The sequence below is a fragment of the Bacillus sonorensis NBRC 101234 = KCTC 13918 genome (assembly GCF_001592005.1).
In the GTDB taxonomy this organism is placed as follows: Bacteria; Bacillota; Bacilli; order Bacillales; family Bacillaceae; genus Bacillus; species Bacillus sonorensis.
The window spans coordinates 517,773-574,685 of record NZ_BCVZ01000001.1 but is presented as its reverse complement, the minus strand read 5'-3'; the positions used below and the strand labels follow the sequence as shown (position 1 = coordinate 574,685).

Sequence of the window (56,913 nt, the reverse complement as noted above, 5' to 3'; positions counted from 1 at the left end):
TTTAAAGCGCGTCTGCTTTTTGCAGATGCGTTTTTCTTATAGATAAAATGAAAATGTTTGAAAAGATGCGGGAAGTTTGTGAGAGAGAAAAAAAGGGAGGCCGGGCAGCCGGCCAAAGAAGAAGACGTTACTATATAGACGATTAAAAACAAAAGATGTTTCACTTTTCAGTAAAAAAAGTAACGGAAATTTAATTGTTGTGATGGAAACTGAAAAAATGTAATCATGGCAATATTTCCAATTCCTTTCCCTTGAACTATTTTTTTAATTTTTGTCTCATAAACGTTATAATGTATAAGAAATCTATTTTGAGATTGTGATTTGTCATGTGCTTATCCAATGAACTTGAAATATAAAAAAATCATACGGCAGCTTTTATATGCTGTGCATTCAACTCTGAACGAGGAGGAAATGATAATGGATAAAAAGATACTTGTTGTAGATGATGAAAAGCCCATTGCCGACATTTTAGAATTTAATTTGAAAAAAGAGGGCTATGACGTCCATTGTGCTTATGACGGCAATGAAGCGCTGGAGATGGTCGAGGAGCTGAACCCTGATTTAATTCTTCTCGATATCATGCTTCCGAATAAAGACGGTGTGGAGGTTTGCCGTGAAGTTCGCAAAAAATATGACATGCCCATCATCATGCTGACCGCGAAAGATTCCGAAATCGATAAGGTTATCGGCCTTGAGCTCGGTGCTGACGACTATGTGACAAAGCCTTTCAGCACCCGCGAGCTTTTAGCCCGTGTCAAAGCGAACCTCAGACGGCAGAACACGGCGGCGCCTGCGGAAGAAGAACCGGCTTCAAACGAAATCCAAATCGGCTCGCTCGTCATCTTTCCCGATGCCTATGTTGTGTCAAAACGCGATGAGACAATCGAACTGACTCACAGGGAATTCGAGCTGCTGCACTACCTTGCAAAACATATCGGACAAGTCATGACCCGCGAACATTTGCTGCAAACGGTTTGGGGCTATGATTATTTCGGAGATGTCCGGACAGTGGACGTCACCGTTCGCCGCCTCCGCGAAAAAATTGAGGATAACCCGAGCCATCCGAGCTGGATCGTGACGAGACGCGGTGTCGGCTATTACTTGAGAAACCCTGAACAGGACTAATGCCCAAATGAATAAAGTCGGTTTTTTTCGATCCATTCATTTTAAGTTTACTTTAATATATGTTTTGCTGATTATCGTCGCGATGCAGATTATCGGCGTGTACTTTGTAAGGGCAATGGAGGACAACCTTCTCAGGTCTTATAAGGATTCTCTTGATCAGCGGGTGAACAATCTGTCGTACTATCTTGAACAGGAAATGACGAAAGACAGAAGCACCGAATCCTCTACAACATTGAAGGAAGATGCTGAGCGGATATTAAATGATTTCAGCAAGGAAGGCGAAATTCTCGAAGTCAGCCTGATTGATAAAAGCTATGAAGTCATCGCAACCTCCAACCCATACAATCGGGAGGTAGCGGGCAAAAAGACAACTGAAGGAATTATAAAAAGGACATTGCTTGTCGGTCTGCCATATGAAAATAAATTTTTTGATCCGGAACGGGACAGCAAAGTGCGTATTTCCGTCACTCCGATTAAAAAAGCCAATCAAGAGACGATCGGAGCCATTTATGTCGTGGCTTCCATGGATGATGTCTATAATCAAATCCGGACGATCAACATGATTTTAGCGTCAGGAACTATACTTGCGCTTGGCATCACTGCCTTTTTGGGAGTGTTTGTGGCGCGAACCATTACCCATCCGCTATCAGACATGCGAAAACAGGCAATTGAACTGGCGAAAGGGAACTTCTCCCGGAAAGTCAGGAAATATGGAAATGATGAAATCGGTCAGCTTGCAACGACCTTTAATTATTTAACGAGAGAGCTGAAAGAAGCTCAGTCGATGACGGAAGGCGAACGAAAAAAACTTTCGTCTGTGATCGCCTATATGACGGACGGAGTTATCGCGACAAACCGCAATGGCGCGATCATTTTATTAAATACACCGGCTCTCGAACTTTTAAACGTTTCACGTGAAACAGCTCTCGAAATGCCGATTACCTCATTGCTTGGACTTGATGACGAATATACGTTTGAAGATTTAGTCGAACAGCAGGATTCTCTCATTCTTGAAATCGATCAGGAAGAAAGGACATCTGTACTTCGCGTCAACTTCTCAGTGATTCAAAAAGAGCACGGAAAAATCGACGGATTGATTGCTGTTATCTACGATGTCACAGAACAGGAGCAGATTGATCAAGAGCGGAGAGAATTTGTGGCAAACGTGTCCCATGAGCTCAGAACACCGCTTACGACGATGCGAAGCTATTTAGAAGCGCTTGCGGATGGAGCTTTGCAGGACCCGAATATCGCGCCGCGTTTCCTGAATGTAGCGCAAAATGAAACAGAGCGAATGATCAGGCTCGTCAATGACCTATTGCAGCTTTCAAAGTTCGACAGCAAAGACTATCAATTTAATAAGGAATGGATTCACTTTATCCGCTTCTTCTCTCTCATTATTGAGCGTTTTGAAATGACAAAGGAACAGCATGTCGACTTTATCAGCCATCTGCCTGACAGAGATTTGTATGTTGAAATCGATCCTGACAAAATTACGCAGGTGCTGGATAATATTATTTCAAACGCATTGAAATATTCTCCTGAAGGCGGCCATATTACATTTTCCGTCGATGTCAATGAAGAAGAAGAGCTGCTTTATGTCAGTGTCAAAGATGAAGGTGTCGGCATTCCGAGAAAGGATATGGAGAAGATTTTCGAACGCTTCTATCGTGTAGACAAAGCGAGAACAAGAAAGCTCGGCGGAACCGGTCTTGGTCTGGCGATTGCAAAAGAAATGGTACAGGCTCACGGCGGAGACATCTGGGCCGACAGCATCGAAGGAAAAGGAACAACGATCACATTTACCCTGCCGTATAAAGAAGAACAAGAGGATGATTGGGATGAAGCGTGAAACAATAAAAACGATAGTACTGTCCCTTTTAGTGCTGATCAGTCTTCTTTTTACCCTTAACATTTGGGGATTCCAGGGGAATTATGAGAAAGTTGAAGACTCTAAGGCACAGGTCAGCGACAAGCAGCCGATTGCAAATCAGACCAAATTATTAAACGAAGCGGTTAAGCCGCAGCAAATGTTCATCCATGACAATGGTAAACACTATTTGATGAATGATTTAACGCTTTATTCCCAGCTGTGGGATGATATGAGCCGCTGGGAAATAAAATCGCTCAAAGATATTTCAGACGATTTTGGCAAACAGCAGTTCAAAGATTGGCTTTATGCCAAAAATAAAACGGCCAAATTGGATCTCGTCTTTAGCGACAGCATTCCGATTGACGTTTTGCAGCCTCTGTTCAAATGGAGTGCAAATTCTTATGAATATAATTCTTTTGACAGGATCGTCCTGCCGTTCAATGGAGGAAGCGGCACGAAAAAGATATATTTTGTGTCATTCAGCAAAGAAACGGTTGTTGAAGCTGAGGTGGAATCAGCCAATTATCGAAACATCCTGTCTGAGATCAACAAAGAAAAATCGCAGATGCCGGTCTACAAGGCTTATCAGATTAATTCCAGACGAGATGTGCTGCTTCCGGTTAATAAACTAAAGCTGACTGAAAAAGAGTACTTTACAGAAACGATCAGCCCAAGTCGTTTTAAAAACGCTCTGTTTGAAGATCCTCAAACCGTGCGGGAGGAAACCAATTTAAACAGGCCCGTTTATTCGGATGGGACGAGCCTTCTGGAGATCTACTCGAATAACAGACAGGTGAAATTCCAGCACCGCAACATGGAACCGAGCTCATCCTATCAAAACGGAGAGCTGATTAATAAAAGCTTTAAATATTTAAATGATACAGGAAGCTGGACCGACGACTATCAGTTTTTCAGCTTGAATGAAAATCAGCAGATCAGCTTTTATCTGTACATGGATCAGCTGCCGGTCGTCAACAGTCAAAGCCAGCCATTCGGAACGACGTCCATTGATATTCGCTGGGCGAATAATGACATCCTTGACTACAAACATCCAAGCTATGTTCTCGGGGCAAACTCAAACCCGCTGAGCAAAAAAAGCAAAGAAATCATGAACGGCAAGGAATTAATCGACTACTTGCGGGAACATGATGAGTATAACTTCGATAACATTGAACAAATTTTTCCTGCTTATGAAATGGTTTCGGTGTCCAGTGAGCAAGACCCGGTTGTCAAGCTTGTACCGACATGGTGCATTAAAATAAACGGCACAGTCCAACCCGTTTCCAAGGAAGATGCAGCGGTGAAGGAGGGCGCGAAAAATGGAGTGGAATAGAACAAAAACGATCTTCATCATCGTCTTCCTCATCCTTGACATCTTTTTGGCTTTTCAATATTTAGATAAACGCAGGATCAATCAGTTCCCGATTTTAGAAAAATCGACACTGCAGGAAGATATGAAAGCTGATCATATTACTTACAACAATTTGTCAAAGGAATCACAAAAAGGTTCTTCAATTTCAGCGCAAAAAAAAGTATTTAAACAGAGCGAGATTAAATCGCTGAAAGGGCAGAAACCGTTAATGGACACTTCTAAAAGTGATTCCCTGACAGAAATAAAAATGGCCTTTTCAGAGCCTATTCCTCTTCCGAAAACGGATATGGAGACAAAAGCAAGGGAAATTGTCAATCAGCAGGTGATAAACGGCAGCAAGTATAAGCTGTGGCGAGTCGATAAGTCGCAAAAGCAGATCATCTTCTTTCAAACCTATAAAGGGGATTATATTTTTCAGGATCAAAACGACAATGCCAATAATGAAATCGGTGAAGTCGTTCTGTTTTACAATGATAAAAATGAAGTTGTTCGGTATAAGCAGTCGATGCTGAAAGAAATCAAAGAAGTCAAAACGGAAAATCTAATTTCCGCTGTAGGTGCGGTTGAAGCGTTATATTATCCGGACTACCTAAAGCCTAACAGTAAAGTTAAAAAGACCGAGCTGGGATATTTCACGCAATATCCTTTGGCAAGCGCGCAAATTTTCGTACCGGTTTGGCGGATCGAAGTACAGCGCAAAACGGACGAAGCCGTAATACATGAAGAGTTTATCGTAGATGCACGGGACGGAGCCGTTCTTCTATCACAGGAGAAAAAGGAAAAATCGTAATGGAGTGAGAAACCATGAGCCTGCAATTTAGCGTACTTGCAAGCGGGAGTACGGGGAATGCATTTTATTTGGAAACCGATGACCACGCTTTTTTAGTAGACGCAGGACTTAGCGGGAAAGCAATTGAAGGGCTGATGGCACAAATCGACCGCAGCCTGGACGGCCTTGACGGGATTTTTGTCACTCATGAGCACAGCGACCATATTAAAGGACTCGGTGTACTGGCCAGAAAATATCAGCTGCCCGTTTATGCGAATGAAAAGACATGGAAGGCGATGGAGGGGCATATCGGCAATATCGATAACGGCCAAAAATTCGTGTTCCAAATGGAAACGGTCAAATCATTCGGTTCCCTTGATGTTGAATCATTTGGCGTTTCCCATGATGCGGCAGAACCGATGTTCTACGTGTTTCATTACAATGGACGAAAGCTTGCGCTGATTACGGATACAGGGTATGTCAGCGACAGAATGAAGGGCATCATCCGCTCAGCCAATGTCTTTGTGTTTGAAAGCAATCACGATGTCGGTATGCTGCAAATGGGCCGCTACCCTTGGAATATTAAGCGCCGGATTTTAAGCGATGTCGGTCATGTGTCAAATGAGGATGCCGCGCTTGCCATGACAGATGTCATCGGTGATGAGACGTCGCGGATTTACTTAGCCCATTTAAGCCAGGATAACAACATGAAGGAGCTCGCCAGAATGTCTGTGCAGCAAACCCTTGCCGCGAAGGGATTTATGACAGGCGAAACGTTTGATTTATATGACACAGATCCCAAAAAGCCGACACCTCTTGCGGCGGTGTAAATTTTTCGGAATCCATGATTAATCTGACAGTTTCTGATCCACACTATATACATATATCGTTCCTTGAAAGGATTTGAATATAGTGGAGTTTAATCATGATGAGGAAAAATACGTTCACGAAAAGCCGTCAAGAAATTGGAAAAGCTTTTTGTTTTCAAGTCTGATCGGTGCCGTGATCGGGGCCCTGTTGACGGTATTTGCCCTGCCGTATCTCTCAGAACAAGGGCTTTTGCCGTACAATCTCCAAGTCATCGAATCGGATGGAGGACAAGGACAAAGGGCCGGACAGGGCGGAGCTGTCCGCAATGTCTCGGTCAATGTGAATAATGAGGTCACCCAGGTCGTCTCGAAAGTGTCTGATTCAGTTGTCGGCGTCATCAATATTCAAAAAACAGGCGTCTGGGATGAAACAGGTGAAGCCGGGACCGGTTCAGGAGTCATTTACAAAAAGGACGGAAGTACGTCACATATCGTGACAAACCACCATGTCATTGAAGGAGCTTCCCAAATTGAAGTCAGCCTGAATGATGGAACGAGAATTCCGGCGAAGCTGATCGGCAGTGACAAACTGATGGATCTTGCCGTTCTTCAGGTAAAAAGCAATAAAATAAAAGCTGCCGCCGTTTTCGGAAACTCCGATAAAGTCAAAACGGGCGAGCCGGTGATAGCGATTGGAAACCCGCTAGGCCTCCAATTCTCGGGATCTGTCACACAAGGAATCATATCGGGAACCGAGCGCGCCGTTCCGGTTGATTCGGATGGAGACGGCCAACCGGATTGGAATGCCGAAGTTTTGCAGACGGATGCGGCAATTAACCCCGGGAACAGCGGCGGAGGACTGTTTAATATCGATGGAAAAGTGATCGGCATCAACTCGATGAAAATCGCCGAAAGCGCCGTCGAAGGCATCGGGCTGAGCATTCCGGCAAATCTTGCGCTTCCGGTCATTAACGATTTGGAAACATACGGAGAAGTGAGACGCCCGTATCTCGGAATCGAAATGAAGTCACTCGGCGACATTGCCAGCTATCATTGGCAAGAAACGCTTAAACTGCCGAACGATGTAACATCAGGTGTAGTCGTCATGGGCGTGCAGCCATTGTCTCCGGCCGGGAGAGCGGGGCTGAAAGAGTTGGATGTGATCGTTGAATTTGACGGCGGACGGGTATACGATATCGTCGATCTTCGCAAAAAGCTGTATACCAAAAAAGTCGGCGACACTGTAAGAGTAAAGTATTACCACGGCGGAAAAGAAAAAACGACAAAAGTAAAACTGACGCGATCCAAGTTGGGAAGCTAATTATGAACAGTCTGGTCTTCAAGGCCAGGCTGTTTTTTTGTATGCGTCCATTATGAAATGAGAGAGGTCGTTCGTCAAAAGTGTAAAAAATAATTTTCATCATAAAAATGATAGTTCCTGGAATTAAATATCTTTTTTCCTGAATGGCTTTCTTATTTTTGAACCCCCGAAAGAACATTTTAAGAAAAAAACGGACAAGCCGTCGTATTGCGTTTCAATTCGCTGTACTGTATGATGATCTTAATATTTTGACAAGGTTGATATTAAGATCGGGACGGAAAGGGAGATAGAATGAGTCAGCATGCACTTGTCTTGCAATCGGATTTTGGCATTGACGACGGAGCTGTCAATGCGATGTACGGAGTGGCTTATTCAGTTGACAGTTCAATCCGGATTTTCGATGTAACGCACAATATCCCAGTGTTCCATATTTGGGAGGCTTCATACCGTTTACTGCAGACGGTTTCTTATTGGCCGGAAGGGACGGTATTCGTATCTGTCGTCGATCCCGGCGTCGGTTCGGAACGCCGCAGCGTGGCAGTCAGAACAAGTACAAATCAATATATTATTACACCGGATAACGGCACCCTCACCCATATTAAACAGAAAATCGGCATCGCTGAAGCCCGGCATCTTGATGAGACGCAAAACAGACTTCCGGAATCCGGAGAGTCGCACACCTTCCATGGCCGCGACATTTATGCCTATACAGGAGCAAGGCTCGCATCAGGCGTGATCCGCTTCGATCAAATCGGCCCTGAAGTTTTACCTGAATCCCTCATCAAACTTCCTGTTATGGAAGCCTTTATAGAAGATGAATGGATAACGGGAACGATTGATATTTTGGATGTACGCTTCGGGAATCTATGGACGAATATCAGCCGCCGGCTTTTCAGCAAGTTAGACATTCGTTACGGGGACGCTTTAAACGTCATCATTACACATGGGACAAATCAAGTCTATTGCCAAACGATCGTTTTTGGCCGTTCTTTTGCCGACATACCAGTGGGAGAACCGCTTGTATATGTGAATTCGTTGGACAATTTGGGCGTTGCAATCAATCAGGGTTCCTTTGCCGAAGTATATGATATCGGGACCGGAATCAACTGGCGGATTTCATTGCGCAAAGCGCGGCAGGATTAAACAATCTGGATGGATATTCAGATTGTTTTTCATGCTTATATCATAAAAGAAGAAAAGAGGGCCTGTTTCGGCAGGTCACCGGAATGGAAATTATGACAAAAATGGTACAATTGTCTTAGTGGTACATAAGCCTTATTGTCTAAAATCCGGAAAAGGAATATATTGATGAGGTGTGCCGCTATTATAAAAATATTCATTCAGTTCATTTGTTTGGAAAACCAATGTCCGGAGGAATGAGATGAACGACAATGTACCGATGGCTATGAAAGCGTTGTCTAGCATGAAAAGCAAAAGTATGATATCCGTTTTTGTTCTGTGTGTTGTCACCTTGGGAATTTACATTCCATACTGGTTTCTCTCAAGGAAAAAAGTGTTTGAACTGCTGCCATATCTTGATATTCCCTACACCACCCTAAAAGTCATGATCGTCTATCATTTATGTACAATCCCACTAAGAATCTCAGCTGCCATTGTATTTACGGAGATGCACTACAGCCTGTTCCTTTTGCTGCACAGAATCACGATCATCTTGTCTGCAGCGGTTTTGATCTACTGCGCACTTTCAGTAACGGCAGCCATCAATAAGCTGTCTGGCGATGAACCAAAAAAAGGAACCGTTTTTGCTTTCCTATTGAACGTCTTTTACATACAGCATAGAATCAACAAATTTTCTGAGCCGAAGCGAGGGTATATCACAAAAGCTTCGTAAATAAGGAAGTGAGGCCACTTGGTAAAATCGAATTCTGTATTGTCTCTGTCCCCCATGTCCAAAAAGGATTTTACAGCCTATAGCACATACTCAATCGAGCATTACGCCATTGAAAAAGTAAAAGCTGGCACATGGACTGCGGCGGAGGCAGTGGCAAAAGCGGAAGAACAAATTCAACAGCTTTTGCCAAACGGAACGGAGACCGCCAACCATCATCTTTTCTCGATTGTAAATGAACAAGGGGAAGTCATGGGATGGGCCTGGTTTTATGCCGACCCGCACCACCCGCTAAAAGAAGCGTTTATTTACGATTTTGGGCTGTATGAAGCGTTCCGCGGCCAAGGAAACGGACAGCAGGCTCTCGCCGCCCTGGAAGAGCAAGCAAAGCGGTTAGGAGTGAAAAAACTGTCCCTTCATGTATTTGCCCATAATAAAACCGCAAGACACTTATATGAAAAGATGAATTTTGAGGTTACAGATCTGAATATGAGCAAATGGCTGTAAAAAGGAAGGATGAAAGCTGACACAAGCTTTGATCCTTTTATTTTGAGCGGGTACAATATAAAAGAAACACAAAACAGTTATATAGGCCTGTGTTATGTTACAAAACGTAAAGTTTTCTGTTGAATACTGAAAAATAAACTGCATGATGCCCTATTAATAAACGTATATTAACAAACAAAAATGACAAAAGAATCGAAACCAAAGTCTTATGTCATTCAAGAAAAACAATAAAGGAATACATAGACCTAAAAATATCCCACTTTCTAACTCATTATTACTTTGATTTATCCAGTATTTTATAGTACCTTTTTACATAGCAAGTGGAAAACAATACATTCAAAGGATAAAAAGACCGAAAGTTTCAAGAAAGAAGTGGATCAAACAATGAATGAGGAACGAAAATTAGCGGAATTTCCGAGGATCCGGATCATCCATATGATTGTTTTAACAATCGTCACCTTCGGAATGTATATCCCATATTGGTTTCTGTCACGAAGACAGGCTCTTGAACGGCTTCAAATCAAGCTCCCCTATGTAGCCATAAAAGTTACTGTGCTCTTATTTGCGTTTTCAATTTTAGAGCTTTTTTGGACATCTTCTCTCATATCTATTCAGCGTATGTGGGGAGAAGACATTTTACCTATTCAGGATTACCCTTTGCTGCTTCCGTTACATCCTGAGGACAGTTTTTTAAGTGAGTTTGGCTTTTTGCTGTTTACGATCGTGAATATTTGCAGCAGTTTCAACATCAGAAGCGGTTTTAAAAAGCAGCTCTCAAATCAACCGGTAAATGGCTGGTTTACTTTCTTGTTTCACATTTGGTATCTTCAGCGGATCATAAATAAACATGCCGCACTCGATGCTTCAGAACAAGAAACAGCATGACAGAGGGATATGTAAGCATTGGCGCAAATACAGCCAATGCTTTTTTCAGTTATCCAGAAGACGAGTATGATTGTTGTGGATAAATAAAGGATATGAGTGCAATCACCTATTAACATGTTAATAAATAGGGTATATTGGATAAGGGGCCTTTTTAAAAAAAGCCCAATGAAGCAAATATTGGAGGTACACTCATGAAATCTTGTGAGGAACATATTGAAACCGTCATTGACATGTATGTAGATGAAGAAGAATTAGCCCCAGAAATCAGAAAAATCGAACATACACACAGTTTATCCACAACCTGTGAATTGTGCGATAAGCCAGCAGTATATATAGTGGGGAACGAATGATCGGACACAAAATACACAACCTTTATCCACAATTGTGGATAATATATATGAATAACTTGTTCTTAAAGTGGGGATGACCTGTGAATATATCAATCGTAGCAATCGGAAAACTAAAAGAAAAATATTTAAAACAAGGAATCGACGAATACATAAAACGGCTTTCCGCATACGCAAAAGTCGACATCATCGAACTGCCGGACGAAAAAGCGCCGGAAAACCTAAGCGAGCAGGACATGAAAATCATCAAAGACAAAGAAGGCGAACGAATCCTCTCCAAAATCAGCCCCGACGCCCACGTCATCGCCTTGGCAATCGAAGGAAAAATGAAAAGTTCGGAAGAATTAGCCGATAATATGGATAGACTCGCCACATATGGAAAGAGCAAGGTAACCTTCGTCATCGGCGGCTCGCTCGGCTTGAGCGACGCCGTCCTGAGGCGTGCGGATGAGAAGCTGTCGTTTTCAAGGATGACGTTCCCTCATCAACTGATGAGGCTGATTTTGCTGGAGCAGGTTTATCGGGCGTTTCGGATTAATCGGGGGGAGCCTTATCATAAGTGAAGGTTATTGATAAACTTAGTATAAGTTAAAAGTTATCAATTTTTTAAGTTCAAAGGGAAATAGATTTTTGTCATAATAAGGGTAAAGAATAATTGGAGTGATAACATGAGCTTAGAAAAAGAAATCGAAGCGAGTATTAATGAAATTAAAACAGATTCATATAGTATGTCGATTGGAGAAGTAGCTAATTTATATAAGGAAGGAGATATTGAAATCTTTCCAGAATATCAAAGATACTTCAGGTGGAACTTAACACAAAAATCGGACCTCATAGAATCAATAATATTAGGGATACCAATCCCTCCTATTTTTGTAGCACAAGAAGCTTCAGGCAAATGGGATGTAATAGACGGACTTCAAAGAATTAGTACAATACTTGAATTTATGGGAATTTTAAAGAAAAGAAACAATACAGAAGAATTCTATGAAGCTAGCAAAATGACTAAAACTAAGTTCTTACCTTCATTGGAAGGAAAGTGGTGGGAGAATAAACATGATACGGCAAATAGTTTGAGTGCGGATTTAAGAAGAAAGATTAAAAGAAGTAAGTTGGATTTTATTATTATTGATAGTACAGCCAATCCAAAGGCTAAGTATGAAATGTTCCAAAGATTAAATACAAATAGTTCCCAACTTACAGACCAAGAGATAAGAAACTGCCTAATGCTAATGGTTAATCCTAAGTATTATGAAATAGTTAATTCCTTAGCAGAGGATACATTGTTAAAAACGTTATTGTCCTTAACTCCAAAATATTTAGAAGAGCAATATGATAAAGAGTTAATAGTGAGGTATATTATAGCTCGCTCTGCAAATTTAGAAGAAATAAATCTACAACAGGATATAGGTATTTATTTAACTGAGGAATTAATGAACTTAATGGAATTAAATGAAGCTGATTTAAACCAATATGTTAAGGACTTTAAAAAGGCAATAGAGTTATTAAATGAAGCTTTAGGAGACAAGGCTTTTAAAAAGTATAATCAAGAGAAAGATAACTTTTTAGGTGGATTTTCACTTAGCATGTATGAAGTGCTCATAGTTGGGCTGAGTGAAAATAATGATATATGGAAAAATACGGACAAACTCAAAGAAGTAATAAAACAAATACCAAACAATAGTAGATTTGAACATGCCACTACAAGAGGAAAAAGACCAATTGCAAGGTTCCAAGAATTAACTAGGCTATCACGGGAATTATTTAAAAATGAAGATTAGAGATATAGAAAATCTGGAAGAAAGAATAGATAGAGATTTTGCATGGAGGAAAATGGAACTACTGCAGTTGAAAATGGCTATAGAGAATAATAATGTAGCTCTTTCCAAAAAAACTCTTGTGCGAAGTGGAGTTGCTTTATTATGTGCTCATTGGGAAGGATTTATACGAAGCGTCGCAAATTACTACGTGGTCTATATATGCAGTCAAAAAATAAAATATAAAAATTTAAAGGAGAATTTTTTAGCATTTAAAATAAAGAAAGATGTTCAATTAAGTGGAGGGTCACAGAAAAATTCCGTCCATACTAAATTTTTATTAAAATTGGAGAGTCTTAAAGAAGAAGTGTTTAATATTAAATATGATGATAAACCTTTTCAAAGAATAATTAACACAGATTCTAATCTGAATTTTGAATTGTTTGATGAAATAATAAAGAGTATAGGATTAAATAATATCTATGAAACAAAAAAAAATTATATAGATAACGAAATGCTAAAATATAGGCATGAAATAGTACATGGTGAAAGCTATAAAGATACAGAATATAATTTTACAGAAGTATATAATCAGGTACTGTCTATTATGGAAAGTTTTAAAAGTCAAGTTATTGAAGCAGCTGAGAAAAAAGAATATTTAAAAATATAGGCATTGAAGAGATTCTGTGTAAAATAGAAATGTATTGAATTTAAAAGGATTGAAGAATAAAAAAAGAACATGGCTTGACTAATTCTAATTGTGATAAACCCTGTTGAAAGTACCAGCAGGGTTTATTGTGTTAATCATAACAAAAGATGATAAAATAAAAAAGCAAACACGTATTAAAATTAAGGAGTGCTACCATGACTCAAATTCTAGAAACAGTTGAAAAGTCAAGATTAACTGTTAACCCATTACTTAAGAATAAGTCTGAGTTGGGTCAATTTTTTACACCTTTAAGTATCTCTAAATTTATGGCTTCGCTGTTTAGTAAAGATAAATTAAATAATCCCAAAGTTTTGGATGCGGGAGCAGGAATAGGATCTCTAACTAGTGCCTTCTTGGCTAGATTAATTTCAGAAAACATTGGTAAAGCTGATCTTCATTTGTTGGAAATCGATGAAATGTTAGAGCCTTATTTGTCTGAAACACTTGCTTTATTCAAAGATGATATTGAAATTAATTCACAAATTATTATTGATGATTTTATTGAGTGGGCAGCGTTTAGTTTACTGGATAAAGAGAGTTTACTTGCAAAAGATAAGCAGCGGTTTACTCATGCTATCTTAAATCCGCCATATAAAAAAATAAAAAGTAATTCCAATCATAGAAAACTTTTAAGAAAAGCAGGAATCGAAACTGTAAACTTATATTCAGCATTTGTAGCTCTAACAGTTGATTTAATGTCTGATGGTGGTGAAATAGTATTTATTATACCAAGGAGCTTCTGTAATGGCCCATATTTTCGTAATTTTAGACAACACTTATTGAACAAAACCTCAATTAAACATATGCATTTGTTTGAGTCTAGGGACAAGGCATTTAAGGATGATGAAGTATTACAAGAAAATGTAATAATGAAGCTAGAAAAGGGAACTGCGCAAGAAGATGTTACAATATCTATCTCAACAGATGATAGCTTTTCTGATTATAAGGAGTATAGGTATCCATTCGAGAAAATTGTCCAACCAAATGATATTGAAAAGTTTATTCATATAAACACAACCAATGAGGAAACTCTTATTGAGAAGCACCCAAATGTTTGTTATTCCTTGGAGGAACTAAATATTGAGGTTTCAACAGGACCAGTTGTAGATTTTAGAGTAAAAGAAAATCTAAGAGAAATGCCAGAAGAAGGAACTGTTCCATTGTTTTATCCAAATCACTTTGTTGGGGCAAGTGTAGAGTACCCCAAGGTGATGAAAAAGCCTAACGCAATCATTAGAAATGAAAAGGTTGAAAAGTGGCTTTACCCTAATGGGCATTATGTTGTTGTTAAAAGGTTTTCTTCAAAAGAAGAAAAACGTCGAATAGTAGCAGGAGTATTAACACCAGAGAGTGTACACGATCCAGTTGTTGGTTTTGAGAACGGACTTAATGTACTCCACTATAATAAGAGTGGAATTTCTAAAGAAGTAGCATATGGTCTTTATGCCTATCTTAACTCAACCCCAGTAGATAAGTATTTCAGAATTTTTAATGGTCATACTCAGGTAAATGCTACTGACCTTAGAACAATGAAATTTCCTAGTCGAGATATCCTAATAAGTTTAGGTAAATGGGTAATAAAAAATAAAGAAAATGTAGGGCAGGTTGAAATAGATAGTAAGTTGGAGGAGTTGTTATTAAGTGACCGAAGGAATGCATAGTAACGTCAAAGAAGCAATAAATATTCTTAAAGAATTAGGTTTGCCTAAGGGGCAGCAAAATGAACGTTCAGGTCTATGTTTATTAGCTTTAATGAATTTAACTCAAGATAAGACATGGTCGGAAGCTGAAAGTCCTCTTATTGGTATAACACCAATGATGGAATTTTGTCGAATCAATTATGGAAAAGAATATGCACCAAATAGTCGAGAAACTTTTAGAAGATTTACTATGCACCAGTTTGTAGATGCTGGAATTGCTTTGTATAACCCTGATAAACCGACAAGGCCTGTTAATAGTCCGAAGGCAGTATATCAAATAGAAGCGGAAACTTTAGAACTTATTAAGTGCTACAATACAGAAGAATGGAGTGAATTACTAGCCCGATACTTATCTAACAGACAAACATTGGTAGAAAGGTATGCTAAAGAGAGACAGCAGAATAAAATACCTATACAAATAGCAGAAGGTAAAGAGATTTATATAACTCCAGGAGAGCACAGCAAGTTAATTAAGGCAATTATAGAAGAATTTGCACCACGTTATGTACCAGGAGGCAGATTAATTTATGCTGGTGATACTGGTGAAAAGATGGGTTATTTCGATGAAGAATTATTAAGACAGTTAGGGGTAGTTATAGACTCTCATGGAAAAATGCCTGATGTAGTGATTTATTTTCCAGAGAAAAAATGGCTTCTACTCATTGAAGCGGTAACTAGTCACGGTCCAGTAGACCATAAGCGTCATGAAGAATTAGCCAAATTATTTAAAGGTTCAACTGCGGGAATAGTTTATGTGACTGCATTCCCTAATCGTTCATTAATGGCAAGATACCTAAATGACATTTCTTGGGAGACGGAAGTGTGGGTAGCTGACGCACCGTCACATCTAATTCATTTTAATGGTGTTCGTTTCTTAGGCCCATACGAATAATTTTAATTTGACTCATTCTGAAGATAACTAAGTTTTAGAATAAGAACTGGAGTTCTTATTCTGTGAAACATTAATCCCTAATTCTAACTTGAAGAATTAGGGATATTTTATTGAGGGAGGCCGAGTATTATGAGAAGTGAGAAGAAGAGTTCAGCCAAAATATTAAACCTAGTTTCTATAAATAGTTAATTAAATTCGACTCGATATTGTATGTCGCAGACTGGTGAAATTTCTCATGCCCGATTAATATAAAACGATTCAAATTCTTTCGCTTTTTATCATCTATATGATTCTTCAAACGCCGTGCAGCTTGAACCGTTTGCCCAATATATGCAGTCGGCTTCTTTTTCTCATTATAAAGGATGTACACAATCGGATAGTTATTTAAATGCAGTGCTTTTACAACATTCACATGATCTGAAGTAAATTCTCTCTTTTCAAACACAAGTTCATTCATTGTTTCTGCCTCTGAATCTCTTTTTTAAAATAATAGTACCATATTTATGGCAGCCTATTGATATAAGTATGCAAATATTTTCCGGAGAAAGAGTCAGAAAAAGCGCCGTACGGTTGTCACGGACTCTACGATGACAAGGAAGCAGCTATAACAAACGGTTTTTTGTTGAAATAAAACTTAGTAGCAAGCCTCGATAAGAGGTGGCTGTTAATAAGATCAGAACGGCATTGGATCAAAGAATTAAACATGACCGCGAGCTGCGGAAGCAGTGTTGCTTGAACAATTTATCATGATATGGAGAAATCAGGTGGGGAGCGTATCATAAGTAAATGAGGTTTTTTAGATTTTCACTCTAATAGATAAAAGAGGTCGTCTGAAAAGAGAAAACTCCTCCCTTTCATACCACCTCTGCAAAATGGACTACCAAAGGGTTTGATTTAATGGGTCCAAATAAATTTTTAGAGCCTTATTGGGACAGCCTCGTTTTTATGGATTTTTACTTTTTCAATAACAAATAAATAAAATAAGGTGCCCCGATGATTGAGACCATGATTCCAGCCGGTATAGTGGTTTCAATGATATTGCGTCCGATTGTGTCAGCGAATAATAATAACCAACCGCCAAGTAGAATAGCAACAGGGATAAATAGTTGGTTTCTGGGTCCTACTAAAGTTTTTGCGATATGTGGGGCCATTAATCCGATAAAGGAAATACCTCCTGTGACAGAAACGGCAGCAGCCGCTAATGCGACAGCTGTTAAAAGCAAAACGATCCGCTCCCTTTCAATGGAAACCCCAACTCCAATGGTTACAGGCTCGCTTAATCCTAATAGATTTAGTCGATTTGCTTTGTACAAAGTAAACGGAATCAAGATGACTAACCAAGGCAGGAGAGCCCCAATAAATGGCCAATCTGAACCCCAAATATTTCCTGCCAGCCATTTGGCGATGAAATCAACTTTTGTCCGTTCAGCAGAAGAAATAATGACAATCATAGCTCCGGAAAGTGCAGTTGAGAATCCGACTCCGATGAGGACTAAGCCGATAGGTTGCATACCGCTCTTTTTGTTATAGGCTAATAGATAAATGAAGAAGCCCGTTATAATTGCACCTATAAAGCCAACAATTGGAATCATATAAACAAATGATCCAGCTTCAGCTGGGAAAAATAAAAAGAAAACGGCAATGGCAACCCCAGCACCGGAATTAATCCCAATAATGCCTGGATCAGCTAAATCATTTTTTGTGATTCCTTGCAAAATAGCACCTGATATAGCAAGTGCCATCCCAGCTAATAAAGTAATCAATATTCGAGGCAATCGAATAGAATATAATATAAATTCCTCTTTAAAGGTTCCTTGACCTAATAGAGTGTGGATGAGTCTGTCAAAAGATAAACTAGCAGACCCTATCCCCGTCCCAATAATAGCTGTAGCTATGATGAGTATGAGAGAAATCGATAAAATAATACGCTGTTTTTTGATTAATGCTGAATGTATCATGAGAGTGTTTTTCCTCCCTTTCGGACAATGATCAGGAAGAACGGTAAACCTAGCATAGCGACAATGGCTATAACAGGTGTTTCATATGGTGCATTTAAGGTACGGCCAAGTGTATCAGCAAATAGCATAAAAGTAGCTCCGCAAGTTGCAGACATTGGTAAAATAAAACGATAATCGGTTCCAACAATTGCCCGAACAATATGAGGAATCATAAGACCGATAAAGGTCATATTGCCAACCAGAGCAACAGATGCTCCCGCGAGAATGATAATGACAATAAATAGAAGGATTTTAATTCTGATGATATTTTGGCCTAAGCCAACTGCAACTTCTTCATTTAAGCTGAGAATGGTAAGTTGTCTTGAAAGAAAAAAGGAAACAACAATTCCAATGATAATAAAAGGTACGATGATTTGCAGTTGATTCCAAGTTGTTCCAACCATCCCTCCTGCTGTCCACATCGAGATATCTTTAGAAATTTTAAAATAAAGGCCAAGCCCTTCAGCAATGGCGTATAAAAAGGCGGAAACAGCAGAACCCGCTAATACAATACGGAAAGGAGAGAATCCGCCTTTTTTCATCGAACCAATTCCAAAAACCAGCAAGGCACCGATTGCGGCTCCAATAAAACAGGCAACCATCGTCAAAAAGTAATTGGCTGATGGAATGAAAGCGATCGTAACAGCCAATGCTGCATAAGCCCCGGCAGATAATCCTAGTAAACCTGGATCAGCAAGTGGGTTTCTTGTTATACCTTGCATGATTGCACCAGAGACAGCAAGAGCTGCGCCAACAAAAATGGCAGCTATTTCACGAGGTAACCGAATATCACGGATAAGCGAAATATGATCACCGGTTGCAGAAGACGAAAGAGCCAACCATACATCTTCAACTGAGACGGCTGCAGCTCCAAATACCATTGCCATAAAAAACATACCAATAAACACTAGAATTCCTAAGATCAGTTTGAAGGCAAATGAGGTAAAAGATTGAGTTTTTCTTATCATAAAGCTCGTCATTTTCCTTTCTTAGAATGGGAAAGGGGCTGCCCTTTCCGGCCAACCCCTTTCAATAGACCTCTACTTTTCCAGTCTTAGTTTCCTAGAAACGCTTTTTTAAAGAATGCTAGTTGCTTTTCAAGTGTGATTGGGTCAGTGAATGATGCGCCTTCGCCTTGCATTTCAATGACATGTCCATTTTGCACAGCAGGAATGTTCTTGTATGTGTCTGTTTCTTGGAAAGATGTATTCGCATCAGAGTACTTACTTAAAATGACATAATCTCCCGCATATTTTGGAAGCACTTCAGCTGATAACGTATAATACCCTGCTTTTAATGCGTCTTCCTTTACTTTTTCAGGCATATTTAGTTTCATCGTTTGATATAAGATTTCTGTACCGCGCGCCCAGTTATTACCGTAAACATAAAGGTCTTTCCCATATGCTTCAATAACAGATACAGTTGAATTCTTGCCAATTTTTGTACGAATATCTTCTCCGATTTCTTCTGCCCGATGCTTAAAGTCGTCAACCCATGCTTGGGCTTCTTTTTCTTTGTTTAGTAGCTTGCCAATTTCCACGTGTTGAGTTAAATAATCTACTTTTCCCCATGTATAAGTAACAGTTGGTGCTATCTCATTTAATTTGTCTAAATTTTTTACCGTTGATAACGCGATGATTAAATCTGGCTCTAATTCAATAATTTTTTCTAGGTCATCTTCTGAAACTTCTTGAACATCTTTTAACTTTTCTTTAAAGGTTGGATTGTTTTTAGACCAAGTGTCTACACCGACAACGTTGACTCCTAAATCTAACACATTTCCGGTGTACCCTGAAAGCATAACAACTCTTTGTGGATCGGCTGGAACTTCAATGGGTCCTGTTTCCGCTTGGTATGTAATCGTTTTAGATTCTTTTTTTGTTGAGCCGCTATCCTTTGTTGCTGACTCTTCATTGCCGCATGCACTAATAATAAGAGTTAGCAATAGCAAAAACGGGATTAATAGTTTCTTCATGCTCATTTTCACCTCTTAATAAATTGTAAGTAACACACATCGGTTTATTTGTTCCCGGATCACGGCCAATAACGGCGTCAATTTGAAAGACTTCCCGCAGTACTCATCCTCCCGTACAAGAGCCATCCGGACAGGGTGTCGATCAGATATATTTATAGTCCGATGTGCCAGTATGGCCATTTTTCGCCAATGCTTTTGTGTCTTCTTTTGAAATGTCTTTTCCATCTAAAAGGACTGAGCCTGATTGATGTGGAATAATACGCGTAATGGCCTTCAGTAGATGGTGATTTTCCACAACCATTGGATTCGAGATGGTTGTCACTTTTTATCTGGAATCATTACACTTTAGATTTTTTACAATTAAACGTCCCCCAGAGCCAGTACTTTAATTCTCTAGTAAATATTGAATCATCTTTATGGCCCGCAGAATGAAAACGAATAAATAATCGATAATGATTATCAATATCAACAATAAATATATATTTCATTTTTCAATATGTCAATACAGAAATTGTGTCCTTATCATTGTACCCTCATGAAAGTGAAAACTTTTAGAAAGAAAAAATTAATTATGATGCAAACAAGTTTAATAACTTATCCTTGATAAACAATTACTAATGATGTTTGGGAGTGAACGGTGATGAATCAACAGGATGATTTCAACCTTTTATAGCGGGTTAAGAGAGATGAAGCTAATTGAATATTGGCGGGGAAATCCTTGTTTACCCGGAGAAAATAAATTGGGATGTTAGTTGATTGACCTTTGATCCAACAGCGGTGTTGAATAAAAAAATAGAATCAATACCCATTTTTGCTAAGTGCAGCGTCAGGCCAAAATCATTATACAAAGACAGTGATTATTGCTGTTGGGATTGGAATTTTGCATTTTAAAAAGCTCGAAGTTGAAGGAGCAGAGCGGTTTAAAGTCGCTAATTTTCATTATGAAAAGATAAAACCGTAAGCAGGAGGTGGAATTACTGCCGTTAATTAAACATTCCGTCTCGCCTGAGAACGCTCCGATTGAAAATGCAATGACTTGGCAGGCCTTGGGTGAATTATTGAATTACTTTAGAAAGTGGATGTTGAAAGGTCACACACAAAGGAAATTTTCCAAAGAAGAAAATTAATGATTGATTCATCCTCAGTTCATCCGCTACCATCATCCAATGTGCTTGACTTCATGAGCCTTGACCATGCGGAAGTAGGAATAGTTATAAGAAGTGTTGCTGGAGGGGGGGGAGAATTTGGTGTGGTGAGCCATATCAGGTCCTGTATATCATTACTTTTTAAAGGGAGAGGCAACTTAAAATGAGCAACTGAACAAGGTTTATAGAAAGAAAAAAGCCGCCACACTGCCATTTAAGCAGTACAGCGGCTTTGTACTAGTTAATTGCGGATCAGATAATCAAACGCGCCTAAAGCCGCGTTCGCTCCGGACCCCATCGAAATGATGATTTGGTTATACGGACTGTCTGTGCAGTCTCCTGCAGCGAATAGGCCGGGGATGGTTGTTTCGCCGCGTTTATCGACGGCGATTTCGCCGATGCGGTTGCGTTCGACGGTTTCAGGCAGCCATTCCGTGTTCGGCACAAGACCGATTTGGACGAAGACGCCTTGGAGCTCGACGTGTTTTTCTTCTCCTGTTTCACGGTCTACGTACGTGATGCCGTTTACGTTTTCATCGCCCGTGATTTCTTTTGTTTGGGCGTTTTTCACGACAGTCACGTTAGGGAGGCTGTAGAGACGTTTTTGCAGAACTTCGTCAGCTTTCAGCTCCGGTGCGAATTCAAGAACAGTAACGTGGTTGACGATACCTGCAAGGTCAATCGCTGCTTCGATACCGGAGTTTCCGCCGCCGATGACGGCTACGTCTTTGCCTTCAAACAATGGGCCGTCACAGTGCGGGCAGTATGCGACACCTTTGTTTTTGAACTCTTGTTCACCAGGTACGCCGATATTGCGCCAGCGTGCACCTGTTGACAGGATGACGGTTTTGCTTTTCAGGACAGCGCCGTTTTCGAGTTCAAGTTCGAAGAGATCTTTTTTCTCAAGACCTTTTGCGCGTTGCAGGTTCATGACATCAATATCATAATCCTTCACATGTTCTTCAAGGCTTGCCGCAAGCTTAGGCCCTTCGGTGCGCTTCACACTGATGAAGTTTTCGATGCTCATCGTGTCCAGAACCTGGCCGCCAAAGCGTTCAGCTACAATACCTGTGCGGATGCCTTTGCGCGCCGCATAGATTGCCGCACTTGCGCCTGCCGGACCCCCGCCGACGACAAGCACATCGAATGGATCTTTGTCAGAAAGCTCAGAGACATCTGTGCCGCTGCCCATTTTCGCAAGAATCTCTTCAAGCGTCATGCGGCCGCTTCCGAATGATTCGCCGTTCAGGTAAACCGTTGGCACTGCCATGATGTTTTTGCTTTCGACTTCTGATTTGTATGCGGCGCCGTCGATCATCGTGTGCGTGATATTCGGATTGAGCACGCTCATCATATTCAATGCCTGTACAACGTCAGGGCAGTTGTGGCATGTCAGGCTGATATAGGACTCAAAGTGGAATTCACCGCTGATGTTCTTAATTTGATCAATGATTTTTTGATCAACCTTAGGCGGTCTCCCGCTCACTTGCAAAAGCGCCAGCACCAATGATGTGAATTCGTGTCCGAGCGGAACGCCGGCGAATGTCACGCCGGTTTCTTCTCCGGCGCGATTGACGCTGAAGCTTGGCGTTCTATTTAGTTGCGCTTTTTCAATCGTGATTTTCGATGACATGGAAGCCAGCTCTTCCACAAGAGCCAGCATATCCTTAGAAGTATCATCTTCACCTGCGCTAACTTTGAGAACAATGTCATTCTCCATCAGCTGCATGTATTGGTTGAGTTGTGCTTTGATATTTGCTTCAAGTACCAATTGAATGCACTCCTTAGATTTTACCTACTAGATCAAGGCTTGGTGTCAGTGTTTCAGAACCTTCTTCCCATTTAGCCGGGCAAACTTCACCTGGGTTTTGGCGGACATATTGCGCCGCTTTTACTTTATTGATCAGAATGCTTGCATCACGGCCGATACCGCCTGCGTTGATTTCAACAGCCTGGATCACGCCGTCTGGATCGATGATGAATGTTCCGCGGTCTGCAAGACCTTCTTCTTCGTTCAATACTTCAAAGTTGCGGGAGATCGTTTGAGACGGATCGCCGATCATCGCGTAAGTAATTTTGCCGATTTTTTCAGAGCTGTCGTGCCAGCCTTTGTGTACGAAGTGAGTATCTGTAGAAACAGAGTATACTTCAACACCAAGTTCTTTTAGCGCTTCATAATGGTTTTGAAGATCTTCAAGCTCAGTCGGGCAAACGAATGAGAAATCAGCCGGATAGAAGCAGAAAATGCTCCATTGGCCTTTCAGGTCTTCGTGTGTTACATCGATAAACTCACCGTTTTTGTAAGCTTTAGCTGCGAATGGTTGTACTTCTTTTCCGATTAAAGACATAATATATCTTCCTCCTGAAACATGTAGTTTTATAAATAATATAAAGTTGAAAACTTTATTTATCTATAATAATTCTAATCATGTATAAATTATTAAATAGAACATGCTGTTTGTCAAGGCAAAAAACTTAATTGTTATATTTTATTTATGTGTCCGGTTTTGCATTAGCTGATAAAACGCAACGGTGAGCTCAGTTTGAGGGATTGTTTTTTGACTGTTTAATTCTCAATTAGAGGGTGTGAATTGAAAGAAAAGCCATCCGATTAAGGATGGCTTTCTATTAAACTCCTTTAAAAGCAGCACGGTAGATGTCAGCGAGGTCAGACACAAGCGGAAGCTTCGGATTCGCTGTTGTGCATTGGTCTTCAAAAGCGCGGTCTGCCATGATATCTACTTTGTTTTCGAAGGCAACGGCGTCGATATTGTTTTGTTTGAGGCTCATTGGGATATCAAGCTGTTTCGCAAGCCCGATAATGGCCTGGATCAGGCTTTCAACGCCTTCTTCTGTCGTTTTTGCCGGCAAGCCCAGGGTTCTGGCGATTTCCGCGTAGCGCTGGTCGGCTACGAAGTGGCTGTATTTAGGGAATGCCGTAAATTTTTTCGGTTTGGTCGCATTATAGCGTATGACATGCGGCAGAAGAACGGCATTTGCGCGGCCATGGGCAATATGGAACTCCGCCCCCAGTTTATGGGCCAGGCTGTGGTTAATGCCAAGGAACGCATTTGAGAATGCCATACCGGCAATTGTTGAAGCATTATGCACTTTTTCGCGGGCAACTTCATCGCTGCCGTTTTTGTACGCTTTTGGCAAGTATTCAAATATGAGCTGGATGGCTTTCATCGCCAAGCCGTCGGTATAGTCGTTGGCCATGCAGGATACATACGATTCAATCGCATGCGTCAATACGTCCATTCCGGTGTCTGCCGTAATATGCTTCGGCACGGTCATGACAAACTGCGGGTCGATGATGGCAACATCCGGCGTTAATTCATAGTCGGCAAGCGGATATTTTGTATTGGCCTCTTTATCTGTAATGACAGAAAATGAGGTGACCTCAGAGCCGGTTCCTGATGTCGTTGGAATGGCAACGAATTTTGCTTTTTCGCCTAATTTCGGATATTTGACGATGCGCTTGCGGATGTCTAAAAATTTCTGTTTTAATCCGAAGAATTCAGCGTCAGGGTGCTCATAGAACATCCACATTCCTTTTGCGGCATCCATTGCAGAACCTCCGCCAAGGGCGATAATGACATCCGGCTGGAAGCTGGCCATCGATTCAACGCCTTTCATCACCGTTTCGATGGATGGATCAGGCTCTACATCGGAGAAAATTTCGCAATGAACATAATCCGGGCGTTTTCTTAAATAGTAGAGGACGCGTTCCACATATCCCAATTTCACCATTCCCGGATCTGTCACGATAAACGCTTTTGAGATGTTAGGCATTTTCGCTAAATATTGTGTTGAATGTTTTTCAAAATAAATTTTTGGCGGAACTTTAAACCATTGCATATTGACATTCCTTTTTGCCACTTTTTTTGTATTGATTAAATGAACGGCACCGACGTTTGTCGAAACAGAGTTTCCTCCATATGTGCCGCAGCCCAGTGTTAAGGACGGCATATAGGCATTATAAATATCACCGATCGCCCCTTGGGAGGACGGTGCATTGACAATGATCCGCCCTGCTTTCATCCTTAATCCGAATTGCTCAATGGCTTCCTTGTCGGTGGTATGGATGACGGCGGAGTGGCCCAAGCCGCCGAATTCGAGCATTTCTTCGGCCCGTTTTAATCCTTCCTGTAGTCCGCTGACTTTGTAGCAGGCTAACACAGGGCTTAATTTTTCTCTTGAAAGCGGATATTCCGGCCCCACTCCTTTTAATTCGGCAACGAGGATTTTCGTGCCTTCAGGAACCTTTATACCCGCCATTTCGGCGATGTTGCAGGCCGACATTCCGACAATAGCGGGATTGACGGCACAGGTAGATTCGTTGATGACCAATTTTTCTACTTTCGCTTTTTCCGCTTCGTTTAATAAATAACAATTGTTGGCTGTCAATTCTCTTCTGACGTCTGAATAAACGTCTTTATCGATGATGACCGCCTGCTCGGAAGCGCAGATCATACCGTTATCAAATGTTTTGGATAAAATCAGATCATTGACGGCTTGTTTCAAGTTCGCAGATTTCTCAATGTAGCATGGAACATTTCCCGGTCCGACGCCAAGTGCCGGTTTGCCTGAGCTGTAGGCGGATTTCACCATGCCGGAGCCTCCTGTGGCAAGAATGAGGGAAATCTTCGGATGGGTCATTAACGCCTGGGTTGCTTCGCGTGACGGCGTTTCGATCCATTGAATGCAATGTTCCGGTGCCCCTGCTTGAACAGCCGCGTCTCGCAAAATCCTGGCAGCTTCGGCGCTGGATTTTTGGGCGGATGGATGGAACGCAAACACAATGGGATTTCTTGTTTTAATCGAGATCAGAGACTTGAACATGGTGGTGGAGGTAGGGTTTGTCACTGGCGTCACCCCGGCGACTATACCTACAGGTTCTGCAATTTCAATGACCCCTTCATGTTCGTTTTCGTTAATGATCCCAACTGTTTTATTGTATTTGATATTATGATAGACATATTCTGTGGCAAACATATTTTTAATGATTTTATCTTCGTATACGCCGCGTTTTGTTTCTTCTACAGCAAGCTTTGCAAGGTGCATATGCTGATCAAGGCCGGCAAGCGCCATTTGTTTGACGATTTCATCAATTTGCTCCTGATCAAAGCTGCGGAATTCTTCTAGCGCTTTCAGACCCTTTTCCACTAAACGGTCAATCGTTTTTGAAACGTTTTGCTTTTGTTTGATTTCCTTTTCGTCGACTGCCATTGTAAACCCCTCCATTGAATTAATAGGATTGATTTCAAACAGGATGTCCAGAGCTTTTCCAAAGGTGTTGCAGGCTCAAGTTTGTGACGTATTTCACAAGTGTGGCTAAAAATTTTTATGGTGATATGGGGCTTGTTTGATGTGAGAATAAGTAGTTTGTCATGGCATCTACTCCTTGTTTTTTATGAATCTAATCATAGCACGGGAGTTAATATAATAGTTTGTGAAATGTTGAACAAAATATGAATCATCATGAAAACGGGAAAAATTGCTCATGTGTGCGTTTTTAAAAGCGTTTTCAAATAGAACCCATGGATTATGAACTGGAAATAAATTATTTTGAAATATTAAATTTTCATGGATTAAGCCTTTGGAACGAGAAAAACTGCACTCCAATTATTAAGATTTTAACAATCAGGGTGCAGTTCAACCGTTATCCTAACAGGATGTTAATGCCAAGCGGTATGGAATACACCGTCCATATCTGTGCGCTCATACGTATGCGCGCCAAAATAGTCGCGCTGCGCCTGCAGCAGATTGGCGTTTGACCGGCCTGTCCGGTAGCCGTCGTAATAGGAGAGGGATGTGCTGAAGCATGGGAGTGACATGCCTGAGCTGATGCCTTCACAGACGACTTTTCGCAAAGCGGTTTGGTATTCTTTAAGCTTTTCGGTAAAGAAAGGCGCGGTCAGCAAATTGGACAGGTCCGGCTGCTGTTGGAATGCTTTGCTGATCAGGTTTAAAAATTCGGCCCGGATGATGCAGCCGCCGCGGAAAATCAGGGCGATATCCTTCAAAGGCAAGTCCCATCCGTAAAGCTCTGACGTCATTTTATATTGGGTGAAGCCTTGCGCGTAGGCGCAGACTTTTCCCATGTATAATGCTTGTTTGACGAAGTCGATCCACAAGTCTTTATCCATAGGCCGTTCTTCTTTTTCAGGACCGGCGAGCACCTTTTCAGCAGCCACCCGTTCTTCTTTTAAGGAAGACAGAAAGCGCGCAAACAGCGATTCCGTGATAATGGAGGATGGAATGCCATTGTCGATGGCTTGTATGCTCGTCCATTTGCCTGTCCCTTTTTGCCCAGTTTTATCTAGAATGACGTCGATCAGCGGCTTCCCTGTTTTGTCGTCCTTTTTCCTTAAAATCTCCGCCGTGATTTCGATTAAATAGCTTTTCAGCTCGCCTTGATTCCACGTTTCGAAAATGGCAGCGATTTCATCAATGGGTAAACGCAATCTTTCTCTTAAAAATGCATAGGCTTCTGCGATCAGCTGCATGTCAGCATATTCAATCCCGTTGTGCACCATTTTGACAAAGTGTCCGGCTCCTTTTGGACCGATATATACACAGCATGGGTCAGCTCCGACTTGCGCAGCGATTTTTGTCAAGATGGGAGCGGCTTTTTCATAGACGTCCCGGTCTCCGCCCGGCATGATGGAAGGTCCTGTTAACGCACCGATTTCACCGCCGGAAATCCCGATTCCCAAATAGCCGATTCCTTTCGCTTTCAGCTTGTCATATCTTCGCTCCGTATCTTTGTAGTGGGAGTTGCCTCCGTCCATGATGACGTCTCCTTTTTCAAGCAGCGGGATTAATGAGTCGATCACAGAGTCCACCGGTTTGCCCGCTGTCACCATCAGAAAGATTTTTCTCGGTGTTTCCAATGACTGGACGAAATCTTGAAGCTCATAGTACGGACTGACAGGCAGTTCTTCGATGTTTTGCATCAGCTGATCTGTTAAATCCCTTGTGTAATTATAAACGGCGACTTGTTCTCCTTTTGCGGCCATGTTTAAGGCGATATTGCCGCCCATCACGCCTAAGCCGATGACACCAATTGTATTAACCATATGTTTACTCCTTCATCAATGTTATACAAATAAACTGAGCAGTAATGTGAATCCTAGTCCGGCTACTGCGATAACCGTTTCCAGCAATGTCCATGTCGCAAATGTTTCTTTCATGCTTAAACCAAAGTACTCTTTGAACATCCAGAAGCCGGCGTCATTGACATGGGAAGCGATGACACTTCCGGCTCCGGTTGCCAGCACGACCAATGCGAGATTGACATCGGAATGGCCCAGCATGGGAATGACAAGCCCGGTAGTGGACAAAGCGGCAACAGTGGCAGATCCCAGGGAAATGCGGAGGATCGCAGCGATCAACCAGGCGAGCAAGATCGGCGACATGGAGGTTCCTTTGAATAATTCGGCTACATAATCGCCTACACCGCCGTTAATTAATACTTGTTTGAAGGCGCCGCCGCCACCGATGATCAAGAGCATCATCCCGATTTGTGTAACGGCCGTTGAACAAGAGTCCATCACCGTTTTGATCGGAATGTTTCTGGCGATCCCCATGGTATAAACCGCAACCAGTAAGGAGATCACCATCGAAGTAGAGGCATTTCCGATAAGACGGATAAATGCCAGAAAACCATTATCCTGAAGCCCTATTGTTTCTTGAAGCAGTGTAATAATTGTAGAAATCGACATAATGATAACGGGAAGCATTGCAGTAAATACACTGATTCCAAAACTTGGCGTGTCTTCAAGCTTGAATGTTTTTTGTTCACCTAATGACGCGATATTCCCGGTTTTCGTAAATGATTCGGGTACGATCTTTTTGGCGATTTTCGTAAAGATAGGTCCGGCGATCAGGACTGTCGGAATCGCAACAATGAAACCGTACAGCAAGACTTCCCCGATATTTGCCCCGTATTCCCCGGCGATCGCTGTCGGTCCGGGATGCGGAGGCAGGAAGCCGTGTGTAACGGATAAAGCCGCCGCCATCGGGATGCCGAGGAAAAGAATCGATATTTTTAATTCCCTTGAAATCGCAAACACAATTGGGATTAATAAAACCAATCCTACTTCAAAGAATAAAGCGACACCGATAATGAATGAGGCAATAACGACTGCCCATTGGATATTTTTCTCACCGAATTTATTGACGAGTGTCATCGCGATGCGCTGCGCCCCGCCCGAATCTGCGATCAGCTTGCCGAGCATGGCGCCGAGTCCGAAAATCAAGGCGATGTGGCCGAGCGTTCCGCCCAATCCTTCTTCAATTGTGCCGACGATCTTATCAAACGGCATTCCAAGTGCTAAAGCAACGCCAAACGAAACGATGATTAAGGAAACAAACGTGTTGAGTTTCAAGCCCATAATGAATAGCAATAACACTAAGATCCCGACTGTGACAATGATTAATGGCATGATAGCGCCTCCATTTCTTTCGCTATTTTTGGTTGGTTAAGCTTCTTTGATAATTGGCAATTTGCGTATATTCCTGTTCCAATGCTCTCGATAAGTTGATAAAGATCGGCATCAATTTTCTGTACTCCTTGGCCGACTCTTCTTCCGGCGCATGTCGGTTGGTACTGCCGATCATGTCAGAAACAACCTCGAAAGAATCGATTTTTCCCGTGGCATACAAACCTAAAATACAGGCTCCGAGACATGAACTTTCATAGCTTTCCGGGACGACGACTTCCGATTCGAAAATATCGGCCATCATTTGCCGCCAAACGGCAGACCTTGCAAAGCCCCCTGTCGCCTGAATCCTGGTGACGGGGCCGTCCATGCATTCCGTCAATGCTAAAAATACGGTGTATAAGTTGTAGATGACTCCTTCCAATGCCGCCCGAATCATATGTTCTTTTTTATGGGACATGGTCAGGCCGAAAAACGATCCGCGCACATCCGGGTTCCATAACGGAGCGCGTTCACCCGCAAGATATGGATGAAACAGCAGGCCGTCGGCACCGGGTTTTACGCGTTCAGCGATTTTCGTCAGCACATCGTATGGATCAATTCCGAGCCTTTTTGCCGTTTCGATTTCTGAAGAGGCGAATTCATCCCGAATCCAGCGGAGAACGATTCCGCCGTTGTTTACCGGTCCGCCGATGACCCAATGCTTATCGGTCAAGGCGTAGCAAAAGATTCGCCCTTTTTCATCTGTTTGAGGCTTGTCGATGATCGTTCGAATGGCGCCGCTTGTCCCGATTGTGACGGCAATTTCGCCTTTTTTAATGGCATTGACGCCCAGATTAGACAGCACGCCGTCGCTTGCTCCAATGACAACTGGCGTTTTCGGATCGATCCCCATTTGCTTCGCAACATCGGGATTGCAGTTGTGAAAGATCTCTGTCGTCGGGACGAGTGTAGACAAATGGTCTCGTGTAACCCCGGCGATGGCTAATGCTTCTTCATCCCAATCCAGCTTATTGAGATTCATCATCCCCATGGCCGAAGCCAGGGAATAGTCGATCACATATTGATCAAACAGCTTTTTAAAGACATATTCTTTGATTCCTATATATTTTTTAGCTTTGGAAGCGATTTCAGGGCGATCGTGCACAATCCAGGCGATTTTGCTGAAAGGCGACATGGGATGAATCGGCGTCCCTGTCCGTTTGTAGACATCGTGTCCATTCAGTTCATCTTTGATTTTATGCGCCCAGCCTTCACTGCGGTTATCCGCCCATGTGATGCAGGGCGTCAGCGGCAGGTCATGCTCATCCATGGCGATCACGCTGTGCATGGCGCTGCTGAATGAAATGAATGACGGCTGTTTGTCAGGATGCTGCTGCATGATTTTCGCCGTTGACTGGATGACGGCCTGAAAGATCTCATCCGGGTTTTGTTCAGCGGTCGAGATGTCCGGTGTGTAAAGCGGGTAGCCGATGCTTTCCTTTTGGATCACGTCCCCTTTTTCACAGAATAAAACCGCTTTCGTGCTTGTCGTACCGATATCTATGCCTAACATATAACTAGTCATTTTCTTGTTCGGCCCCTTTCGCCAGCATTTGTTGCGACAGCCACAGATCTTCAACTTTACCTTGCACGTCATCGAAATTTTGATGTAGGGATTTAAGCATCAGATCCCTGTCTTTCGTTTTGATCGCTTGGATATAAAGTTCATGGTTATCGAGAATTCGTTCAAAGTCTTCGTATTTTTCTTTTAAGCGGGCCCGCATGGATAAAAGAATAAAACTTTCCATCACAGGTTTGAGATTGTTCCATATCATCAAAATGTAAGAATGATTGATGGAGCGGACAATCGTTTCGTGAAATAAGACGTCTTGAAATGAGAACTCGTCGGCATCTTTGTATTTGATGGAGACTTTCATCATCTCCAATATTTTGCTGAGGTCTGTTACCAGTTCATCGACATTGGCCCGTCCAAGCTGTTCGAATACGAATGTTTCCATCACCAGACGCACATCATAAATTTCTCCGATTTCTTTTTCAGTTAAACCGATGACAACGGCGCCCATCCTTTCCAAACGGATGATTTTTTCCGATGCCAGTATTTTTAAAGCCTCGCGGATGGGAGACCGGCTCACCGAGAATTCCGCAGCCAATTTATTTTCGGATAAAATGGTACCGCTTTCAATCAAGCCGGAAATAATGCGCATTCTCAGCTCGCATGCAACGCGAACACCTGTTGAAGCTCTTGAAAGCCACTTCTCCGGATATAAAAGATTTTTAGATTTGCTCATACACTCACCTTCCTAGTTATACGAGTATACTTGTATACAAGTATGATAACGCGATTATTTTGATTATGCAAACACTTTCATTTCAAATTTTCCGAAAAATTTTTCCATTTAAAAAATCATTTGTTTTGCCAATGCGCTCTAAATGCTCCACTAAAGCAAAAAAATATAAAGGGAGCAGCTGCCCTTTATATTTTTACCATTTGTTTAACGATGAGTTTGAAGTCATGTTCACTTATTTCTATGTGCCCAAATCGAAAGGAATAACCCCAGTGCCGTTTGTTTTTGATGAAAGTGAGGTTAGGAATGAATGGGTGGATCGGCGTTTCTCGGCATTTTAAAAAGTTGATCTTCCTTCTGTAAGGTGAGAATTCTTTTCCCGCATGAACTTTGTAAACTCTGTTATCACTCACTTTTCCTACAGCTGTAAACTTTTGATAGGGCGCTTGATCTTTGAGATTCTGTTTTGGGGAGTAATAAATGATCCAATCACCAGGATTCATTCTTTTTAAAGGCGCCTCTTTTCCGTGGCAAAGTTGTGCAAAGCCCCCAGATACACCTTTCAAGACGTGATCTTGCGAAGCCACGCCGATCCAATACCTTCTATTCATCCCTTTCAGCATCCGCAAGCATCCTTGTCAGTATCCCCTTCGGTACATGCTGACACAGGAAAATTCATTTCTCTCCATGACGCGATCCCTCCGGTCAGCTCTTTCACTTGATAGCCTTTTTCTAATAAAATTTTAGCTGCTTTAGCTGCCGTATTGCACCAGACATCCCAGCAGTACACAATAATTTCTTTATCTTTCGGGATATCCTCTAATCGATGAGGGAGATCGTGTTCAGGTATTACTCGAGCACCTTTTATCGTCAAGCTCCTGACTTCGCTTGGCCCGTTTCTTACATCCATTAAAAAATATTTTTCAGGGTTGTCCTTTGAAGATCTCAAATAATCCATCGGACTAATGGTGGCTTCTAAACGTGCATTAAAAAAATCGAGTGAATTCATAGGGTATGCCTCCTAGTTTTTATACTTTTTCCATACTTTTAAAAGCAAATCTTTACATAACTTTTTTTCATCGTCAGTCAGAGGGGATAAAACCTCGTATTCTGTCTGTACTAAAATCTGTTTGCATGATGACAGTACATCGCTGCCTTTTTCAGTAAGGATTAGGCGGTATGCCCTGCGATCACTTGCGTTTTTTGTCCTTTCTACAAAGCCTGAAGCTTCTAAATGGTCAACATGACTCACCATTGTCGTACGGTCGATCTGCAGTTGTTCAGAAATCAGTTTTTGAGAAGAAAAAGGATTTTCTTCAATAAATACAAGTACTCCGAATTGCCTGGCATTCAAGTTATACGGAGCCAGAACGTCAGCAAATTGATCCTCCATTTGCTGAAGAATCTTTCCTAGCAAAAATCCGTAGAATTGACTTAACTGTTCCAAAATCGTCACCACCTAAAATAATCAACAAACAATATAGTCAGTATAACTGATTATATTTTCGAACGCAAGCTTTCTAGTTTTCGTTTGTTAATTTAATTAATTAACCGTGGTACAATAAAACCTACGATATGGTGTAAATGGAGGATTTCACATGCAGCGCGGTACATTTCAATTAATGAAATCGGTGAACAAATCGATCATTCTTAATAAAATCAGAACTTCAGAGCCGATTTCGAGAGCCGAGATCGCCAAGGAAACAAAAATTACCCCTCCCACGGTCTCAAACATTGTCAAAGAGCTGATCGGACAAGGGCTCGTGAAAGAAAGCACGCTCGGTCATTCGAGCGGCGGAAGGAAGCCGACAATGCTCCACATCAACACAGGTGCCTTTTATGTCATTGGCATTGATGCCGGGCCTGAGACGGTAGAGTGCGTCTTAACCGATTTAGCTGGAGGGATTCTGCAGCGGACGTCCAGCCTGTTGAAAAAACCGCTGACAAACGAGATGTTTATTGATGTTTTAAAAGAAAATATTGATGCGATTTTGGGACGGGCCGATGTCGATCAGGAAAAGATCATCGGGATCGGCATCGCAATGCACGGGGTCGTCGATGCTGAAACGGGAATGTCACGCATCGCCCCGATTTTAAACCTAACCAATATTCCCATTAAAGATGTGCTGGAACAAGAATTCAACTTAACGGTAAGAGTTGAAAACGATGCCAGGGCGATGGCGCTTGGCGAATCGTGGTTTGGCGGCCGCGATGATGCAGGCAGCATGGCTGCCGTGAATATCGGCCGCGGTGTTGGTGCGGGGATTGTCATCAACGGAAAACTGTACCATGGAGCTGAAGGAATCGCAGGGGAACTGGGCCATATGATCATTGATATTAATGGAGAAAAGTGCGAGTGCGGCAACCGCGGCTGCCTGCAGACGATTGTGAGCGGAAAAGCGATTGCCGAGCGGGGGAAAAAACGGTTAAAAGAAAGTCCGGACAGCCTGACAGCCAAAGATTTGTTTGAAATGGCCGAGAACGGCTGCCAAACGTGTATCGAACTCTTTCGGGAAACCGGTGTGATCATCGGAATCGGGCTGACCAACTTCATTCATCTTGTCAATCCGGGCAAAATCGTGCTGGGCGGCGGAGTGATGAAAGGCGGGAGGTTCATATTGCCGGCGATACGAGAAACGATACAGCAGAAAGCCTTAACAGCCGAGGCGAGGCAGACAGAGGTGACGATAACGAAGCTCGGCGATGAGGCGACGCTTTACGGAGCCGTTTCATTGCTGTTGGCGGAGCTGTTTGATCCGGTGTTAAAATAAGCCATTTTTTTCGGCCTATTTTAACACCGGTGAAGCTTTACCCCTGATGATTGATTGTGCGGATGAAGCGCATGAAAGCTTCGCGGTCTTTGAATACCCCGGCATCCTCAAGAGCTTTAACAAATTTCTGGCCAAGTTCTTTTCGTACAATTGATTCAGCCTGCTCCGGCTCGGACAGCTCTCCGTATTCGGTTTTGAGCTGTTCTGCCCATTCCCGGTGATGTGCTTCAACGGCATCTGACTGACCGAGCAGGAATTCTGTTACTTCCGCCAGTTCGGTCTTTAAGCGGGGAGGAAGGACGGCGAGGCCCATCACTTCGATTAAGCCGATATTCTCTTTCTTAATATGATGAACGTCAGCATGCGGATGGAATATGCCGTATGGGTGCTCGGCAGATGTCCGGTTGTTTCTGAGCGCAAGGTCGATTTCAAAAACGCCGCTGACGTTTCTTGCGATAGGCGTAATCGTGTTATGAGGCGTGCCATCTGTAAAAGCCGTGATATCCGCTTGTTGATCCGAGTAGGTTTTCCAAGTCTGAAAAATATCGTCCGCCGCCTCAACAAGGCTGTTGATCGCCGTTCCTTTCAGGCGGATGACAGACATCGGCCATTTTAAAACAGAGGCTTCGATGGACGGATGCTGTTTGATTTGAAAGGAGAACGCGTCTTCTGCGCGCGTCATCGCAAACTCATATCGTCCGGCCTGATAATGGTCATGGCTTAAAATAGACCCGCCGACGATCGGCAAATCGGCATTCGATCCGATAAAATAATGCGGAAACAGCTCTGTAAAAGCAAGCAGCCTGTGAAAGGCAAGCTTATCAATTTTCATCGGCCGATGCTGCTCAGAAAATAAAATGCTGTGCTCGTTATAGTAAGCATATGGAGAATATTGAAAATACCAGTTTTCTCCGTCGAGCGTGACTTTAATAATCCTGTGGTTCGCCCGGGCAGGATACCCGATCCGCCCTGCATACCCTTCGTTTTCTTTGCACAGCAGGCACGTCGGATAACTGCGTGATCGTTTTGCAGCGGCGCGTTCCCGTTTGATTTGCTCAGGGTCTTTTTCCGGCTTTGACAAATTGATCGTAATATCCATTGTGCCGTAAGGTGTATCCATCTGATACGAAACATTTTTTTCAATTCGTTTCGTCTGGATGTAGTTGCTGTTTTTGCTGAGCTGATAAAAATATTCGGTGGCCTCCAGCGGCGAGTGCTTGCATTTTTGCTGAAACACGGCATTGATGACAGAAGGTCTTGCAACAAAGCAGTTCATCACATTTGCCGCAAGCATGTCTTTCGCATCTATGTCGTCAGTTATCACGCCGTGTTCGACTGCATAGGCGGTGAGTTTTTCCAAAAGGTCGGGGATGGAGTCACCGGAAGCCGCAGAGGCTTCTTCGGGAAACGAGTCCAGACCCAGCAGATTCATCACTTGGTTGCGTGCGTAGTTTACGTCAGCCGGTTCGATTAACCCTGCTTCAAGCGCTTTTTGAATGAGACCGGCTATGTCTTGTTCAATCATGTTGACACTTCCTTCCTGTACCCGTTTGGATGTGAGGAATGCCACTTCCAGGCGTCTTCAATGATCTTTGCTACAGAAGTGCGCGAAGGCCTCCAGCCCAGAACTTGCTTTGCCTTGTCAGATCCGGCAATCAGGATGCTCGGATCACCGGATCTGCGCTTGCCGATCTCGGCGGGAATGTCTTTCCCGGTTACCTTTCTGGCCGCATCAATCATTTGTTTCACCGAAAATCCTTCGCTGCTGCCGAGGTTGAATATATCGCTTTTGCCGCCTTCTCTTAAATAGTCCAATGCCGACAGATGAGCGTCAATTAGGTCTTCAACATGAACATAGTCGCGGATGCACGTGCCGTCGGGTGTATCATAGTCATCACCGAAAATCGTAATATGCGGTCTTTGTCCGAGAGCGGTTTGCAGGATGATGGGAACTAGGTGTGTTTCAGGACTGTGGTCTTCTCCAATTTCTCCCGTCTCCCTTGCTCCTGCAACATTGAAGTACCTGAGAGACACAAAGTTGATACCATGGGCTTCTTCAGTCCGTTTCATGAGCTTCTCCATGATCAGTTTCGTTTCCCCGTAGGTGCTTGTCGGCCGCGTCGGCATGTCTTCTGTGATCGGTACCGATTCAGGCTCTCCGTAGACGGCCGCCGTCGAGGAGAATACGATTTTTTTCACATCGTGCTCGAGCATCGTCTGAAGCAAAACCTGTGTACCGGATACATTATTGTCGTAGTATTTAAGCGGATCTTTTATCGATTCGCCGACAAGTGAACTGGCGGCGAAGTGGATCACTTCTTCAATACGTTCTTTTTCGAAAACAGTGCGGAGGAAGTCGTGATCGCGCACATCCCCTTCATAAAAGGCCGCATCAGGATGCACCGCCTGTCTTTGGCCGGTCTCGAGGTTGTCAACGACAACGACGGTTTCGCCCCTGTCTAATAGTTGATACACGGCGTGTGAACCGATATAGCCGGCACCGCCCAAAACCAACACACTCATATCCATTCCCCTTTCTATATTTCTTTGGCGCCGTCGCCTATCGCCGCAGTATAAAAAGCGGCATCATAGCCAACTGTTTCGCGGTAGACGGCATTCACACGTTCTTTAAAGCTGTCTGTCCGGTCTTTTTCCACAATCGCAATCGCACAGCCGCCGAACCCGGCGCCGGTCATGCGGGCACCCAGGACACCGTCCTGTTCCCAGGCCGCTTGGACAATGGTATCAAGCTCCAGCCCTGTCACTTCATAATCATCCCTTAAAGACACATGAGATTCATTCATCAGCTTGCCGAACCCGGCGAGGTCGCCCCCGCGAAGTTTTTCCAGCGCTTTCAGCGTCCGGGCATTTTCGTACACAGCATGTTTGGCGCGTTTTTGATTGATTTCACTTCGGATGAGGTGCTGGTGGGCTTCAAATGCTTCCGCCGTCAATTCGCCCAAGCTTGCAATCGATAACTCCTGCTGCAGGTCGCCGAGCGCCTCTTCGCATTGGGCGCGCCTTTCATTATATTTAGACCCGGCCAATGTCCGCTGTTTGTTTGTATTGATGATAATCACATCGTGTTTCTTCAACACGAAGGGAGCGTATGTGTAATCAAGTGTTTGGCAGTCTAACAAAATCGCGTGATCCTTTTTCCCCATGCCGATCGCGAATTGATCCATAATGCCGCTCCCCACGCCGATGTACTCGTTTTCGACTTTTTGTCCGAGCTTCACCATGGAGATCGTGTCTGTCTGCAAATCATAAAGCCCTTTTAACAAAACGCCTGTCGCAAGCTCAATCGATGCGGAAGAAGAGAGGCCCGCCCCGTGCGGAATATTTCCGTAATACAAAATATCGGCGCCGTGAACGATATGATGGCCTGCCGCTTTCATCAAAAGGAACATTCCTTTCGGATAGTTGGCCCAGCCGTCAGACTGGTCAAAGGCCAAATCGCTCAAGCTGCATTCAATGATTCCTTTTTCAGGGAAGTTCTTTGAATAGAAACGGATCATTTGGTCATCGCGCTTCACGCCAAGGGCATAGGTGCCAAATGAAATCGAGGCGGGGAAAACATGCCCTCCATTATAATCCGTGTGTTCGCCGATTAAGTTGATTCTTCCCGGAGCAAAAAAGGTTCGCGGTGTCTTTTCTGTCTTAAAAATAGAACGAAAGTCGTTTGATAAAGCGGCTGCAGTATTCATATATCCTCCCATTCGTTTGACGTGCAGACTTAATAAATTAATTTAATTAAGTTCAACCCCAGTTTACTACGGGTTTTCAATTGGTGCAATAAAAAGTGTTTTTTCAAATGAAGCGTTTTCATGTAAAATCCTTATTGGCAGGGATAGGGCAATCAGCACTTGACTTTTACGCAAATCAACGTTAAATTAGTAAAATATTTTACTAAAACCCTTGAAATTTAAAATAAAGATGTTCACATGGAGGTTTTACAATCGTGGCGACGATAAAAGATGTTGCAGAAAAGGCGGGGTATTCAATCTCGACGGTTTCCCGCGTATTGAATAACGACGAAAGCCTGTCCGTACCCGATGAGACGCGGAAGAAAATATTTGAAGTGGCGGAAAGCCTGAACTACCGCAAAAAAACGATCAGGACACTGGTAAAAAACATCGCGTTTCTGTACTGGCTGACGGATAAAGAAGAGCTCGAAGACGTGTATTTTAAAACGATGAGGCTGGAAATCGAGAAGCTCGCAAAGCAATTCAACGTCGAACTGACGACGTATAAAAATTCGGGCGGCATTGACGCCATCCCCGAAAACATTGAAGGATTCATTGCCGTCGGATCATTTTCAGATGATGAATTAACCCGGTTAAGGCAGATGACGCCTCACGGAGTATTTATCGATTCGACGCCGGATCCGAATCACTTTGATTCAGTCAGGCCGGACTTAAAGCAGATGACGAGAAAAACGGTGGACTTTCTTATTGAAAAAGGGCATGAAAAGATTGGCTTTATCGGAGGCACGTACCACAATCCTAATACCGATGAAGACGAAATGGATGTAAGGGAACGAACGTTTCGCGATTATATGAAGGAAAAAGGGCTCTTGGAGGAAGGCTTTATTTTTTGCCGCAGGGGATTTTCGGTGGAAAACGGCTACCATCTGATGGATAAAGCGGTTGAAACATTGGGTGAAAAGCTGCCGACGGCCTTTTTTACAGCGGCGGATCCGATCGCCGTAGGCTGTCTTCAGGCCTTAAATGAAAAAGGGATCGCCATCCCGGGCAGGGTGAGCATCATCAGCATCAACAACATCAGTGTGGCGAAATACGTATCTCCGCCGCTGACGACATTCCATATCGATATTAAAGAACTTTGCAAAAACGCGATTGAATTGCTTCTGGAACAAATACTTGAAAAAAGAAAAGCTGTAAAAACGCTATATATCGGTGCGGAACTGGTGGTCAGGAAAAGCACCAATTAAAAAAGGCGCGGGCTGCTGATTAACAGGCCGCGCCTTTTTTCGTAAAATATTTTACGTTATTCAGTAAAATAATTGTTTACACTTTTTCTGAGACATGCTATATTGTTTTTGTAAAACGCTTTCACTCCAATAAAAGGAATGAGACAAATGATGAATATGAAAAAATATGTTGGAATCAGCAGTGTCATTGCTCTCAGTTTGTCTTTAACTGCCTGCGGGCCTAAAGAGAGCAGCAATGAAGCATCAGGCTCGAAGCAAAAGGAACTCGTGGTCTGGGAAGATAAAGAGAAAAGCGAAGGCATTAAAGATGCCGTCGCCCAGTTTGAAAAAGAGCACGGCGTATCTGTCAAAGTCGTTGAAAAGCCTTACGCAAAGCAGATCGAAGACTTGCGGATGGATGGACCGGCAGGAACGGGGCCGGATGTGTTAACGATGCCTGGAGATCAAATCGGAACAGCGGTTACGGAAGGTTTGATCAAGGAATTAAAGGTGGACAAAGAGATCCAATCGATCTATACGGAACCTGCCATGAGATCCCAGGTGACAAACGGCAAAGTCTACGGCCTGCCGAAAGCGGTCGAAACGACGATGCTCTACTATAATAAAGATTTGATTTCTGAAAAAGAACTGCCGAAAACGCTGGATGAATGGTATGAGTATTCCAAAAAAACGGCTGACGGCAAAAAATTCGGCTTCCTGGCGCTGTTTGACCAGATTTATTATGCGCAGAGCGTCATGGGAGGATACGGCGGCTACATTTTTAAAAGCGATGCAGACGGCACTTATGATCCGGCCGATCTCGGCTTGAATAACAAAGGTGCAGTCGAAGGCGCCGAGTACATTCAGAAGTTTTATCAAGAAGGGCTGTTCCCTGCCGGAATTATTGGAGAGCAGGGCATCAATGTGCTGGAATCGCTGTTTACGGAAGGAAAAGCAGCAGCGATCATTTCAGGCCCGTGGAATCTGGAACCGTTCAAAAAAGCGGGCATCAACTACGGGGTTGCCAAGCTTCCTAAGCTGTCCAACGGCAAACATATGAGTTCTTTTGTCGGTGTGAAGAGCTACAATGTAAGCGCTTATTCAAAGAATGCCGATCTAGCAGAAGAATTAGCCGTTTTCCTCGCTAATAAAGAAAACTCAAAGAAGAGATATGAGATCACAAAAGAAGTTCCCGCTGTCAAAGAACTGGCGGATGATTCTGCCGTCACAAAAAGCGAAGCGGCTCAAGCCGTTGCCGAACAATCTCAGTACTCAGAGTTGACGCCGAATATTCCTGAGATGAATGAAGTATGGACGCCGGCGGATGCGGCTCTGCAAACAATCGCAACCGGAAAAGCCGAACCGAAAAAAGCGCTTGATCAAGCCGCGGAAACGATACAAGGACAGATCAAAGCGAAGCACAGCGGCAGCAAATAAGCCGCAGCAGTGGTGTCAAACTTGTCTTAAGTTTGGCGCCATTTATTATAAGGACGTCCATATAAAGAGGTGAAAGAGAAGGTGCAGCATCGCAAAAAAGCTTTACTATTATCGATTATTCCCGGTCTGGGCCAATTCTACAATAAACAATGGATAAAAGGTCTGTTATTCCTTCTTTTAGGCGTCTCGTTCTTCGCGGTTTTTGGCGATTTGCTGAATATCGGGCTGTGGGGCCTGTTTACGCTTGGAACCGAAGTGCCGCGCGACAACTCGATTTTTCTATTGGCAGAAGGCATCATTGCCGTGATTGTCACCTGTTTTGGGCTGGCTGTCTATTACGCCAATTTGCGGGACGCCTACCAAAACGGAAAGCGGCGCGATGAACAAAAGGAGATCAGTTCACTCAAGGAACAATATCATAATTTAATGGCTCAGGGATATCCGTATCTCATCAGCGGACCATCGCTGTTCATCCTGATTTTTGCCGTTGTTTTTCCGATTTTATTCAGCTTTGCATTAGCTTTTACAAACTATAACCTCTACCATTCTCCGCCTGCCCACCTTGTCGATTGGGTAGGATTTAAAACATTTTCCGAAATTTTCACCGTTGATATTTGGCGGTCGACTTTTTTGGATGTTTTAGCTTGGACTATTGTCTGGACGCTTGTCGCTTCCACACTCCAAGTCGGGTTGGGAATTTTGTTGGCGGTTGTCGTCAATCAGAAGGAAGTCCGCTTCAAAAAATTTTTCCGGACGATTCTGGTCTTGCCTTGGGCCGTGCCCGGTTTTGTTACCATTCTTGTGTTTGCCGGCCTTTTTAATGACAGCTTCGGTGCTTTCAATCATCAAATCCTCTCCGCATTCGGGATCGATCCGATTCCTTGGATGACGAATGCCAATTGGACGAAGCTGGCGCTGATCCTCATGCAGGGATGGCTCGGATTTCCTTATGTGTTCATTGTAACGACCGGTGTTCTGCAGTCGATTCCGGACGACCTTTATGAAGCGGCGACAATTGACGGGGCATCCGCGTTTTCGAAATTCAGGCATATCACATTGCCGCTGATTTTAATCGCGATGGCGCCGATTATCATTACGCAATTCACTTTTAATTTTAATAACTTCAATATTATCTATCTATTCAATGGGGGCGGTCCGGCTGTTCCCGGGTCAACAGCGGGAGGAACCGACATTCTGGTGTCCTGGATTTACAAATTAACGATGCAGTCAAGCCAGTACTCTTTAGCTGCCGCATTGACGATCCTGCTGTCGGTCTTCGTCATCTCGATCGCACTGTGGCAGTTCAGACGGACAAATTCTTTCAAAGAGGGGGCTTAACATATGAAGAAAAGAAGATTCTTTCGGCTCCTTCTGGCCTATTCTCTGTTGGCTTTTATGACAGTCGTTATCATATACCCTCTGCTTTGGACGGTGGGAGCCAGCTTTAATCCCGGCAACAGTTTGGTCAGTACTTCTATCATTCCGGCAAATCCGACATTGGATCACTATAGAGAATTATTCGCCGGAAAAGAGAGCCTCCAATACGGGCAATGGTATGTAAACTCGCTGAAAATCAGCATCTTCACGATGATCGGGTCGGTCATCAGCGTTTCTTTTACAGCTTATGCTTTTTCAAGGTTTCGTTTTAAAGGTAGAAAAAACGCCTTAGTTTTATTCATGCTGCTGCAAATGATTCCTCAATTTTCGGCTTTGGTTGCGCTCTTCGTTTTAGCGCAGATGCTGGGAATGATGAACAGCCATTGGCTGCTGATTTTGCTGTACATCGGCGGACTCATACCGATGAATACGTATTTGATGAAAGGGTATATGGACTCCATTCCCATCGATTTGGATGAGAGCGCTAAGATTGACGGCGCAAGCAATACAAGGATTTTTCTGCAGATTATCATGCCGCTATCCAAACCGATGATCGCGGTCGTCGCCATGAACGGATTCACCGGACCGCTCGGGGATTTCGTTTTGTCTTCGACGATATTGCGGACGCCGGAGTCGTATACATTGCCGATCGGTTTATACAATTTAGTCAATGAAGTCATGGGAGCCAGCTATACGACATTTGCCGCCGGCGCCATTTTGATCAGCATTCCGGTAGCCGTCATCTTTATCATACTGCAAAAGAACTTTGTATCAGGATTGACGGCAGGGGGAACGAAAGGATAGTCCGAAGGAGAATATGGTCTAAAAAAGGAGAGTATCATGCCAAAAATTTATACGACACAAGCAAAATACATGTTGCACGGGGGAGACTACAATCCGGATCAGTGGCTTGACCGTCCGGATATTCTTGCAGATGACATCAAGCTGATGAAACTTGCCCATACGAATACATTTTCAGTGGGGATTTTTTCATGGAGCGCTCTTGAGCCGGAGGAAGGCGTCTATACGTTTGAATGGCTGGATGATATTTTTGAGAGCATTCACCGGAACGGCGGCCGGATTATATTGGCGACACCGAGCGGCGCCCGTCCTGCTTGGCTGTCGCAAAAGTATCCGGAAGTGCTGCGCGTGAATACGGAACGTGTCAAACAGCTTCATGGCGGAAGGCATAACCATTGCTTCACTTCATACGTATACCGTGAAAAAACGAGAGAGATCAACCGCTTGCTGGCGGAAAGGTACGGCAGTCATCCTGCCCTTTTGATGTGGCATGTTTCCAACGAATACGGGGGAGAATGCCATTGTGATCAATGCCAGCACGCCTTCAGAGACTGGCTGAAAAAGAAGTACAACCATGATCTTAAATCTTTGAATGACGCATGGTGGACGCCTTTTTGGAGCCACACCTTCAACGATTGGTCGCAGATTCAATCGCCGTCTCCGATCGGGGAAAATGCGGTGCACGGCTTGAATTTGGACTGGCGCCGCTTCGTCACTGACCAGACAATCTCTTTCTTTCAAAATGAAATCGTTCCGTTGAAGGAAATCACGCCGAATATTCCGATTACGACCAACTTTATGGCCGACACACATGATCTCATTCCATTTCAAGGGCTGGACTACAGCAAGTTTGCCAAACACCTGGACGTGATCAGCTGGGACGCGTATCCCGCCTGGCACAATGATTGGGAAAGCACAGCTGATTTAGCTATGAAAGTCGGCTTTATCAATGATTTGTACCGCAGCCTGAAACAGCAGCCGTTTCTTTTAATGGAATCGACGCCGAGCGCTGTCAATTGGCACGATTTTAATAAAGCGAAACGGCCGGGCATGCAGCTCCTGTCTTCTATGCAGATGATCGCCCACGGATCTGACAGCATCCTCTATTTTCAATGGCGGAAATCCCGCGGTTCATCGGAAAAATTTCACGGAGCGGTTGTCGGCCATGACAATTGTTCAGAGAACCGCGTGTTTAAAGAAGTGGCGAAAGTGGGGCAAACCCTTGAAGAGCTGTCTGAAGTCGTCGGAACGACCCGGCCCGCGGATGTCGCGATTCTCTATGATTGGGAAACCCATTGGGCGCTCGAAGATGCACAAGGATTCGGGATCAAAACCAAGCGGTATCCCCAAACCTTGCACGAGCACTACCGCGCGTTTTGGGAGCGTGATATTCCAGTCGACGTGATTACGAAGGAACAGGATTTTTCGCCGTACCGGCTGCTGATCGTTCCGATGCTTTACTTAGCAAGCGAAGAAACAGTCGCGCGTTTAAAAGCATTTGCTGCAAACGGGGGCACATTGGTGATGACGTATATTAGCGGAATCGTCAACGAATATGACCTGACCTATTTAGGCGGATGGCCGCAAGATCTGCAAGAGATGTTTGGCATGGAGCCTGTTGAAACCGATACGCTCTATCCGGGCGACAAAAATGCGGTCCGTTATCAAAACCGGTCGTATGAGCTGAAAGATTATGCGACCGTGCTGAAGCTGGATACGGCAGATCCCGTGGGATTCTATGAGGACGATTTTTATGCGGACACGCCGGCTGTTACAAGCCATTCATACAAACAGGGGAAGACGTACTATATCGGTGCGCGCTTAAGCAGCCAATTTCATCGGGATTTTTATGAAACATTGATCAAAGAGCGATCGATTGAACCGGCTTTTGACGTGAAACATCAGCCTGGCGTCTCCGTTCAAGTCAGACAGGATGAAGAAAATGATTATATTTTCATCATGAATTTCACAGAAAAACGTCAGCCCGTCGTGTTGGAGTCGGCCGTTAAAGATATGCTGACCGGCGAAACGCTGACCGGCGAAACGCTGACCGGCGAAATCACTTTGGAAAAATATGAAGCCCGAATAGCGGTAAAAACAAAAAAATAAGCCCGGGGGACATCCGCTTTAATGTGGATGTTTCTCTTGAAAAATTAATGAAAACGTTTTCTGTTTGGCGTGTGCCAATCATGAAAGGGGAGAAGCGAGATTCATGAAAAACGTGCTGGCTGTTTTTGTGGTGCTGATTTTTGTTTTGGGCGCATTTGGAACCAGCGGTCCGGCGGAAGCCGTCAGAGGTTCCAGGGCGGCAGAAAGCGGCCTTTTTCTCGAAAAAGTTTCAGGGCTTCACAAGGATTTTATCAAAGGGGTTGATGTTTCGAGCATCATCGCTTTGGAAGAGAGCGGCGTCGCCTTTTACAATGAATCCGGAAAGAAACAGGATATATTCAAAACACTGAAGGAAGCAGGCGTCAATTATGTACGGGTGCGCATATGGAATGATCCCTATGATGCCAACGGCAATGGCTATGGAGGGGGCAATAATGATCTGAAAAACGCGATTCAGATCGGAAAACGGGCCACTGCCAACGGAATGAAGCTGCTGGCGGATTTCCACTATTCCGATTTCTGGGCGGACCCGGCGAAACAGAAAGCGCCGAAAGCATGGGCAAATCTAAGCTTTGAAGATAAAAAAACGGCGCTTTACCGATATACAAAACAAAGCCTTGAAGCGATGAAAGCAGCGGGCATCAACGTCGGCATGGTGCAGGTCGGAAACGAAACAAACGGGGGCCTTGCCGGTGAAACGGACTGGGCGAAGATGAGCCAATTATTCAATGCGGGGAGTCAAGCGGTCCGGGAGGCGGATTCGAATATTTTAGTTGCCTTGCATTTTACCAATCCGGAGACGTCCGGCAGGTACGCTTGGATTGCCGAGACGCTTCACCGGCACCATGTAGACTATGATGTGTTTGCAAGCTCGTATTATCCGTTTTGGCATGGCACACTGAAGAATCTAACATCCGTCCTGACATCAGTCGCGGATACGTACGGCAAAAAGGTCATGGTTGCCGAGACATCTTATACGTATACGGCTGAAGACGGAGACGGACACGAAAATACAGCCCCTAAAAACGGTCAAACGCTCAATTATCCGGTCACCGTTCAAGGGCAGGCGAACGCGGTCCGTGATGTGATTCAAGCGGTCAGCGATGTAGGCGAAGCCGGAATCGGCGTTTTCTATTGGGAACCTGCATGGATTCCAGTAGGACCGGCACACCAGCTCGAGAAAAATAAAGCGCTTTGGGAGACATACGGATCAGGCTGGGCCACAAGCTATGCCGCTGAATATGATCCGGAAGACGCAGGAAAGTGGTTTGGCGGCAGCGCCGTAGACAATCAGGCATTATTTGATTTTAAAGGACGTCCATTGCCGTCTCTGAATGTATTTAAATATGTTGATACGGGAACACCATTCAAGAATTGACTTGCAGCCGATTTCGGATGAAGGCGAACACCGTGTGCCGGAAAACGTCCTTCAATGTTTAAAGCAGAATGAAAAAAGGCCGGATGATATCCGGCTTTTTTTCGTGAAAGGACAGTCAGAAAGCGTTATTAAAATGTTCTCCATTCAATTGACAGAGAGATAAAGTCCGCTTAACCAGCGGTTACCGTTTGAAATGCATCTTCTACAGATGCGTATTCATATCCAAGGTCGCGCGCGACGGCCTTGTAGGTGATGCTTCCGTTTGCAACGTTGACGCCGAGCGCGAGCGCCTGATTTTCGGCGACTGCTTGTTCAACGCCTTTATTTGCGATTTGCAAAGCGTAAGGCATAGTGACGTTTGTTAAGCCGATCGTTGATGTACGAGGAACGGCTCCCGGCATATTGGCGACGGCATAATGGACAACGCCGTGCTTCGTGTAAGTCGGATCGTCATGCGTGGTGATTTTATCAACCGTTTCAATAATGCCGCCCTGGTCAATCGCCACGTCTACAACAACTGAGCCTGGGGACATCGACTGAATCATCTCTTCTGTGACAAGCTTCGGCGCTTTTGCACCAGGAATTAAGACGGCGCCGATGACAAGGTCTGAGTCTTTTACGGCTTCCGCAATGTTGAGCGGGTTAGACATAAGCGTTTGAATGTCTTTGCCAAACTGGTCATCGAGCTGACGGAGGCGCTCAGCGCTCAAGTCGATCAAAGTGACGTCAGCACCAAGTCCGACAGCGATTTTGGCAGCGTTCGTACCGACCACTCCGCCGCCGATGATCGTGACTTTGCCGCGTTTTACACCGGGTACGCCCGATAACAGGATGCCTTTGCCGCCTTTTGATTTCTCAAGAAATTGCGCGCCGATCTGCGAAGCCATGCGTCCGGCGACTTCACTCATTGGAGTCAGGAGCGGAAGCGTCCGGTTCACTTCGACCGTTTCGTAAGCGATGGCTGTGACGCCGCTGTCCACAAGCGCTTTCGCAAGCTTAGGTTCAGCTGCTAAGTGCAGATACGTAAATAAAACAAGTCCTTTTCGGAAATAGCCGTATTCAGAGCTGATCGGCTCTTTCACCTTCATGACCATATCCGCTTTTCCCCACACATCTTTCGCTTCAACCAAAATCTCCGCTCCGGCGGCTTTGTAGTCGGTGTCCTCAAAGCCGCTTCCAAGTCCGGCCCCCTGTTCGATTAAAACTTGATGACCGCTTTTTTTAAGCGCGACTACTCCAGCCGGAGTAATGGCTACACGGTTCTCATTGTTTTTAATTTCTTTAGGAATTCCAATGATCATGATGTCGTCCCCCTCAAATGAAATATGATTCTATCGCTAGTATAAATCTCTGAATCGGGAAGAGCATCGTGTGTAAAATCAAAAATGTAAGCGCTTTTTTGTGAAATTTAACAAATTTGTGAACGTTGAATAAGGTGAAAGGCTTGATGAGAGGAGTTATCTATTAAAATTTTTTTCTATAAAAAATAGTTTTGTTAAAAAAACAAATGAAAGCGATTACATTTTGTGTTGTTTCACAAACATAACCATTTTCCGTTGTGATAGAATATCTCATGCAGCTATGAAAGCGTTATCTTTGTCAGGAGTGAGTCATATGGATATCTTAGAAATACTAGGCAAGATTAATAAGGTATTATGGGGGCCGCCCAGTTTAATTTTATTATTTGGGACAGGCTTATTTTTAACAATTGTTTTAAAAGGACTGCAATTTCGCCGCCTGATCTATGCGTTTAAGATCGGGTTTGGCAAGGAAGACAGCAAAGACGCGGCTGCCGAAGGGGATGTAAGCCATTTTAAAGCTTTAATGACAGCGCTCGCCGCCACGATCGGAAACGGAAATATCGCAGGTGTCGCGACGGCATTGACACTCGGCGGACCGGGTTCGATCTTTTGGATGTGGGTTGTCGGGCTGTTGGGCATGGCAACGAAATACGCTGAAGCCTTGCTCGCTGTTAAATTTCGCGTAAAAAATGAAAAAGGGGAATATTCAAGCGGGCCGATGTATTATATTGAACGCGGACTCGGCCGCAGATTTAAAGGACTCGCCATCGCCTTTGCGCTGTTTGGAGCTTTTGCCGCTTTGGGGATAGGCAACAGTGTCCAATCCAATACGATCGCTGATATTACGAAGAACAGCTTCGGCATCGAAAACTGGGTGACAGGGCTGATTCTGGTCATTCTCGTCAGCGTCATCATCTTTGGCGGCATCCAACGGATCAGCACGGTTGCCAGCTTCTTTGTGCCAATCATGGCTTTTCTTTACATGGGCGGGGCGATTTTGATTCTGATTTTGAATTATGACAAGATTTTTCCGGCTTTTGAGCTGATTTTCTATTATGCTTTCCACCCTGTGGCAGCAGCCGGCGGCTTTCTTGGAATAGCCGTATCTGAAGCGGTTCGGAACGGGGTATCCCGCGGTATTTTTTCAAACGAAGCAGGCCTTGGGACGGCCGCGCTAATCGCCGGAAATGCGCGCGCAGACCATCCGGTAAAACAGGCGCTTGTCGCAATGACCGGGACATTTATCGTTACGATCGTGGTGTGTACGATGACCGGTTTAACCCTTATCATTACCGGTTTCTGGGACCCGTCTGGCGGCTTGATATCAGGTGTGGCCCATAATGCCAGCCTGGAAGGCGGGGCATTGACGAGCGCGGCTTTTGCCTCAGTACTCGGCGCGGCAGGAGAATACATTGTGTCGCTGTCGGTGATTTTCTTTGGGTTCTCTACAATTGTCGGCTGGTATGTTTACGGAGAAAAGTGCTTCGAATATTTGGCCGGTTCCAAAGGAATTGCGGGCTACAGGCTGGTCTACATCCTTGCCTGCGGCATCGGGACGATTGCCAACCTCGTCACCGTATGGGCGTTTGCCGATATGGCGAATGCGCTGATGATGATTCCAAACCTGATCGCCATCCTGCTGCTTTGGAAAGTCATCAAAGCAGAGACAAAGGATTATTTCCATCACTTCTATGAACATACCAAATCGGCGGGTCCGCCAAGTAAACCAATTCATTAATCATTCAAAAGCTCTGCCGTCCCGGCAGAGCTTTTTCTTCGGCTTACATTCATGCAAAATCTCAAATTTTAACGAAATATGTCGATACTATGAAATGAAGAAGATATTTAATTTGAAGACTGTTTTTCATCATTGATGACATAAAGGAGAAAGGATCACAATAATGAAAGTGAAAACAAAACTGCTGGGAATCATATCTATTCTAGTCGTTTCAATCCTCGGAATCGGAGGTTCCTCTGTTTTTATGATTTCTTCTACAGTGAAAAAGAATGAAGAACTTAAGGACAAGATGGAATTTCAAAAAGAGATTAAGCATATTCAATACCGTCTGACCGGCTTGTCGAATGACGAGAGAGGCCTTATTATGACCGGAGACAATGAATACAGTGAAGGAATGAAGGACAAGGCTGATGATGTTTTAAAAAGTCTTGACCGGGCCGGCAAACTGATCCGGGAAGAAACATACAAAGCGAACGTCGAAGAAATTAAAGAAAATTTCAAGGCTTATTGGGATTTAAATCAACAAGTCATGCAGACTTACGCTTCAAGCCCTAAAAAAGCCGAATCGATCCATTTCGGAGAGGAAAGGACATTAAGAAAAGATGTCCTCGATCCGTCTGTCAATCAGCTGGTCGAAAGCCTGGAACAAGAGGTGGAAGATCTGAAGGCAGAGATCAGCGCCAATGGGACGATGAGCGAATGGGTCATCATCATTGTCACAGGAGTATCAGCCCTATTGGGAATTGTTTTGAGCCTGCTGCTTTTGAAGTCTATTCTGGTACCGTTGAGAAGCCTGAATCAGCAGCTTGAGGATATCGCCCACGGCGAGGCGGATTTAACCAAAAAAGTGATCGTCAAAAATAAAGACGAGTTCGGCCAACTTGCAAATTCTTTCAATGCTTTTGTTCAGTCGCTGACGCAAATTGTGAAGCAGATCAGCAGCTCGTCTGAACAAGTCGCCGCATCCTCTGAACAGTTGTCGGCAAGCGCGGAGGAATCGAAATCGACCTCCGAGTTGATTTCGGAAGAGATGCAGGCGATTGCGGACAGCAATATGACGCAAAGCGAAATGACAGAAAAAAGCTCGGAATCGATTCATGAATTGCTGGACCGTTTATCATCCGTTGCCTCCAATACAGGCAGTATAGCGGATCTGTCGTCTTCGATGAGAGACAAAGCCGAAATCGGCTCCGAGTCCGTTCATAAAATGCTCGAACAAATGAATTTCATTGATAAATCCGTCGACTCAGCCGGAAGCGGCCTGCAGGCGCTTGTGTCCAGCACGGCGGAAATCAGCAACATTTCGTCGCTCATCACCGATATTTCGGGGCAGACGAATTTGCTGGCGCTGAACGCGGCAATTGAAGCAGCAAGAGCGGGAGAACAAGGAAAAGGGTTTGCCGTCGTAGCGGAAGAGGTCCGGAAATTGGCGGACGAAACGAATAAGTCCGCGAACCACATTCAATCATTGGTCACAACGATCCAAAATGAATCGGTAGAAACGGTAAATAATATTAAAGTCGTTCAAGAAAATGTCAGCTCCGGAATAGCCCTGTCCCAGGAGACAACCGGTAATTTCAACGAAATTTTGAACTTGGTGGAACAGGTTGCTTCTCAAATCCAAGAAGTCGCAGCTTCTACTCAGCAGCTGACATCAGGTGTCGAAATGGTTCAAAACACCATTCAAACATTGGCATCCGGATCACAGGAAACGTCGGCCAGCACAAAAGCGGTTGCTTCCTCAACCCAGGAGCAGCTGGCTTCGATGGAAGAAATCTCTTATGCAGCAGAATCGCTGTCTCAATTGGCTGAAGAACTACAAACCGTCATCAATCGATTTAAATATTAAGCAGAAAACCCCATCAGGCGATGGGGTTTTAATTGGTTTTCATGGCGGCCAAAGCGCCCTCAGGGATTTCTTCTTCGTGTACTTCAGTCAAGCTTTTGCCTTTCGTTCCGTACGCCCATACTTTGATGAAAGCGCCGGGACGCAGTTTTTTGTCTGCCTCTGCGTTAATCTGCTGTTTGTGTCCGCTCGCGTCATATCCGGTTAATGTGTAGTTGTACTTTCCGTTATACAGCTTTTCTGCATGATCTTCAGCTTTGAGATAATAAGCCTCAGGCTTTCCCTGGCCTTGTATGAAATGATCGGCCAGCGGCACAAGGCCCCCTGTCGCTTTCTGCAGGATAAAAACGCCGGCAACGAAAACGCCGGCAACGGCGATCAGAACCGCGGCAATCAGGACGCCTGCCCGTGTCTCCATATACCTTCTCCTCTTTCATTCAGTTTTGTGGATGGTATTATTTTATAAAAAAGGCGCAGGGAGAAGAAATTGATTCCTATTACAGTACACTTACATGATTGTAAGGTAGGACGGATCGCGGCGGCTTTTGTTTATCAGACCGCTTCGTGTCATAATATATCCAAACCAAAAGGAGAGACCGAGATGCAAAAAGTGATGATTGTAGAAGACGACCCGAAGATTGCCGATTTGTTAAAATCGCATATTGTCAAATACGGATACAACGTTCATGTAGTGAAAGACTTTGACCGTGTTATGGATGAGTTCAGAAGCACGGCGCCTGATCTTGTTCTGCTTGATATTAATCTGCCAAGCTTTGACGGCTACTACTGGTGCCGGCAAATCCGCCAGGAATCGATTTGCCCTGTCTTGTTTATTTCGGCGCGGACGGGCGAAATGGATCAGGTCATGGCATTGGAAAACGGCGGGGATGACTTTATCACCAAGCCGTTTCACGCCGAAATCGTTATGGCAAAAATACGCAGTCAGCTTCGCAGGGCTTACGGGGAGTATGCGGCAAAGGCGGAGGAACGGCTTCTCGAAAAAGAAGGACTGCGGCTGTATCCGGAAAGACTTGAACTGACATTCGGCGGTCAAACGGCTGCTTTGACGAAAAAAGAAGCCGATATTATCGAAAGCTTAATGGAACGCCACCCGAGGATTTCCGGCCGGGAAGATTTGCTGGCCAAGCTGTGGGATGATCAGGCCTATGTGGATGAAAACACGCTTAATGTCAACATTACACGCGTCAGAAAAAAGTTTCAGGAGCTCGGTATTGAAGATGCGGTGGAAACAGTGCGGGGCGCGGGCTACCGCTTGAATATATCCTGGGTGAAGGCGGGAGAGGAATGAAGCTTTTTTTCAAAGAACATTATTTGTTGATTGCCGTGCAAGTGCTGCAGTTTATCACGATGCTGTCGGTGTACTGGCTTGATGGGTATCAGCACATCAGGCCGGCTTTTTATGCTGTTTTTCTCGGCTTTTTCTTTCTTGGCTGCTATCTTTTCTACCATTACTATACGCGCCGGAATTTCTACAAGCGGATGACGAGCGGGCTGGAATCATTGGATGACACCTTCAGGCAATCGAATCAGCCCCAATCCCCTCTTTCAGAAGCGCTTGAACAGCTGCTGAAAAGCCAGTACAGGCAATACCGGCAAGAATTAAAGAAGCTGGAGCTTGGACAAAAAGAGCATTTGACTTTCATGGATCAATGGGTGCACCAAATGAAGACGCCGCTGTCGGTCATCGAACTGACGGCTCAAAATTTGGATGAACCGGAATCATCCAGCATCCGCGAGGAGACCGAGCGGATGAAAACGGGCCTCAATACGATTCTCTATATGGCCAGACTGCGGACGATCGAACAGGATTTCCGTATAAAACCGGTCGCATTGGCGGATATCGTTCACGAGGTTAATCGCGAAAATAAGCGCTTTTACATTCGCAGTCAAGTTTATCCTAAGTTCAAAGAAATCAAAAAAGGCATCACCGTCGAAACAGATGAAAAGTGGCTGTTTTTCATCATTTCCCAGTTTGTCAACAATGCGGTCAAATATTCGGCCGGAAAAAGCAACACGGTCATCATTTCCGTTTACGATAACGATTCGGAAGCGGTATTGCAAGTGGCAGATTTCGGCGCCGGCATCCCGGATACAGATCAAAAGCGGGTATTTGACCCGTTTTTCACAGGAGAAAACGGACGCCGTTTCAGAGAATCGACCGGAATGGGTCTTTACTTGGCAAAAGCGGCGGCTGACCAGCTCGGCCACCGGATTGAACTTGACTCACAAGAAGGGAAAGGCACGACAATCCGGCTGATTTTCACCGCTACGCAAAACCTTACATCGATGTAATGAAAGTGAAAGAAGAATCGATAGTTCATCAACAAGAGATTTAGGTAAACTGATCACAGATCAAAAGTTAAAGGTGAAAGGAGATCTTGTGATGCTTCAGGTCAAACAAGCCAGTAAGATTTACGAAGGAAAAATTGCGTACCGCGCGTTAACGGATATTAACCTAACGATTGATAAAGGTGAATTCGTCGGCATCATGGGGCCGTCCGGAAGCGGAAAAACGACCCTATTAAATATGATTGCAACGATCGATGAACCGACGACGGGCGAAATATTGATCAGCGGCCAAAACCCGCATGTTCTCAAAAAAGAAAAATTGGCTAAATTTCGCCGCAGAGAGCTGGGATTTGTGTTTCAGGACTTTAATCTTCTGCCGACATTAACCGTTGAAGAAAATATCGTACTTCCTTTGACGCTTGACGGCGAAAAGGTCAAGGAAATGAAGCGGAGGGCAAACGATTTAGCTGAAAAGCTCGGGATTACCCAGATCATGAAAAAGCGCACATATGAGATATCGGGCGGTCAGGCCCAGCGCGCCGCTGTAGCGAGAGCGATGATTCATTCGCCGAAGCTTCTGCTTGCCGATGAGCCGACAGGCAACCTTGATTCAAAGTCATCCAAAGATGTGATGGAAATGCTTGAGTCGATCAACCGCAATGAAAAAGCGACAATGATGCTTGTCACGCATGACCCTCAGGCGGCAAGCTATTGCAACCGGGTCGTCTTTATTAAGGACGGAAAGCTGTATTCGGAGATCAACCGCGGCGATAACCGCCAAGCGTTTTTCCAAAAGATTCTCGATACACTGTCCTTGTTGGGAGGGGATGCAAATGACCTTTCGTCAGTTCGCGTTTAACAATGTCATTCGCAACAAAAGGCTGTATGCCGCTTATTTTCTCAGCAGCATGTTTACGGTGATGGTGTTTTTCGCATTTGCGATTTTTGCTTTCCACCCAGTGATGACCAGTGATTCTTTGACTTCCGGCATCGGGCAGCATGCTTCCTTTGGCCTGTTAGTTGCCGGCGGCATTATTTTTGTCTTTTCTTTCTTCTTTGTGCTGTACTCGATGAGTTCATTTCTTCAATCGAGAAAAAAGGAATTCGGCGTTTTAATGATTCAAGGGATGTCGATGCGACAAATTCGCATGATGGTATTTCTTGAAAATATGCTGATTGGATTTTTTGCGACAATCGGCGGGATTGTGCTCGGGCTCGTCTTCGCCAAATTGATACTACTCACGGCGGAAAATGTGCTGATTATTGATAACAAGCTCGATTTTTACTTTCCATTGATGGCGATGATTGTGACGTTTATTTCTTTTAACAGCCTGTTCTTATTTATCTCTTTTCTTGTGTCGTTTGTGCTCAGGAGCGAGAAGCTGATTGTTCTGTTAAAAGGGAACAAAATCTCCAAAGGGGAGCCGAAAGCATCTGCCTTGCTTACACTGGTTGCAGCTGTGCTGCTTGCTGGAGGCTATTACACCGCTTTGATTGTCAAAGAAGGAGGCGTTCTTGTAGCGATGGTGCCGGTGACAATTGTTGTTATTATCGGCACATATCTGCTGTTTACGCAGCTTAGTGTTTATGTGATCCGCAGGCTCAAAAAACGGGAAACCCTGTTTTGGCGGAAAACGAATATGATTTTGTTTTCTGATCTGTCTTACAGGATGAAAGACAATGCGCGGACGTTTTTTATGGTGGCTATTATCTCTACTGTCGCTTTCAGCGCCATTGGGACGCTGTACGGTTTCCAAACTCTGGTGACAAACGGAATTAAAGAGATGAACCCGCATACGTTCTCATATAAGCCGCCGGAAACAAACAAACACATCGAAAAAGACGTGGCTTTCATCAATGACACACTGGATGAAAGAAATATCAAAACAGACAAAGCTTCAGCTGTCCTTCAATATTTCGATGTCGGCGGCAATGACATGCTGATTGTGAAAGAATCTGACTATAACAAGTTTGCCGATCTCGTCGGGGCTGACCACATCAAGCTGGAAAACGGGAAAGCGGCGGCTGCCGAGTATGAGGTCAAAATCGGCTTAGAGGGAGAAGACGATCAGCAGCGCCCTTCGTCAATCCCTCTTGCAAACGGAAAACAGCTGAAGGCTGATCAAACGATCCGTTCAAAAGCGTTATCTGAACCCAGCTATTATATTGTGACAGACAAAGATTTCGCACAGCTGAAAAAACCGAAAAGCGAAAACCGGTTCTATGCATGGCAGGCAAAAGAAGCTGACGGCATGGCTTTAGTGAAAGCCGGGGAGGCTTTGCAAAAGAAACTGGATTACATGTATTTCGGGGCTGTAGATTATGAGGTATATGATATAAGCAAAGGATATGGCCCGATATTATTTGTCGGACTGTTTATCGGAATCGTCTTCTTCGTTTCAGCAGGAAGCTTCCTCTATTTCCGGTTGTACACTGATTTGGACGATGATAAGCAGAAATTCAAATCGATTGCCAAAATGGGCTTAACAGACCGCGAACTGCATAAAGTGCTGAACAGGCAGATCGGCATTCTGTTCTTCGCGCCTATCGCTGTTGCCATTGTCCATGGAGCTGTGGCGCTGACCGCTTTATCGCATGCCTTTCAGTACAACCTGTTTAAGGAATCTGCAATGGTGCTCGGCGTGTTCTTCGCCATCCAGGTCATGTATTACTTCATCGTCCGCTTCTACTATACAAAACAGATAAAAGCGGCGATTTAAAAGAATAGATGTCGTCGAATCTTCAGCTTGTAGAGAAACTTGTTTTTTTCTACAAGCTTTTTTGTTTTAAATGATTTTAATGTGTTTTTCACCTAGCTCTTATAAATTTGGGATAAATACCTATGTATTTTGCCTCTTTCTTCATTTGGATGATTATGTTAATTTGATATTATTTCAAATTTGAAAGAGGAGTGATCGGTTTGCAAGTAAAAGAAATATTTGTCATTCGCTGTATCTCCTGTTTAAGCGTTGTGTTGCTTCATGCAATATCGATGGTGCTCATGGTGCGGCAGGACATGCTTGGCGATGCGGTTTTCCGGGTTGTTGAATCTTTCAGAACGCTCCTGATGTTCAGTACGCCGGCGTTTATTTTTATTTCCGAATTTTTGCTCGCGCATGCTTACCCTGGCGGCGTTCCGGAA

The 56,913-nt window shown here is 43.9% G+C and carries 48 protein-coding genes and 2 pseudogenes (1 of these 50 cut by a window edge); 30 read left to right on the top strand and 20 right to left on the bottom strand.

The genetic code is table 11. The features are described from left to right. The first annotated feature begins 417 nt into the window (after positions 1–417). The 16 genes from walR to BTR1S_RS02615 all read left to right on the top strand — a co-directional run bounded on the left by walR (position 418) and on the right by BTR1S_RS02615 (position 15,915). On the top strand, positions 418–1,125 hold the full coding sequence (gene walR, locus BTR1S_RS02685; protein ID WP_006639794.1) for a cell wall metabolism DNA-binding response regulator WalR: 708 nt from the start codon (positions 418–420) through the stop codon (positions 1,123–1,125). A gap of 7 nt (positions 1,126–1,132) precedes the next feature. After that, positions 1,133–2,977: a cell wall metabolism sensor histidine kinase WalK gene (gene walK / locus BTR1S_RS02680; RefSeq protein WP_006639793.1), complete on the top strand. Its 1,845-nt coding sequence runs from the start codon at positions 1,133–1,135 to the stop codon at positions 2,975–2,977. Then, entirely contained in the window at positions 2,967–4,331 is a 1,365-nt protein-coding gene (locus tag BTR1S_RS02675; RefSeq protein WP_029419797.1) for a YycH family regulatory protein, read from the top strand. The genes walK and BTR1S_RS02675 overlap by 11 nt, the downstream gene beginning before the upstream one ends. Then, a complete protein-coding gene (locus BTR1S_RS02670) occupies positions 4,318–5,160 on the top strand; it encodes a two-component system regulatory protein YycI (RefSeq protein WP_006639791.1) in 843 nt (280 codons plus the stop codon). Before BTR1S_RS02675 ends, BTR1S_RS02670 begins: the two co-directional genes overlap by 14 nt. Before the next feature lie 14 nt (positions 5,161–5,174). After that, positions 5,175–5,969, top strand: a complete 795-nt coding sequence (gene yycJ / locus BTR1S_RS02665; protein ID WP_006639790.1) for an exodeoxyribonuclease YycJ — start codon at positions 5,175–5,177, stop codon at positions 5,967–5,969. A gap of 82 nt (positions 5,970–6,051) precedes the next feature. Next, positions 6,052–7,269, top strand: coding sequence for a S1C family serine protease (locus BTR1S_RS02660; RefSeq protein WP_006639789.1), 1,218 nt, complete (start codon positions 6,052–6,054; stop codon positions 7,267–7,269). Positions 7,270–7,560: 291 nt separating this feature from the next. After that, positions 7,561–8,412, top strand: coding sequence for an SAM hydrolase/SAM-dependent halogenase family protein (locus tag BTR1S_RS02655; RefSeq protein WP_029419796.1), 852 nt, complete (start codon positions 7,561–7,563; stop codon positions 8,410–8,412). Between the two features lie 238 nt (positions 8,413–8,650). Next, complete coding sequence (locus BTR1S_RS02650) at positions 8,651–9,121, top strand: hypothetical protein (RefSeq protein WP_006639787.1); 471 nt, start codon at positions 8,651–8,653, stop codon at positions 9,119–9,121. Positions 9,122–9,139: 18 nt separating this feature from the next. Next, positions 9,140–9,625 (top strand): GNAT family N-acetyltransferase, encoded by a 486-nt coding sequence (locus BTR1S_RS02645; protein ID WP_006639786.1) that lies wholly within the window; start codon positions 9,140–9,142, stop codon positions 9,623–9,625. Between the two features lie 384 nt (positions 9,626–10,009). Continuing rightward, on the top strand, positions 10,010–10,510 hold the full coding sequence (locus BTR1S_RS02640; protein WP_006639785.1) for a DUF4234 domain-containing protein: 501 nt from the start codon (positions 10,010–10,012) through the stop codon (positions 10,508–10,510). Between the two features lie 191 nt (positions 10,511–10,701). Next, positions 10,702–10,860, top strand: a complete 159-nt coding sequence (locus BTR1S_RS21545; protein ID WP_003177948.1) for a CxxH/CxxC protein — start codon at positions 10,702–10,704, stop codon at positions 10,858–10,860. An 80-nt stretch (positions 10,861–10,940) separates the two neighbouring features. Beyond that, positions 10,941–11,420: a 23S rRNA (pseudouridine(1915)-N(3))-methyltransferase RlmH gene (rlmH, locus tag BTR1S_RS02635; protein ID WP_029419794.1), complete on the top strand. Its 480-nt coding sequence runs from the start codon at positions 10,941–10,943 to the stop codon at positions 11,418–11,420. Between the two features lie 105 nt (positions 11,421–11,525). Further along, positions 11,526–12,638 carry a DUF262 domain-containing protein gene (locus tag BTR1S_RS02630; RefSeq protein ID WP_029419793.1) on the top strand — a complete coding sequence of 371 codons (1,113 nt, stop codon included), beginning with the start codon at positions 11,526–11,528 and terminating at the stop codon, positions 12,636–12,638. Beyond that, positions 12,628–13,284 (top strand): MAE_28990/MAE_18760 family HEPN-like nuclease, encoded by a 657-nt coding sequence (locus tag BTR1S_RS02625; protein WP_029419792.1) that lies wholly within the window; start codon positions 12,628–12,630, stop codon positions 13,282–13,284. The genes BTR1S_RS02630 and BTR1S_RS02625 overlap by 11 nt, the downstream gene beginning before the upstream one ends. Before the next feature lie 194 nt (positions 13,285–13,478). Then, positions 13,479–14,984 carry an Eco57I restriction-modification methylase domain-containing protein gene (locus BTR1S_RS02620; protein WP_029419791.1) on the top strand — a complete coding sequence of 502 codons (1,506 nt, stop codon included), beginning with the start codon at positions 13,479–13,481 and terminating at the stop codon, positions 14,982–14,984. Further along, positions 14,965–15,915 (top strand): BsuBI/PstI family type II restriction endonuclease, encoded by a 951-nt coding sequence (locus BTR1S_RS02615; protein WP_029419790.1) that lies wholly within the window; start codon positions 14,965–14,967, stop codon positions 15,913–15,915. Before BTR1S_RS02620 ends, BTR1S_RS02615 begins: the two co-directional genes overlap by 20 nt. Before the next feature lie 181 nt (positions 15,916–16,096). Here BTR1S_RS02615 and BTR1S_RS02610 read toward each other — a convergent pair. The 15 genes and pseudogenes from BTR1S_RS02610 to BTR1S_RS02545 form a co-directional block, all read right to left on the bottom strand. After that, positions 16,097–16,372 (bottom strand): annotated as a pseudogene (locus BTR1S_RS02610) (GIY-YIG nuclease family protein); the annotation flags it as partial. 496 nt (positions 16,373–16,868) lie between these two features. Continuing rightward, a complete protein-coding gene (locus BTR1S_RS02605; protein WP_006639773.1) occupies positions 16,869–17,873 on the bottom strand; it encodes a FecCD family ABC transporter permease in 1,005 nt (334 codons plus the stop codon). Beyond that, positions 17,870–18,880: a FecCD family ABC transporter permease gene (locus BTR1S_RS02600; RefSeq protein ID WP_029419788.1), complete on the bottom strand. Its 1,011-nt coding sequence runs from the start codon at positions 18,878–18,880 to the stop codon at positions 17,870–17,872. Before BTR1S_RS02600 ends, BTR1S_RS02605 begins: the two co-directional genes overlap by 4 nt. An 86-nt stretch (positions 18,881–18,966) precedes the next feature. Then, complete coding sequence (locus tag BTR1S_RS02595; protein WP_006639771.1) at positions 18,967–19,887, bottom strand: iron-hydroxamate ABC transporter substrate-binding protein; 921 nt, start codon at positions 19,885–19,887, stop codon at positions 18,967–18,969. A 181-nt stretch (positions 19,888–20,068) separates the two neighbouring features. After that, positions 20,069–20,248: pseudogene (locus BTR1S_RS23675) on the bottom strand (ATP-binding cassette domain-containing protein); the annotation flags it as partial. A gap of 1,025 nt (positions 20,249–21,273) precedes the next feature. Continuing rightward, the gene (gene ahpF, locus BTR1S_RS02590; RefSeq protein ID WP_006639768.1) at positions 21,274–22,803 is read right to left on the bottom strand and encodes an alkyl hydroperoxide reductase subunit F; all 1,530 of its coding nucleotides are present in this window, start codon (positions 22,801–22,803) and stop codon (positions 21,274–21,276) included. A 13-nt stretch (positions 22,804–22,816) separates the two neighbouring features. Further along, positions 22,817–23,380: an alkyl hydroperoxide reductase subunit C gene (gene ahpC / locus BTR1S_RS02585; protein WP_003177913.1), complete on the bottom strand. Its 564-nt coding sequence runs from the start codon at positions 23,378–23,380 to the stop codon at positions 22,817–22,819. A 280-nt stretch (positions 23,381–23,660) separates the two neighbouring features. Further along, positions 23,661–26,264, bottom strand: coding sequence for a bifunctional acetaldehyde-CoA/alcohol dehydrogenase (adhE, locus tag BTR1S_RS02580; protein ID WP_006639767.1), 2,604 nt, complete (start codon positions 26,262–26,264; stop codon positions 23,661–23,663). 449 nt (positions 26,265–26,713) lie between these two features. Continuing rightward, a complete protein-coding gene (gene gnd, locus BTR1S_RS02575) occupies positions 26,714–28,117 on the bottom strand; it encodes a decarboxylating NADP(+)-dependent phosphogluconate dehydrogenase (protein ID WP_006639766.1) in 1,404 nt (467 codons plus the stop codon). Positions 28,118–28,138: 21 nt separating this feature from the next. Beyond that, a complete protein-coding gene (locus BTR1S_RS02570) occupies positions 28,139–29,485 on the bottom strand; it encodes a GntP family permease (protein WP_029419787.1) in 1,347 nt (448 codons plus the stop codon). Positions 29,486–29,507: 22 nt separating this feature from the next. Beyond that, positions 29,508–31,049, bottom strand: coding sequence for a gluconokinase (gene gntK / locus BTR1S_RS02565; protein WP_029419786.1), 1,542 nt, complete (start codon positions 31,047–31,049; stop codon positions 29,508–29,510). Next, positions 31,042–31,773: a GntR family transcriptional regulator gene (locus BTR1S_RS02560; RefSeq protein WP_006639763.1), complete on the bottom strand. Its 732-nt coding sequence runs from the start codon at positions 31,771–31,773 to the stop codon at positions 31,042–31,044. The genes gntK and BTR1S_RS02560 overlap by 8 nt, the downstream gene beginning before the upstream one ends. A gap of 185 nt (positions 31,774–31,958) precedes the next feature. Beyond that, positions 31,959–32,393 (bottom strand): EVE domain-containing protein, encoded by a 435-nt coding sequence (locus BTR1S_RS02555; protein ID WP_006639762.1) that lies wholly within the window; start codon positions 32,391–32,393, stop codon positions 31,959–31,961. Next, positions 32,387–32,779, bottom strand: coding sequence for a rhodanese-like domain-containing protein (locus tag BTR1S_RS02550; protein ID WP_006639761.1), 393 nt, complete (start codon positions 32,777–32,779; stop codon positions 32,387–32,389). The genes BTR1S_RS02555 and BTR1S_RS02550 overlap by 7 nt, the downstream gene beginning before the upstream one ends. A 12-nt stretch (positions 32,780–32,791) precedes the next feature. Then, the gene (locus BTR1S_RS02545) at positions 32,792–33,226 is read right to left on the bottom strand and encodes a MarR family winged helix-turn-helix transcriptional regulator (RefSeq protein WP_407654264.1); all 435 of its coding nucleotides are present in this window, start codon (positions 33,224–33,226) and stop codon (positions 32,792–32,794) included. Positions 33,227–33,368: 142 nt separating this feature from the next. Here BTR1S_RS02545 and BTR1S_RS02540 point away from each other — a divergent pair, with 142 nt between their 5' ends. Next, the gene (locus BTR1S_RS02540; protein ID WP_029419785.1) at positions 33,369–34,541 is read left to right on the top strand and encodes an ROK family transcriptional regulator; all 1,173 of its coding nucleotides are present in this window, start codon (positions 33,369–33,371) and stop codon (positions 34,539–34,541) included. 37 nt (positions 34,542–34,578) lie between these two features. Here BTR1S_RS02540 and galT read toward each other — a convergent pair whose 3' ends face one another. Genes galT through BTR1S_RS02525 form a run of 3 tightly spaced genes read right to left on the bottom strand, consistent with a single transcriptional unit; the run spans position 34,579 to position 38,248 of the window. Beyond that, on the bottom strand, positions 34,579–36,066 hold the full coding sequence (gene galT, locus BTR1S_RS02535; RefSeq protein ID WP_029419784.1) for a UDP-glucose--hexose-1-phosphate uridylyltransferase: 1,488 nt from the start codon (positions 36,064–36,066) through the stop codon (positions 34,579–34,581). Then, positions 36,063–37,064, bottom strand: coding sequence for a UDP-glucose 4-epimerase GalE (gene galE, locus BTR1S_RS02530; protein WP_006639757.1), 1,002 nt, complete (start codon positions 37,062–37,064; stop codon positions 36,063–36,065). The genes galT and galE overlap by 4 nt, the downstream gene beginning before the upstream one ends. A 14-nt stretch (positions 37,065–37,078) precedes the next feature. Beyond that, positions 37,079–38,248: a galactokinase gene (locus BTR1S_RS02525; RefSeq protein WP_029419783.1), complete on the bottom strand. Its 1,170-nt coding sequence runs from the start codon at positions 38,246–38,248 to the stop codon at positions 37,079–37,081. 254 nt (positions 38,249–38,502) lie between these two features. Between BTR1S_RS02525 and ganR the strand changes: the two genes are divergently transcribed. The 6 genes from ganR to ganB all read left to right on the top strand — a co-directional run bounded on the left by ganR (position 38,503) and on the right by ganB (position 46,576). Then, complete coding sequence (ganR, locus tag BTR1S_RS02520) at positions 38,503–39,495, top strand: galactan degradation operon transcriptional regulator GanR (RefSeq protein ID WP_029419782.1); 993 nt, start codon at positions 38,503–38,505, stop codon at positions 39,493–39,495. Between the two features lie 147 nt (positions 39,496–39,642). Further along, on the top strand, positions 39,643–40,911 hold the full coding sequence (gene ganS / locus BTR1S_RS02515) for an arabinogalactan oligomer ABC transporter substrate-binding protein GanS (protein ID WP_034326775.1): 1,269 nt from the start codon (positions 39,643–39,645) through the stop codon (positions 40,909–40,911). Between the two features lie 81 nt (positions 40,912–40,992). After that, entirely contained in the window at positions 40,993–42,249 is a 1,257-nt protein-coding gene (gene ganP, locus BTR1S_RS02510) for a galactooligosaccharide ABC transporter permease GanP (protein ID WP_029419780.1), read from the top strand. Between the two features lie 3 nt (positions 42,250–42,252). Then, complete coding sequence (gene ganQ, locus BTR1S_RS02505; RefSeq protein ID WP_029419779.1) at positions 42,253–43,092, top strand: galactooligosaccharide ABC transporter permease GanQ; 840 nt, start codon at positions 42,253–42,255, stop codon at positions 43,090–43,092. 36 nt (positions 43,093–43,128) lie between these two features. Then, complete coding sequence (gene ganA, locus BTR1S_RS02500; RefSeq protein ID WP_029419778.1) at positions 43,129–45,198, top strand: beta-galactosidase GanA; 2,070 nt, start codon at positions 43,129–43,131, stop codon at positions 45,196–45,198. 103 nt (positions 45,199–45,301) lie between these two features. Then, entirely contained in the window at positions 45,302–46,576 is a 1,275-nt protein-coding gene (gene ganB / locus BTR1S_RS02495) for an arabinogalactan endo-beta-1,4-galactanase (RefSeq protein WP_029419777.1), read from the top strand. Between the two features lie 170 nt (positions 46,577–46,746). On the opposite strand, the gene ald is transcribed toward ganB, so the two are convergent. Continuing rightward, positions 46,747–47,877, bottom strand: coding sequence for an alanine dehydrogenase (gene ald, locus BTR1S_RS02490; protein ID WP_029419776.1), 1,131 nt, complete (start codon positions 47,875–47,877; stop codon positions 46,747–46,749). Between the two features lie 313 nt (positions 47,878–48,190). Between ald and BTR1S_RS02485 the strand changes: the two genes are divergently transcribed. Together BTR1S_RS02485 and BTR1S_RS02480 are read left to right on the top strand one after the other, a co-directional pair. Further along, positions 48,191–49,615, top strand: coding sequence for an alanine/glycine:cation symporter family protein (locus tag BTR1S_RS02485; protein WP_029419775.1), 1,425 nt, complete (start codon positions 48,191–48,193; stop codon positions 49,613–49,615). 163 nt (positions 49,616–49,778) lie between these two features. Then, positions 49,779–51,464 (top strand): methyl-accepting chemotaxis protein, encoded by a 1,686-nt coding sequence (locus BTR1S_RS02480; RefSeq protein WP_029419774.1) that lies wholly within the window; start codon positions 49,779–49,781, stop codon positions 51,462–51,464. Between the two features lie 28 nt (positions 51,465–51,492). Here the strand turns inward: BTR1S_RS02480 and BTR1S_RS02475 are convergent, their stop codons facing one another. After that, positions 51,493–51,879, bottom strand: a complete 387-nt coding sequence (locus BTR1S_RS02475; protein WP_029419773.1) for a YxeA family protein — start codon at positions 51,877–51,879, stop codon at positions 51,493–51,495. A gap of 183 nt (positions 51,880–52,062) precedes the next feature. On the opposite strand from BTR1S_RS02475, the gene BTR1S_RS02470 reads away from it, so the two are divergent. The 5 genes from BTR1S_RS02470 to BTR1S_RS02450 all read left to right on the top strand — a co-directional run. Next, entirely contained in the window at positions 52,063–52,770 is a 708-nt protein-coding gene (locus BTR1S_RS02470; RefSeq protein WP_029419772.1) for a response regulator transcription factor, read from the top strand. Continuing rightward, positions 52,767–53,774, top strand: a complete 1,008-nt coding sequence (locus BTR1S_RS02465) for a sensor histidine kinase (protein ID WP_029419771.1) — start codon at positions 52,767–52,769, stop codon at positions 53,772–53,774. Before BTR1S_RS02470 ends, BTR1S_RS02465 begins: the two co-directional genes overlap by 4 nt. Positions 53,775–53,865: 91 nt before the next feature. After that, complete coding sequence (locus tag BTR1S_RS02460) at positions 53,866–54,630, top strand: ABC transporter ATP-binding protein (protein ID WP_006639742.1); 765 nt, start codon at positions 53,866–53,868, stop codon at positions 54,628–54,630. Beyond that, on the top strand, positions 54,605–56,491 hold the full coding sequence (locus BTR1S_RS02455; protein WP_029419770.1) for an FtsX-like permease family protein: 1,887 nt from the start codon (positions 54,605–54,607) through the stop codon (positions 56,489–56,491). Before BTR1S_RS02460 ends, BTR1S_RS02455 begins: the two co-directional genes overlap by 26 nt. A gap of 200 nt (positions 56,492–56,691) precedes the next feature. Next, positions 56,692–56,913: the start of an acyltransferase family protein gene (locus BTR1S_RS02450; protein WP_029419769.1), read on the top strand. It continues 867 nt past the right edge of the window; 222 of the gene's 1,089 nt are visible here — the first part of the coding sequence; the start codon lies at positions 56,692–56,694; its stop codon lies off the right edge, out of view.

Coding starts and splice junctions, on each gene's coding strand:
- gntK (WP_029419786.1), bottom strand. CDS start 31,049: ATGACTAGTTATATGTTAGGCATAGATATCGGTACGACAAGCACGAAA.
- BTR1S_RS02540 (WP_029419785.1), top strand. CDS start 33,369: ATGCAGCGCGGTACATTTCAATTAATGAAATCGGTGAACAAATCGATC.
- BTR1S_RS02650 (WP_006639787.1), top strand. CDS start 8,651: ATGAACGACAATGTACCGATGGCTATGAAAGCGTTGTCTAGCATGAAA.
- BTR1S_RS02625 (WP_029419792.1), top strand. CDS start 12,628: ATGAAGATTAGAGATATAGAAAATCTGGAAGAAAGAATAGATAGAGAT.
- BTR1S_RS02655 (WP_029419796.1), top strand. CDS start 7,561: ATGAGTCAGCATGCACTTGTCTTGCAATCGGATTTTGGCATTGACGAC.
- BTR1S_RS02475 (WP_029419773.1), bottom strand. CDS start 51,879: ATGGAGACACGGGCAGGCGTCCTGATTGCCGCGGTTCTGATCGCCGTT.
- walR (WP_006639794.1), top strand. CDS start 418: ATGGATAAAAAGATACTTGTTGTAGATGATGAAAAGCCCATTGCCGAC.
- BTR1S_RS02600 (WP_029419788.1), bottom strand. CDS start 18,880: ATGATAAGAAAAACTCAATCTTTTACCTCATTTGCCTTCAAACTGATC.
- BTR1S_RS02620 (WP_029419791.1), top strand. CDS start 13,479: ATGACTCAAATTCTAGAAACAGTTGAAAAGTCAAGATTAACTGTTAAC.
- BTR1S_RS02525 (WP_029419783.1), bottom strand. CDS start 38,248: ATGAATACTGCAGCCGCTTTATCAAACGACTTTCGTTCTATTTTTAAG.
- ahpC (WP_003177913.1), bottom strand. CDS start 23,380: ATGTCTTTAATCGGAAAAGAAGTACAACCATTCGCAGCTAAAGCTTAC.
- BTR1S_RS02595 (WP_006639771.1), bottom strand. CDS start 19,887: ATGAAGAAACTATTAATCCCGTTTTTGCTATTGCTAACTCTTATTATT.
- BTR1S_RS02485 (WP_029419775.1), top strand. CDS start 48,191: ATGGATATCTTAGAAATACTAGGCAAGATTAATAAGGTATTATGGGGG.
- BTR1S_RS02480 (WP_029419774.1), top strand. CDS start 49,779: ATGAAAGTGAAAACAAAACTGCTGGGAATCATATCTATTCTAGTCGTT.
- yycJ (WP_006639790.1), top strand. CDS start 5,175: ATGAGCCTGCAATTTAGCGTACTTGCAAGCGGGAGTACGGGGAATGCA.
- BTR1S_RS02630 (WP_029419793.1), top strand. CDS start 11,526: ATGAGCTTAGAAAAAGAAATCGAAGCGAGTATTAATGAAATTAAAACA.
- ganA (WP_029419778.1), top strand. CDS start 43,129: ATGCCAAAAATTTATACGACACAAGCAAAATACATGTTGCACGGGGGA.
- BTR1S_RS02560 (WP_006639763.1), bottom strand. CDS start 31,773: ATGAGCAAATCTAAAAATCTTTTATATCCGGAGAAGTGGCTTTCAAGA.
- BTR1S_RS21545 (WP_003177948.1), top strand. CDS start 10,702: ATGAAATCTTGTGAGGAACATATTGAAACCGTCATTGACATGTATGTA.
- BTR1S_RS02550 (WP_006639761.1), bottom strand. CDS start 32,779: ATGAATTCACTCGATTTTTTTAATGCACGTTTAGAAGCCACCATTAGT.
- BTR1S_RS02605 (WP_006639773.1), bottom strand. CDS start 17,873: ATGATACATTCAGCATTAATCAAAAAACAGCGTATTATTTTATCGATT.
- galE (WP_006639757.1), bottom strand. CDS start 37,064: ATGAGTGTGTTGGTTTTGGGCGGTGCCGGCTATATCGGTTCACACGCC.
- BTR1S_RS02460 (WP_006639742.1), top strand. CDS start 53,866: ATGCTTCAGGTCAAACAAGCCAGTAAGATTTACGAAGGAAAAATTGCG.
- BTR1S_RS02465 (WP_029419771.1), top strand. CDS start 52,767: ATGAAGCTTTTTTTCAAAGAACATTATTTGTTGATTGCCGTGCAAGTG.
- BTR1S_RS02640 (WP_006639785.1), top strand. CDS start 10,010: ATGAATGAGGAACGAAAATTAGCGGAATTTCCGAGGATCCGGATCATC.
- BTR1S_RS02675 (WP_029419797.1), top strand. CDS start 2,967: ATGAAGCGTGAAACAATAAAAACGATAGTACTGTCCCTTTTAGTGCTG.
- ald (WP_029419776.1), bottom strand. CDS start 47,877: ATGATCATTGGAATTCCTAAAGAAATTAAAAACAATGAGAACCGTGTA.
- ganS (WP_034326775.1), top strand. CDS start 39,643: ATGATGAATATGAAAAAATATGTTGGAATCAGCAGTGTCATTGCTCTC.
- BTR1S_RS02670 (WP_006639791.1), top strand. CDS start 4,318: ATGGAGTGGAATAGAACAAAAACGATCTTCATCATCGTCTTCCTCATC.
- walK (WP_006639793.1), top strand. CDS start 1,133: ATGAATAAAGTCGGTTTTTTTCGATCCATTCATTTTAAGTTTACTTTA.
- BTR1S_RS02470 (WP_029419772.1), top strand. CDS start 52,063: ATGCAAAAAGTGATGATTGTAGAAGACGACCCGAAGATTGCCGATTTG.
- gnd (WP_006639766.1), bottom strand. CDS start 28,117: ATGGTTAATACAATTGGTGTCATCGGCTTAGGCGTGATGGGCGGCAAT.
- BTR1S_RS02570 (WP_029419787.1), bottom strand. CDS start 29,485: ATGCCATTAATCATTGTCACAGTCGGGATCTTAGTGTTATTGCTATTC.
- ganQ (WP_029419779.1), top strand. CDS start 42,253: ATGAAGAAAAGAAGATTCTTTCGGCTCCTTCTGGCCTATTCTCTGTTG.
- BTR1S_RS02555 (WP_006639762.1), bottom strand. CDS start 32,393: ATGCTGAAAGGGATGAATAGAAGGTATTGGATCGGCGTGGCTTCGCAA.
- adhE (WP_006639767.1), bottom strand. CDS start 26,264: ATGGCAGTCGACGAAAAGGAAATCAAACAAAAGCAAAACGTTTCAAAA.
- BTR1S_RS02455 (WP_029419770.1), top strand. CDS start 54,605: ATGACCTTTCGTCAGTTCGCGTTTAACAATGTCATTCGCAACAAAAGG.
- galT (WP_029419784.1), bottom strand. CDS start 36,066: ATGATTGAACAAGACATAGCCGGTCTCATTCAAAAAGCGCTTGAAGCA.
- ganB (WP_029419777.1), top strand. CDS start 45,302: ATGAAAAACGTGCTGGCTGTTTTTGTGGTGCTGATTTTTGTTTTGGGC.